Origin of the sequence: Paenibacillus chondroitinus NBRC 15376 (genome assembly GCF_004000765.1) — a bacterium.
GTDB classification, from domain to species: Bacteria; Bacillota; Bacilli; order Paenibacillales; family NBRC-103111; genus Paenibacillus_E; species Paenibacillus_E chondroitinus.
In genome coordinates, this window is the sequence record NZ_BILW01000006.1 from 173,015 (window position 1) to 230,685 (window position 57,671).

The window sequence follows — 57,671 nt, forward strand, 5'->3', positions numbered from 1 at the left end:
GGAGCGTGTGAGAGCGAAAATCTCGTGACCGTCCTCCACGAGCTTCGTGATCAGGCGGCCGCCGAGCAGACCAGTGCCTCCCGTGACGAGAATTTTCATTGTGTTCTTTCCTTTCTGTTCGGGAATTAGGATGGACCGTATGGCAACCTATGAATCTACTGTATTTTCTTATAGTGTTACACACCATCTTGATAGCAGTATGGATAAAATAGCGTACGGAAAAATAATAAATCCGGCTTGACTTGCACTCAAACCAAAATGCTTCAGTAGTAGCATTTGCGGCAACAAAAAAAGCGTGGCGAAGTTGCCTTCTTTGCATCTTTTGATTTTGGGAAGTTATTTACCTAGCTAGTTTAGCGAAGTGCTCCAGCGTGCGAACCAATTGGGCTGTGTATGACATTTCGTTATCGTACCAAGCTACCGTCTTGACCAGTTGTTGGTTTCCAACCGTTAGAACTTTTGTTTGGGTAGCATCAAAAAGGGATCCGAATGTCATACCCTTTATATCGGAAGATACGATCTCGTCTTCTGTGTATCCGTAGGTTTCTGGATCAGAGGCTTCTTTCATGGCGGCGTTAACTTCTTCGGCTGTTACCATTGTGTTCAAAACGGTAACGAGTTCAGTCACGGAACCTGTTGATACAGGTACACGTTGAGAGGCCCCATCCAGTTTGCCCTTCAGTTCTGGAAGAACCAGTCCAATGGCTTTAGCAGCACCAGTCGAATAGGGAACAATGTTCTCTGCAGCGGCCCGTGCTGCGCGGAAATCGTTTTTTGGATTTGGAGCGTCAAGGGTGCTCTGGTTGCCTGTATAGGCATGAATGGTCGTCATTAACCCGGATTGAATGCCAAACTTGTCGTGCAGAGCTTTAGCCATGGGAGCTAGACAGTTCGTTGTGCAGGAAGCGCCGGAAATAACAGTTTCCGCTCCGTCCAGAATCTCATGATTTACGTTGTATACGATTGTTTTCATGTCGCCTGTTGCCGGGGCGGAAATGACGACTTTCTTGGCGCCGCCCTTTAGATGCAGCTCCGCCTTTTCTTTGGTGGTAAAGAAACCTGTGCATTCGAGCACAATGTCTACGCCAAGCTCGCCCCAAGGGATTTCTTCAGGGTTACGGTTAGCAAGTACCTTAACTTCTTTATTGTTAACAGTGAAGGCTCCGTCATGCACTTCAATTTCACCATGAAAAGTACCTTGCGTTGTATCATATTTGAGCAGATGAGCTAACATCTTAGCGTTGGTAAGGTCGTTAATCGCCACAACCTCCACGCCTTCCACATCTTGAATTCGGCGAAAAGCGAGTCGTCCGATCCGTCCAAAACCGTTAATTCCTACTTTTACATTCATCTGCAAGTCCTCCTATAAGTTCTATTTATTTATTTCAAACAGGCGTATGTCTGCCATGAAATCAAAAAGAAATCAGTTCTTCCATGGTTTATCTTGCGTGCTCAAATTTAAGCACAGAGTGGATGACTCGACTATTTCCTTCAGAACCGGCTTGTTGTACAATTAAAGATACCGATCGGTATCTTTATTATACCAGGATTTAAGTGATTGACAAGGTTTCGGTCATAAAATTATATTAGAATAAATTTTTTTCGGAGGAGACCATGAAAAAAGGAGATCGGACACGAGAACACATCATTATGAAATCGGCTGAAATTTTTAACCAGAAAGGATTTGCCGGTACATCGCTAAACGATATTATTGCCGATACCGGAATTAAAAAGGGAGGTATTTATCGACATTTTTCCAGTAAAGACGAGATTGCGCTTGAAGCCTACAATTACGCTGCCAGTTTGGTCACCAGAAAATTTTCTGAGGCGGTTGATCAAGAGCAGTCCGCGTCAGGTCGGTTGATTGCTTTTTTTCGTGTTTATGAAGATGTTGTCAACAATCCACCATTTATTGGCGGATGTCCCATGCAAAATACGGCTGTAGAATGTGACGATACTCATACAGAGCTTCGTGATCGAGCAAGGCAAGGGCTGAATGCATACTTGGATATTATTAAAGGTATTATTCGTGATGGGATTGAAACAGGGGAGTTTAAGGAAGATCTGGATTCGAATGCGCTTGCTTCATTTGCAATCTCCTTGTTGGAGGGAGGCATTATGCTCAGCAAGTTGGACGGTGATAACAAGCATATGCAAATGAATACAGCAAGCTTCTCAATCTATTTGCAGCAATGTTGCTTAAAGATCCGTTAGCCCGATGGTAAAAGGCAAAAAATAACCCAAGAAAGGATTCGAACAAACATTACGATCCCTCGAAATTATTCGGTTTCCTCACTCAAGCTCATGAATTCGCAGGATTTCATAGTGAAGTTAGATTAGGCGAAGGAGAGAACGAGGAGCTTTCCGCTGGGGGAATTAGAAGAAGCGTGCGCAAACAAAGGTGAAGTGCCCATCACCCATAATGTTCCACATGTGCACATCTCCACTGCACCCTTCTAGATGGGCTTTTTTGAGGCTTTTGACCTCATGCGTAACCCCATCGTACTGAGGCGCTCGTTATAAGAAACGGCAGCGGGCATGTTAGCTGCCGTTTCTTAACTAACGGAAAATATGTTCATTCAGCTGTTTCATCAAGGTCTTCATTGTAAGCCAATATCCCGCGTTTAAAATAATGTAGCTTTTCGTCTGTAGTAGTTTCCATTAGATTGGTCACCAAAAGTTCAACGCTTTCCTTATAGTTTTGGCTATTGTACAGCGCCAAGGCAAGAAATACTTGAATTGCCCTGTTCTTTGGAAATTCCTTCACGCCTCTACGTAGAGTTTCCACAGCTTTTTCGTATTCTCCCAAGTAGCGATATGTACTCCCCAGCCCCATTAGGCATCTTTCTAGATCAGCAGCAGACAGGCCTAATTCAAGTGCTCGCACATAGAATGGAATAGCTTGACGTCCCATGCCAGAATTGTCATGAGCGATTCCGTTTTGGTAGTTGATCTCTGCATTATCAGGGTATTTTGACAATAGTTCTAATAATTGTGCGCGAACCTCGCTTAAGATTGCTTGATCTTGTTTGGCTCGCCCTTCTTCGCGCCGTTCAATCAATTTGCTTAAATCGTTAATTGTCATATGATCACCATCCTATGTTGGGTAGTCTATTAATTTAAGAACATCTTAACATAAGCTTGGTACGCATTGAACGAATGGTTAATACAGCCGTATGGTTATAAATTACGTTATAAAAATTCATGTTGGTAAATCGTATTACTCCTTTCCAGAACGTTCAAAGCTTAATCTTTAAATTTTAATTCCGCAACCCGACCTTTCAGCAAAAGTCATAAGCCTTATGTGCATGGCCCGTCTCCGTGAGAGCTTTGCAGGCAACTGCGGCTTGAAATAGGTAGGGTCTGCAATGGCAGGAGGCCTCTTCGACAACAGCTGGAGAAACAATAGAAGAAGGCGTAGACTTGCTGCACTTGCATAGGACAAAGAAGGCAGGACGCCCGGTGGGGTCCTGCCTTTAGCTTATCTGTTATTATAAGCCTCGGTCATTTCTTGAATAATTTTCTGAACGGTCGGATCCGCTTTCGTCTTAGTGACGAATGCATCCCAAGTTTCCAAAGATTCCTTGCCCATAATGACTTTGATTTTCATATCTTGAATTTTCTTGTTGAGATCCGGACCATTGGTCAGGTTCGTTTGTGAGATTAAGCCATTGGCGACATTTGGCTTACTGAACGCACTGCGATCATCGATAATTTTCTTGCTGCGATCATAAAACTCTTTCGGGATCCCGTTATAATAGGCGCGCTGGTATTTATCGTATTTCTGGATCATTTGCTGCAAATTATTCGTTGTGTCCGGCACATTGTCGGTTTTCGCTTGCTCCGTGGCCACCTTGAAGCCATCTTTGACGGTGTAATGTTTGTCCGGTAAGCCGTACAAAGCCAAATCGGCGACATCATCCTGGTAGGCGCGATCCATGAAGGCCAGAAGTTGCTTCATTTTCGCTTCGGGAACCGTCTTCGGAATCACATACATCCCGAAATTCCCCGGATCCTGGCCGGCGAATTTGTTGCCCTCGGGCGTTGTCAAATACGTCAGCGGATAGGAATCTGCTTTGGGATCTATTTTACGCATCGCATCGGTATATAACCACTGCGGGTTCAGCGCTGAACCAAGCGCACCGGCCTTGCCGCCCATATACTGCTCGCGAGCTTGCGAGTTTTTGATCACGGCAAAATCAGGTGTGAGCACTTTCTCATCATAAGCTTTTTTCAGCCATTCCAACGCTTTCCGTTCCGAGGGCTCTAGATAAACAGGAGTCATCTGACCGTTGACCAGCTTCCAATAGCCGTTGTTGTTGTTAAAGACGTCTTCAATCCAGGTGTATAAACCCATGCCTTCAGCGTCCACTTGACCGGTTAACCCAACGGTATCCGCTTTGCCGTTACCGTCAGGATCGTTCTCCTTGAAAGCTTTCAGCACGGTATACATCTCATCCATGTTCTCCGGCACTTTGAGGCCTAGCTTATCCAGCCAATCCTTTCGCACATGTACGCCCCAAGAGCCTTCGAGCGGTCGGGGGCGTGGAATCCCGTAGTTTTTTCCTTTAATCTTGGCGTTATCCCAAACCGTATTAGGGAGGGAGCTTAATGTTTTGTAATCTTTAATGTAGGGTGTGATATCCCAGAAGGCGCCGGAGGTGGCCATTTGGACGACTTGGGAATCGAAAATGTTCATAACCAGACTGAGGTCGGACAGATCGCCGGAGGCGAGCATGACCTTGGTTTTCTCGGAATACGTATTGACCGGCACCCAAGTTATGTTCAGAGACGTATTGGTTTTCTTTTGGATTTCCTGAAGAATCGGGTTGTTGGGATCGACAGCTTGGGCACCCTGCTGATTGGTGAACATAGAGATTTTCAATGGGCCTGAAGAAGTAGCTGCCGGCTGAGAGTTAGCCTCTTCTTGGCCTGAACTGCAGGCGGTTAGCGTAAGAATGGCTGTAGCAGTTATAAGTGTACATTTGGATAGAAGTCTGATGTTTGTTTTCATTGGAAATACCCTCCCATAGTTAGTTTACCTGATTTCTTCACGCAGCATCACCCTTTATCAACCTTTAATGGAGCCGACCATCACTCCCTTGGCAAAATGTTTTTGGAGCAGAGGGTACACGATCAGAATAGGGACGGTAGCGATCACGACCGCAGCCATTTTCAAAGTATCGGTCGGAATTGGGATCTCCCCGGACATTTGGTTTGCGATTTCCCCGGAGGATGAGGAAGAGGAATCAATTAACAGCATCTGCAAGACAATCTGTAAAGGACGAAGCTCCGGTTTCGTGATGTAGAGCACGGCCGAGAAGAATGTGTTCCAATACGCCACGGCATAAAACAATCCAAAAGCCGCAAGCGAAGGAAGCGATAGGGGAAGAATAATCCGGAACCAGACGCCGAGATCGGAGGCACCGTCGATTTTGGCCGCTTCTTCCAATTCATCGGGGATGCTGTCAAAGAAGCCCTTCATCAGGATGACATACCATCCGCTGGTGAGTACGGGAAGGATCAATGCCCAAATCGTGTTGATCATGTGTAGATCCCGGACGACCAGATAAGGCGGAATAATGCCAGGATTAAACAGGGTCGTCATTAGAATTGCAATGAGGAGAATCCGTCTGCCTTGAAGGCGCTTTCGGGAAAGCGCATAGGCGCCGGCAGAAGTTACGATCAAGCTGAGTGCTGTGCCAACAGTAGCCAGAAATAAACTGATACCCGTTGCTCTCGTGAACACATTGTTGGAGAGCAAGTAGCGGTATGAGGTCAGTGTCCATTTCTCCGGCAGCAGAATAATCGATTTCTGCAGGTATTCAATGGGCGAGGTGAACGAAACCGCAGTGACATAATAGAAGGGGAAAAGCATGATCATGGCGATGAGGATCAAGACGCTAAGAATCGTCCCCTCGAACCATTTATCGGACAAGGTGCGTTGGTTCATGGCAAGATCTCCTTTCTAGTAAATGCCGTCTTCACCAAATTTTTTGGCAAGACGGTTGGTAAGGACAACAAGGATAACGCCTACAATTGATTTGAAAAGACCGACTGCCGTGCTGTAGCTGAACTGAGCCTGCTGGATGCCGCTGCGGTACACGTACGTATCGAAAACATCGGCAACATCGGAGACCGCACCGTTCATCATGAGATAGACTTGTTCAAAGCCGACATCCATCATATGTCCGATCCGTAAGATGAGCAAAATGATGATGACGTTCCGAATGGCCGGCAGCGTGACATGCCAGATTTGGCGAAGCCGTCCAGCGCCGTCCATGCGGGCCGCTTCAAATAGCTGTGTATCAACGGAAGCGATCGCCGCGAGGAAGATGACCGTCCCCCAGCCAACCTCCTTCCAGATGGACTGCAGCGTTAGCAGCCCCCAGAACATACTCTGACTTGTGAGAAAGTCGATTTTCTCGTATCCCATCGCTGCGATCAGTTTATTGATAAAACCGCTTGAAGTGGAGAGCATGAGATACGTAATGCCGACGATGATGACCCAGGACAGAAAATGCGGCAAATAAATAATGGATTGAATGATGCGTTTGACCCAATCTTTCCGGACTTCATTCAGCATGAGCGAGAGCAGAATGGGCATGGGGAAAAAGAAAATAAGATTCAGTAAATTAATGGCAAGCGTATTGCGCAGCAGCTGAAAGAAGCTGTCGTTGCCAAAAAAACGTTCGAAATGTTCAAAGCCTACCCAGGGACTTGCCCAGAAGCCGACGTATGGCGTGTAGTTCTTAAAGGCAATTAAGATGCCCCACATCGGAACATATTTGAAAATCAAGAAAAACAACAGCATGGGGGACGCGATGAGATAGAGCATGTGATCTCGCTTTAATCCTTGCCATGTGCGGCGCCATCTGGATACCGGGGGGGCGGTGATCAGGATGTGCTCGCCGTGGGAAGCTAGTGGCACTGTTTTGGACATATAGGTCTCACCTTTCTGTGGGGTGGATGCGGTGCTTATGGGATCACTATAGGTTGAGCCTGTATTTCCGGCAATTAGAAACATATTCTCGCTGCATTTCCTCGCGTAGCACTATTATTCTGAGGAATTTCCTGCGATTAGACTTTTATTCTTCGGGTGATTTTCGACGATTCCGCCCTTTGCAGGGGGGAGGTTTTCCGATATGATGAATGTACCTTAGGATTGGAAGCGTTTCACTTATGTTCAGCAAGTGAGGAGTGAGGAGCTATGCGCAAGCCTTATTACCGCAGAAAAGAATGGATTATCGCGATGCTCAGCGCCTGCTTGCCGGCAGCGATTATCGGTATTATTCTGTATGTGCTCGGCACGCAGCAGATTGAGAAGGAAGCTCAGAAAGCGCATCAAAACCAAGTTTCCTACGCCATAGAGCGTATTAATGAGAATTTAAACCATCTGGAGCTTATCATGGCTCAATGGTCCTTCAATCTGAACTTAGGCAGTTCCTTCTCAGAATTGGACGTCTATGAAAATTTCAAGAGCACCCGATCGATCTACCAAGCATTAACCTGGATTAAATCATCGGATCCGTTAATCGGTGAAGTCACCTTATACTTGGATAAACAGCAGATGCTGATCAACGAAAATACCGGCATTCACGTTATTTCATCGACTGATGAGCTTGAAGTGTACCGTACCCTGGCTTCTTACCAACGGGACGTGTATTGGACTAATCAGTTATCCGCAAATAGCGAGATGGCGCCGTTCTCGTTAATTGTCCGGATTCCTGGCGGCCTCGTGCAGACGGAAGCTGCGCTGATTGTGGAAATTAATGCGAAGAAGCTGAATGCGCTCATTTCTGAACTGGATGCTGACGGAACGGGTGCGACCGTGTTATTGCAGCAGGATGGCGGCATTATTTCGCTAGGACAAGACAGCATCGCACGGCCGACGGATTTGGATCTAACGTTGATGCGACTGGTTGACTCGGGGGGCGGCACGGAACAGAGCTCCTCGATCCAGACGTGGAACAGCGAAGCTTATTCGGTGTCGGTCGGCCAAATGAAGCGTATCGGTCATCTCTGGACGATTGCGTCCGCAACGCCGCTCGATCAGATGACGAAGCCTGTACAGCGGCTCTCCCGCATTATCATGCTAACAGGCTGTCTAGGCATTTTCCTTGCGCTGATGCTGTCTTGGTATTCGTATCAACGGATGTACAATCCGATCAACCGCTTAATTCAGCAATTGAAGCCGGGGCGTTCCGGTGGAGGATTGGATGAATTTGATTACATCGCCGATGAATGGAAGCATCTCTCAAGGGAGAGTCAGATATTGCAAGCACGCATCGATCAGCACTTACCTTCGCTGCGTGAAAACTTCTTACTTCAGCTGATGCAGGGCAACTTGTCCTTACTGAGTGAAAGTGAATTGGCCGAAAGGGTTGAGCAGCTTGGCTGGGAGGCGGATGACCGTGTGTACGCGGTCCTGGTGCTGCAAATCCATGGGATATACCGATCGGAAGGGAAATTCTCGCCGGGGGACGAGCCTCTAGTGTCTTTCGCAGCCATGAATATTGTTCAAGAATTGATTAAGAACAAGGGGATCGATGGGGACACGGTCAATTTCCACGACCTGACTCTAGGCGTTCTTGTACGGCAGCCGGCAGATATGTCGGAAGAACATTCGCGGACCGACCTCTTCCATCTTGCGGAAGAATTGGCGCATACGCTGAACAGCCTGCTGAAGGTGGAAGTGACCGTTTCCGTCGGCGGCCGAACGGAAGAGCTGCGCAAGTTGGCTCATATGTTCGATGACACGCGAAACGCGCTGGCTTACCGCAAGCATGATGAAGCCCAGCAAATTCTGGACGCATTGGATATAATTCCTGGCGGACAAGATGCAATTGCCTATCCTTTTGAAGAGGAAGCGGCGATTCTGAAGGCTCTCCGCTCGGGCAACGAGGCGGAGCTGGTTGAACTGCTCGACCATTTCTTCCTTATGCTCAAAACGGGCTTGGATACCGAACTCGGCGTTCGGCAAGCGCTGATGCAGTTGTGCGGCAACATCCACAATACCATCATGCTATCGGGGTATAATCCGCTTCAGCTGAATGACGGCTTGGATATGTGGGAGCAGCTTACCGCGATCCGAGAGCCTGAAGCCATCGTGAGCTGGATCAAGCAATATATAGTTGCTCCGTATATCGTCCGACTTCACAGCACACAGGACATGCAGCTCAAGCGTCTGGTTGAGAATGTGCTGTCGACAATTCACACCAGCTATGCCCATGACATTTCGCTGGAGTATTGTGCGGATGTGCACGGCACCTATGCCAAGAAGCTGAGTCTGGGTTTTAAGCAGGTTACCGGTCAGACGTTTATTGATTATTTAACGCAGTACAGATTGACGAAAGCCAAACAGCTGCTCGTCGAGACCGATGAGAAAATCAATGATATTGCCATTCGTGTCGGTTACCAGCCGCCTTATTTTAACCGTCTATTTAAGAAGTATGAAGGCATGACCCCTGGTCAGTATCGAGAAAAGGCGGAAATACATGAACTATGAATTTTTGATCGGGTTTACGCCGCGGATCTTGGATGTGGTGGAACGAAATGCTGCATACTGGCGCGAATTCCGTTATGATCTGATTCGTGACCATACGAGATTACACACCTTTTCCTATGTTTTGGGAGGCGAGGGGGTGCTGGAGCTTGAAGGGGAAAAGCATACGCTTCGCGCAGGTGATCTGTTTCAGGTGCGCCCGGGCACATTTATGCGGATTACGACGACTCCTGAGCAACCGGTTTGTTTTATTTCCTTTCAATTTCATTACCGAATCACGCATTGGGAGAACGGCGAGATGCTGCAGACGGTGTGCGGTGACAGGTTGCCGGTCAGTGGGAACTACGCTCCTATCGGCCAGATGGCGATCGAAGAAGGATTTCGTAATGGACTTCAGATTTGGGAGTCCAAAGAAGACGGTTATGAATGGCGCGTGAAGCTGGAATTTCTGAACGTGATTCAAAAGGTCAATGAATTAACGAACATGGAACATGAAGAAACGCCGACCGTCATTGCCGTACAGAAGGCAACCGCTTATATAAAAAAGCATTTTCAACAACCTATTTCCAGGGAAATTGTCGCCGAACACGTATCGTTATCGCCCGGATACTTATCCATCGCATTTAAAAAGTATATTGGTCTGGGTATCGTCGCTTATATTGTGAAAATGCGCCTGGATCACGCCAAGTATTTGTTGAAAAGCAGTAAGCTGCCGATCCGGGATGTGTCCGATGCTTGCGGCTTTACGGACTCTTTTTACTTCACCCGTGTGTTCAAAAAAGAAACAGGTATGAGCCCGCGGGACTACCGGAATTCATAAAGGGATCCACATAACAAAAATCCAGTTTTTCGAAATTTTTCTTCATGTACCTTTCGTTGTCTGACCTATATAGTTGTATCTATAAGCAATGACAACCTTTTCATGAAGGAGCTGCTGAACATGAGTAAACCTAACATTATTGATGCAGATGTGCATAATGCGATTGGGAGTTCGAAGGATCTGCTTCCCTATCTCCCGAAAGTATGGCACGATTACTGGCTCTCCGCAGGTCCTGCCTACGGCGGAGGGTGGCATTCTCCCGTCGGTGTAATGCGCAAGGACGCCATTCCGCCGGGCGGCGGCATGCCGGGGAGTGATCCGCAGCATATGCTCAAGCATCATTTTGATAAATTTGGGATTGATTATGGAATATTGACGGGTTCGGGCATATTGGGCATCTCCCTTAATCCGAATCCCGATTACGGCAATGTGGTCGCAAGTGCGTACAATGATTGGCTGGTGGAAACTTGGTTAAAAGCAAGTCCGGTCTATAAAGGTTCGATCCTGATCAACCATGCAGACCCGCTAGCGGCGGCGAAGGAAATCGATCGTATGGCCAAGCACAAGGATATGATTCAGGTGATCATGTGCAGCGGTTCCCGTATGCTGTTCGGTCAGCGCTTCTATCATCCGATTTATGAAGCGGCCGAGCGCAACGGACTTCCGGTTGCTGTGCACCCGGGCACCGAGGGACGCGGCATCGCCGGAGCGCCGACGCCATCCGGCTATCCTACTTCGTATCTGGAGTGGCATAATATTCTGCCTACCAACTATATGGCGCATGTGAACAGCCTCGTATGCGAAGGGGTATTCGAAAAATTTCCGAAACTTAAATTTGTAGCCATTGAAGGAGGCATCGCTTGGCTTCCGCACCTGATGTGGCGGATGGACAAAAATTATAAAGGCTTGCGCGACCTTGTTCCATGGCTCAAACGGTTGCCTTCGGAGTACATCAAGGAACATGTCCGTCTGACGACACAACCGATTGAGGAACCTTCCAATCCGGAACACTTGAATCAAATATTTGATATGATCGGCGGCGACAATATGATTATGTTCTCTTCCGATTATCCGCATTGGGACTTCGACAATCCGAAAATGGTCCTTCAGCCGATCCGCAAGGATCTGAGAACGCGGATTCTGGTGGAAAATGCATTGGAACTTTATGGCGCGCATACCTTTCCTGCGCTGAAGCAGGAGGTCTGATCCGATGAGTAAAGTGAAAAGTAGATATGAGGCGGCAACCGTCCAGGAACTTCAGGATAAAGGGCGTAAAATCATAACGCTTAACGGCATTGAAATAGGTGTTTTTTATGTGAATGGCAGCTACTACGCTTGGCGAAATCTATGTCCGCATGCGGCCGCTCCCGTGTGCGAAGGGGTCGTGTGCGGTACGCGGCTTCCATCCCTTGTCTATGAGTATGAGTACGGAAGGGATCAGGAGATTCTCCGATGCCCATGGCACGGCTGGGAGTTCGGTTTGACGGACGGCAAGCATTTGGTTGAGAGCGGCGTAAAGCTCCGCGGCTACGAAGTGGAAGTAGCAGGTAATGACATTTATGTGTTGATGTGATGGATTACAAATCGTCCCGATCCTTGGATTAGGACGATTTTCTTCGTCCAATGGAAAAGGCTGGGAAGGGAGGACGCCTTAACATGGGAAAGATTCTGCTGGGTCATTGTGTGGAAGCAATGAACGCTGATTTGCCGGGGCATTGGATTCGAAAACGAGCGTAGAGATTTTGGATCTTCTTAAGAGGTTTAATGAGCAGGGGAGGACGATTGTGTTCATTACGCATGATCGGCAGATTGTGCAGCAGGCGAAGCGCATTTTGCATTTTCGGGATGGGAAGTTGAGCATTGCTGTAATTGCTCCGTTGTCCGAAGATCTCTTAAAGCATTCATTAATAATAATGATGCCCTTCCCAGGGTGTTGCTATCTTTATAAACCAGACCAATTGCGACAGTGGGGTCTATATCGACAAAAGGCCTAATGACTAAGGTGTTTTCTAGTTCCAAGCTTTTATACATAGGAATAATACCAATACCGAGACCAGCTTTGACCATTTGCCGAATCACAGAAAAACTTCCCACCTCCATACCAAAAAAAGGATTTTGGCCACTCTGACTTAATATCTTCTCTGATATTTCTCTATAAATACAGGTTTGCTCTTTAAGCAGAATGGTTAGTCCGGCAAGGTCGTTCACCTCGAAGCAAGTTTTTTTGGCCATTGGGTGATCAGTTCTCATCAATACCCCCAATTTTTCTTCAATGAGCGGTTCAAACTCCAACATGAGGTTTACTGATGGAGATGCGCATAGGCCGAAATCCAATTCACCGGATCGAACTCTCTCCGCGATCGATTTACTACCGCTAATTTCCATAGATAACTGCACTTGCGGACGAAGTTTACAAAAATCAGCTACGATAGTCGCTATCGTTTGGCTCGCGATAGGTTCTATAGCGGCAAAACGAATGGCTCCGCCATTTCCCGTACCGAAATCGGAAATTGTCTGTCTCATGGATCCTATTTTTTTCAGTAAACCAGATGCTTCTTGATAGAGCCATCGGCCGGCTTCAGAAGCAACCATGCGTTTGCCGTCACGAACGAATAAAGAGACCCCTAGATCAGCTTCAAGACGCTGAATCTGAAGTGTTACTGTAGAGGGTGCAAATTGGAGTTCTTCAGCAGCTTTCTGAAAGCTTCCAAGACGCAAAATCGCTTCAAATGTTGTTAATGCTCGCAGATCCATGTTCCCACATCCTTTTGTTTAATAAAAATGAATAATTTGTTCATACAATTCAATTTTACAAAACTTTAACACCGAATTACAATAGCTACAAGAACAATTTTTAGGCAGGAGGGATGCTATGGATTTAGGTTATAAATCGGCATTCAATCGAATTACCTTATGGGCATCACTATTATTTGCTGTAATCCTTGGATTTTCAAGGCTATCGTATGGATTGTTCTTACCAGGGATTCAAAGGGAAATTGGGGGAAGCTACGCTGAATTAGGCATACTGGCAACCGTCAATTTTATAGGTTACTTTCTTGGAACCCTGTATTTACCGCTAATTATTTCCCGGTTTCGGCATAAAAAGAATGCAATCAATAGAATATCATGTTTGTTACTTGGATTGGCCATGATAGGCTCAGCGTTTAGCGATCATTTCATTCAGCTTGGACTATGGCGGTTTATGATTGGTTTTTTTTCAGCATCGGCAACGGTGTTGGTCTTGTCTATTGCTACGGACGCCGTTCAACCCCCTGAGCGAGGAATGGCTTCAGGTCTAATATGGTTAGGTGGATCTGCCGGAATTCTGATTACAGGCTTATTCGCTCCATATATCATAGAGCCTGCTCATTTAGATGGTTGGCGCTATGCCTGGATGGCCATGGGAATCTTCGGGATTCTTGCTACAGTGGGCTTTGAGCTGGTAACAAGAAAACAAATTTTTGAGCGTACCCGATTCACAGAACTTGAATCGAATTCAGGGGAACAAGAACAAGTGAGTGTATACAGACTCATGTTTAGTCCTAATCATTTTTTATTCTTGCTCGGATCTTATTTCTTCTTTGGTTGGGGCTACATTATTTATTTCACATTTTTGGTTCCTTATCTCGTGAATAAAGGAATTCCATCGATCTATGCTGGACTCATTTGGTCCGGTATCGGAGCCGCAGGTTTATTCAACGGTTGGATTGGAGGAAGGGCTATTGACCGATGGCCAAGCGGGTATACGCTTGCATTGGGGTTAGCAATAGGTACAACTGGTGTATTAGCAGTAACGACAAATCGTATTCTGCTTACTTCAATAGGCGCAGTAGTTATTGGGTTGGTTTCTTTTATTACCCCGCCGTTGATGACGACCGCCCTGCTTCGTCGTTATGTACCAAGTAGCATTTATGCGGTATGCCTAAGCGTAGCCACTGCTACTTTTGCAGCAGGGCAAATTATAGGTCCCATGGTGGGAGGTTGGGTTGTCGATCAATACGGTTTGAAATTTGGCGTAACATCCAGCTCTCTATTTATGGCACTTTCCGCCTTGTTTGCTTGTTTATACGGAAGGAAGCAAGGAGTACTAGAGACACCTACATTACTTTCAAAGAGTATGGATAACTGATTCGTTTTTAAGAAGATTATTTTATAAAGGGAGAGAAAAACGATGGAGATTTTACACGATATTCCGGCAATAAGAAAATATTATAACTCAGGTAATCTTAAGCTTTCCTACCTTGATTTTGGTGGAGATAGTAATAAAGTTCTTGTTATGTTACATGGTTATATGGCGAATGCGAGAACATTTTCGGAGCTGGCTGTCAAATTTAAAAATTGGCGGGTTATAGCTGTAGATCAGCGCGGACACGGATGGAGTGAACATCCTTCTGGCATGGAATATGCAAGAAATGATTACATCAATGACCTATTAAACTTGATTCAAAATGAACTCGAGGGACAACCGGTAACCCTACTGGGACATTCTCTAGGTGGGTTGAACGCTTATCAATTCGCAGCTCGTTATCCTGAATGGGTCGAAGCCGTTATCGTTGAGGATATCGGTGTGGAAATAAACGGTGACTTCTCATTTGCCGACAAGCTTCCATATCGTTCGGCCTCTTTAAAAGAACTAAGAGATTCACTTGGGAGTGTAGGGCTGCGAGCGATTGATTATTTTTCAGAAAGCGTGTTCGAGGATGAACGGGGATGGGGGTTCCGTACAGATGTAAAGGGGCTGCAAGTTTCCGTACCCCAATCTAATGGGGTCTGGTGGGAAGATTGGTTATCTTCTAATTGCCCTATTTTGCTGATTCATGGTAAAAAAAGCTTTTTTCTTGACATCAAACAAGCAAAACAGATGGAAATTCGAAGACCTAACACTAAGCTTGTAGTTTTCGAAGAATGTGGTCATGGTGTTCACTCTGATGATTTAGAAGGTTTTTATCATGTTGTAAATGATTTTCTTACTGAAAGAAAATGAAGTTGTTAGTTGAAGTAACGGGCAGAAGAAAGAGTAATATTACGCAAGAAAATTTGTTATAACGTGTAAAACATGATGGGAGAGTGAGATCAATTAAACCAACATTAGAAAGCCTAAACCATTGGATCACTGAATTACCAGCAAAAATTTATGCAATGCAAATGGTCAAAGAAAGAAATACTTGGACACTTGTCCGACTCCGCACTCAACAATCTTCATCGATTCGTGCGTGTTCAGTATGAAGATCAAGATGCATTACCAAGCGCTCGCGCCGCCGTCTACTGCGTAGTTAACGCCTGTAATGTAAGATGCACGGTCCGAAGCAATGAAGGCCGCGAGTTCCGCGAGCTCATGTGGTTGGCCGAACCTCTTCAGAAGCGTCTTACTGGTTATGGCATCCCGAGCCGCTTGGTTGTCACCGAGGTCGCGGTCGCTGGCTGGTGTCAAAAATGGCCCTGGACTGATCGCCACCGCGACTCACCAGGTGTGGCCAAGCGTATTTTGTCACAAAAAAAGGAATGTTGAGTTCTCCGGCAATGGTCACCCGCCAATCCTCGATTGAGAAATCAGGCATACAGCCTCAGAATTGCGCCCTGGGCGTGTACTCCCTATAATAATTGCTATTTTAACCATCGAGAACTCCCTTTACCGTTTTTTTTTATTTGCTGAAGTTTTTGTTCCCATTGCCATTATTCTTAATCCAAGAACGGATTTTTCGTTGCTGCTTCGTGTTTATAACGGTGTAGATTGTTCAAAATATTTCGATTTGACACGTTTTAAACCTATGCTATTCTTAATAGAGAACCCACACATACATATCTTATATGCATGTCTCTCTCCAAGATCTTCACATCAATCTGCTTACATAATGAATATTTCCATTTGAAAAGAAAGGAAGTAATCGTTTGATGAGTGGTTTCTCGAAGTATATAGGCGGGATTTCCATTAGAAACAAAATATTCATAGCGAATTTATTAATTATTGTCGTATTTATTTCTACCCAGTCGTACTTTGCCAACACGATTTCACAGAAAGCCCTTATCGAGAAAGAGATCAATAATTCATCGCGAGAGCTTGTGCTCATCAAAAACAACCTTCAAACTTTGATAGCTACAATTGAAGATTATTCCAAAATTTTGGCCAGCGATTATCGGTTGCAGAGCGTGCTTTATAACGATTTTTTATTAAATAGTGAATTCAATGCAAGCAGGCCGGTTGAAGGATTAAATAACCTTTCAATGAAAAAGACTCTTTCAGAAACGATTAGCAATATAGTGGAGCCTAACACAAAAATTAAAGCGGTAAGCATTCTCACCTCGAATCATCACTGGGTGGACGTCGGGTTTGCCGATAACGCATATGCTTCCCGTATATTCGGTGACGATTATGGAGCGGATGATCGTTTCTACTTACCCACTTGGACAAGCTTGATCAAATTCGGATTTTTGTATGAAGGTGAGCACAACGTAATTGCGGTTTCCAAATCGGTCATTCATAAAGATACCGGTAAAATGGTTGGCAGAGTTTTTTTGTACGTGAAAGAAACGACGATTGCTTCAATTTACGAAGGGGAAAATAAGGGAGGGGAATTTTATATCGTTGATTCTGCCGGCCGAATTATTTCCTCACAGAATAAAGCCATGTTATACCGGGATTTCAAGGAAGCCGTCTCCATAACCATTCCCGAGAATGGTAAAGACACAGCCTTTACCCAAGGCAGCGGAAGCAATGAAATGTTGATATTCACCCAGCGCTTCGAACCGTTGAAATGGACAATTGTAAGCGTTATCCCTATGGATGATATTTCTTCAGATCGGAAACAAATCAATCAATTAATGATCGGAATCGGCGCAGCATGCCTGCTATTAGCATTAATTGTGTCCTTTCTATTGTCGGGATCGATTACGCGACCCATCTTCCAGCTTGCTAAGACTATGCGAGAAATCCGGACGGGGAAGATGCAAGTCAGAAGTACTTACCAATCAAAAGATGAGATCGGATATTTAAGCGAGGGCTTCAATAACTTAATGAATCGTATTGAAGCGCTTATGGCCGAAAACGTCGAGAAACAAAGGACAAAGGCCGAGATCGAATTTAAATTGCTGCAATCGCAAGTAAAGCCTCATTTTTTGTACAACACGGTTGAAACCATTATTTCGCTCATTAAGCTGGGCTTAGGGAAGCAAGCCATACAGGCAGCCCAATACATGGCGAATTTCTATAAGATTTCGTTAAGTAAAGGTAACGATATCATATCGATTGGCGAAGAGATGCGTTTAACGGAAAGTTATTTGGAAATTCAGCAGCTGCGTTATGTTGAATATATGACGTATACGATGGAAATTGACAATGAAATTCTGACGTATTCGATTCCTAAGTTGACCCTGCAGCCAATTGTGGAAAATGCCATCTATCATGGATTGAAGCTCAAAAAGGAAAAAGGAATCATACGCATTACCGGAAAGCGAAGCGGCAACAATGTGGAAATTGAAATTTACGATAACGGGGCTGGTATGCACAATAATCAAAGTAAGGCTATAATGGCGGGATCCAGTGCTCTTGATGAAGCTGGGGGATTTGGAATTAGAAGCGTATCCAATCGGATCCAAATGCTGTATGGAGAAAGATACGGACTCCAAGTTGAAAGCGAATTCGGCGTTTATACTAAAATTAAAATCGTATTGCCTCTTCGACATCATTAGCTCCTGCTCGCATCCATGAGGCTGGCATTTCTATTATCCGCAAGATAAGGATTGAATAGAATAGGGGGAAATACCATGTACAAAGTACTTATCGTCGATGATGAATATTACTTTAGGCAAGCCTTGAAGATTTCGCTGCCGTGGAGTGAGTTGGGCTTTCAAATCGCGGGGGAAGCGAAAAACGGGGCGGAAGCGCTGGAGCTAATGGCTGAGGTAGAGCCTGATGTCGTGTTGGTGGATATGAATATGCCGATAATGGATGGATTGGAGTTTATACATAAAGCCAAAGAGCGCGACCGGAAATCAAAATTTCTGGTGTTGTCAGGCCACAGCGAATTCGCGTATGCCAGACAGGCCGTGCAATTAGGCGTTATGAATTACGTGTTGAAGCCTATTAACGAAGAAGAACTCCAAAGCTCCTTACTTGATATAAAGGAATTGATACGAACCGAGCGTCTTGGCAAACTTGAGTTGGACGATTTAAGAAAGCAGGCGAGCGAAGGCTTGTCTGTCATGAAGGAGCAAGTGCTGAACGGTTGGCTGCAGGGCAACGGTATCTCTAGATCCAATTCCGAATGGGATCGGTTAAATGATTTGGGAATAAAGTTGGAAGGGTTGCATTATAGGGCAATTGTGGTCGATCTGGATTCAAGTGATGAGAGGAATCTTGAGGAGGATATGCGGATACGCAAAGCCAAAGTACAAGAAATCGCTCAAAATAATATGCAGAGCGCCTTTCAGTGTGTCGGCTGTCATGATCATGAGGCTCACCTGGTTCTGATCATAGGATCCCCTGACGGCAATTTCAATAAGCTGGAAACAATTTGCGAACGGATTCGATTGAACATAGAGAACGACTTGGGCTGTACGGTAACAATTGGTTTAGGAAATGGCTGCGAAACGCTTGAGTCGATTTCGGCATCGTACAAGGAAGCGTTGATCGCATTGAAGCAGCGGTTTGTATGGGGCGGCAACAAAGTGTTCGCACATTCCTTGATTGCGGAAACCGGGATAAAGGTCGGCTTGTTCTCGGTGGAAAAAAGAAGCGGTTTGCTAATGTCTATGCGGATCGGGAACATGCCCGAGACGGAAGAGTGGCTCTCGCGCTTTTTCCATGATTCTCGCGTACAAAAAGCTTCTATGGAAATGCTGCTCCTCGCTGGAATCGAAATCGTAGCCACATGTCTGGAATTTTTGGCCGAAGCGTCCCAAAACTCTGAAGATGTCTTCCGAAATACGACACATCCCGATTTGATACAACACGTTCAGAGGATGAAAACCTTCAACGAGTTGGAGGATTGGATCCGTGCTTTCATTCTAAAGGCCATGGATCATGTGCATAGCCGCAAAACCAATAGAGCCGTAAAAGTTATAGAGGAGGTCAAAACGTATATTTCGAGGCATTACGGCAACGAAGAACTGCGAATCGAAGATATCGCAAAGAGCGTTCATATGAATTACAATCATCTTTGCTTCGTGTTCAAAAAAGAAACGACTTGTACAATCAATGACTACCTGACTGAAATACGGATTATTAAAGCTAAAGAACTTTTTGATCAGGGAGAGAAGGTTATCCAAAACGTAGCGAATCAGGTGGGATATGCGGACGCCAACTATTTCAGCAAATGCTTCAAAAAACAGATAGGCATCACACCTAGCAAATATGTGAATCAAATCAGTTAGACTATATACTTCCATGCAGACGTTAGGGGGAAAGTGAAAACTTTACCTATAACGTCTATTTTTTACCGTTAATTTTACTACTGGTCCGAGAATAATCTCTGTACTAAAATTGGCAATATTCGTAAAATGAACTCAAGGTTGATACCGCTTTCAGGATCTGAAGTCAATCTGATATCCGCTTTCACAAATAGGGGAGGTAAACAATGAAAACGAAGTCAAAGACAGCAGCTATGTTCCTTATGGCAAGTACTCTTCTGGTTGCAACGGCTTGCAGCAGTGGGGATGAAACAAAGTCCAGCCAGCCGTCTGACAATCCATCACCCTCGGCAACAAGTAAGGAGGATAACAAGAGTACAGCGAAGACGGACAGCAAAAAAATCAAAATGAAAGTCATAACGATTACAACAGACGAAAATCGCAATAAAATTATGGAAAAATTTATTAAACCGAATATTGCTACAGCGCTTCCCAATCTTGAAGTCGAGTTTGAGCCCGGCGGCGGCGGCGAGGATATGGCAAACAAATTGAAGACGTTGAACGCATCCGGGGATATGCCGGACGTATTCTGGAATGACGCGGGCTACTTTACGCCGTTGAAGAGCACAGGCAGCATTCTGGATTTGACACCATATATTACGAAAGACGGTTTCTTGGACAAATTCGCGGTACCAGATGCATTAAAGCATGTAGATAAAGGGATTTATAGTTTATCTTCCGGAGCGGATACCTATTTCACCCCTGTCATCTTCTATCATAAAGATATGTTCGAGAAAGCCGGGGTTAAAGTGCCAACCACGTTTGATGAGTTGATTCAAATCTCGAAGACGCTCAAGAGCAAAGGCATGGTACCGGCTGTAACTCCTGGCAAGGACGGGTGGGGACCGAAGCTCTTCATGCTGCAGCAAATGATTCAAACCGGAGATCCGCAGGCGATGGCAGACCTTGTCAGCAACAAAACGGACTTCAACAATCCATCCGTCAAGGAAGGAGCGGCTCGCATCGAAAAACTGGTCAAGGAAGGCGTGTTCCCAGACGGAATAGCCAATATAGATTACGGTCCAGCGATGGAAATGTTTACATCCAAAAAGGCGGCTATGTTATGGCAGTTTACTTGGGAGTTGCCAAATCTCGCAAAAGACGAAACGGTCGATTTCTTCCCATTTCCAAGCGCCAGTGATAAGTATAACCCTACAAAGAATGTACAGTTCTGGGGTTCTCCGGTTAACGGTTATGCGGTCAACGGCAAAACCAAGAATCCGGAAGAGGCCGTCAAACTTGCCGAATTTCTAGCCATGGCGGATGCATTATACTTTGAATCTACCGGTGCTCCTATATCTTTGAAAACAGGAAACAAGGCAATGGATAGGAGCCCGCTTATGCAGAAGTTCGTTGACTGGTACAATCCGATTCCCAATAAAATCCCATCCTGGGCTCTTAATTCGCTAGATGCGAAGACGTCTGCCGAAATATCTACGCAAGGAGCGAATTTATTAACGGGCGAGTACTCAGCGGATAAATTTAATGATGCGATGAACAAGATCTGGAGCCAGAATACGTGGTTTGCCAAATAAAAAATAATTGAATAGCTAAATCCCCTTGGGATAGATCCAAGGGGGTTTAGACACAAATTAAATGGTGGAGAGAGCGATGAACAAGTACTTTAGCACCAAAGTGTCTATCTTTGTGTTTGCTTTCCCGGCATTGCTGCTGTTTACCTTATTCTGCGTATACCCTTTGCTGCCGGAGATCTGGATGAGCTTGCATAAGCATGACGGGTTTAGAAATTTGGGTTTTGTTGGTTTAAATAATTACAAAGAAGTGATATTATCCCCATCCTTTTGGACCGCTCATAAAAATACGTATCTCATTGTAGCCATTTCATTGTTACTGGGGCTCCCCCTATCCATGATGCTTTCGCTTTTTATGGATGCTCAGACACCGAAGTTTCGTCGATTCTTCAAGACGGTGGCGATGTTCCCTGCGATCTTGTCGGTCACCGTTGTTTCTCAGATTTGGTTGGCATTCTACGAACCCAATTGGGGCTTATTTAACGCGATTCTCAACTCATTAGGGTTGAGCTCTTGGACACATTCGTGGTTGACGGAAAAGAAAACGGTCATGCCCAGCATCGGTTTGACATTCCTGTGGCAATATATCGGACTGAACGCGATGCTGTTTTATACAGGAATCAAGACCATACCTAAGAGTTACTATGAGGCGGCATTGATTGATGGAGCTAATTTTTTTCAAGTTAGCTTACGAATTACGATCCCTTTGCTGCAGAATGTAATTAAATACGTGCTTATCCTGTCTACATTAGGCTCAATGGCATTTTATTCGCATGTACGAGTCATGACGGCAGGTGGCCCGGGAGATCAGTCCAGAACGGTCATCTACCAGATGTATTACACGGCATTTGATACTTCCGAATTTGGCAAAGGCACTGCGATCGCCGTCATTTTTATTCTGGAATGCCTTTTGATCTCCTTTTTCATTCAAAGGTTCGTTGCCAGAGAAAAACTGGAGTTTTAAGCTGGAGGGGAGCTTTCTGAAATTATTAAGTCGAGTGTTTTGGATAGTTGTGGGATGCACGTTTTTGTTTCCTTTGTATTGGATGGTAACAATGTCGTTGAAGTCCAAAAGCGAAGCTTACAAAAATCCTTTTGGGATACCGTCTTCCTGGGATTGGTTGAACTTTAGCGAAGCGCTGTCCAAATATCATTTTTATACGTATTTCGAGAACAGCGTAATTTATACCACAGGCACAATCGTCATTACGTTGATAACTGGCAGCATGCTTGCTTATTGTCTCAGCCGTATGCAATGGAGATTGAATTCCGCAATGTTGTTATATGTATCTATGGGTTTAATTGTCCCAATTGAAGTCGTCGTTATTCCTTTATTCCAACTGGTTAAATGGATGCATATCAAAAATAGTTATTTTGGCCTTATCTTGCCTTATTCCGGCTTCGCCATCGCATCCTGCGTATTGATGCTGTATGCCTTTCTCCGGTCTTTGCCTAATGAGCTGGAAGAAGCGGCATGTATCGATGGAGCGAATGTCTATCAAACGTATATGAAAATCATATTTCCAATCGTAATGCCAGCGCTCATGACGCAATGCGTTCTTATATTCATTCGAATCTGGAACGAATTTCCGCTTGCTTTTATTATCGCTTCCAAAGATCAATTGCGGCCGCTTACGGTGGGGTTGCTTGGATTCTTCGTCAATGTGGGAGTTGCGGATTGGGGACTCATTGGCGCGAGTATGCTGTTATCCAGCTTGCCTATGATCATCGTTTATTTAATAGGGAACGAAAAGATCGAGAATGCATTGACTGCAGGTGCAATTTTGAAGTGACGAAATTGAATGGGAAGAAGGGACGCCAGCTAAGGTGTCCCTTCTCCTTATCTGCAGGCTAACGCAACCCTCTATCTTTTCAAATTTACCCGAGAATTTTCCTTACGGTCCAATAATAGTCTCTGGGAATATTCGTACAGACTGGTATCATGAAGTTATTAATTGATAGCGCTTCCAACGTTGGGGTTAGAACAGCTTAGTCGGAATCTGCAGAGAGAAGAAGCCGGCACTAATACCGCCCAGGCGGTAATGTGTATAGCAGTTTACTTATATCCAAGGAGGTTTTATGAAAGTGAGAAAAAGATCATTCATTTGGATTCTGACTTTGGTAACGGTATTTTGCATGTTGCCATTTTCAGGGTCGGTACTCGCAGCTGACAGTGCGGCAAATGCAACTGCGGCTGGCAGTACGCCAAGTGCAACTATCTATGTTGCTACAAATGGCAATGATATCACAGGTGACGGAACGCAAGGAAAGCCGTACAAAACGGTTGCCAAGGCAAAAGAAGTCGTAAGGACTCTGCCTAAGACCGGCGGGGATATCGTCGTTCAAATTGCGGATGGATTTTATTCGCTTGATGAGACCTTGGTATTCAACAAGGATGACTCCGGAAGTGCAAGCAGCACAATTCGTTATGAAGCGGCGCCGGGTGCGAAGCCGGTAATCAGCGCGGGTGAAATGTTGGGAAAAGGCGTATGGACAGAAGCTGTTGGCCTCACCCAGACGGGCGGTTTGAAGGCGTATAAAACGACCCTGAACCGGAGCGATAAGTTGCGTGCTATTTATGTCAACGATAAGAGAGCCAACATGACGCTGAGCTCGCAAGTCGTTTCTGCCAACAGAACCGTCACCGGCACTCCCACAGCCAGCTTTACCACTGCCAATAACCCTTGGGCGTGGCAGAACGGCAGCAACATCCGGGCGGGTATCGTATTCGATGCCAGCGTGGGTCTGACAACGGCAACGAAAAATCCCCAAAACATCGAAGCCGAAAGCATGGGCGGCTCCACCGCCAGATGGGCAAGGCCTTTTGTCACCTTCGCGTCAATTGAACAGGCGCCGGCAGCCAGCAACAAGCCCGGTGGTGTCATGCTCCGGTTCCAGATGCCGTATGCGGCGATTTCACAGTCTTTAAGTAATAATACGCAATACAATCCAGGTAACAATCAAGTCATCCGCAACGCTTTCGAGTTCTTCAACAAACGCGGAGATTTCTATTTCGACCAGGCGGAAAGCACGCTTTATTACATCCCGCTTGAAGGCGAAGATATCAATACCGCCGACGTGGTCATTCCAAGGCTTGAGACGGTTCTCGACATCAGAGGAATCCCTGTAGGAGATCGGTTGAACCCTGTTGCAGGCTCGGATGATGGACGTGTCAAAAACATAACCTTTAGCGGCCTGAAGTTTGCCCATACCGACTACAAACTGACTGAACTGACGGGCACATATACACTTAGCGACGGATCCGGTCCGGTAACAACCAGTTCCCGTGGTTATGCGTCCGTTCAGGGCTCAATCGTGAACAAAGTTTACTTCCCCAGCAGCATAAACTGGCATGAGACTTTCTACAGAGGGTATGACATACCGCCGGCAGCGGTAATCATCAACGCGGCGAGGAACATCAAAGTGTTGAACGGCGAGATCGGGCTTACCGGATTTAATGGTATCCATGTAGAAAACGATGCCAAGGATATCGAAATCTCGGGCAACTATATCGTAGATACGCTCGCTTCCGGCATTGTAATCGGACATCCGCAGCATATCTATGAAAATGATGTGGCGATTACGCATGAATCCAGTGCTTCGGTCTCTGGTACGCCAATAAGGAATTGGGCTGGCGTTGATAAAGAAAAATTTACGGCGGGTACAGAAGCCGTGCCGGAGAATATTTATATAACAAATAACTTTTTGTACAGGACCTGCTACGGATTCCCGGGCGCTAACGCACTGGCTTCTTTCTACACAACGAATATGCAGGTACTGCACAATTACATTTATGACACCACTTACGGCGCCATGAGCATCGGCTGGGGTTGGGATGAGTACGATGGGTTCGGCTTTACTGCTCAAGGTACAAACAAGACCGGCGGCCCTTACCATGGCACGAATGAAACGAGCATCGCAAGGTCTCCAGCCATATCTACGACCTCCAGGAATAATAAAATAAACTATAACCGGATCGAGCAAATTTGCACGGTAGTTAACGACTCCGGAGCCATTTACTCACTGGGCCGGCAGGGCGATCCGGGTAATTTGCCGGGCGGAGGGACATGGGACACCATCAACACCGTCTACCCGTTAACAAACGACCCCGTCACGAACAAGAATAGTAACTGGAATTCTGACAACTGGACGAATTTCACGGAGATGAACTACAACTTCCTTAACCCGAATCCGACTGACAAACCCACGGACTCCAACAACTGGATGAACGGGTTCCATCCCGACGAAGGCAGCACGTTCATCAAGATGATAGGCAACGTTGTGCAGGCAAAACTCTCCTATGCCGTGGGGCAGAGCCGCCTTATTGAGTTTAACAACTGGAAGCGCAAAAGCGATATGATTATGGTCCAAGGTTACGTAGACGGGGATAACAACCAGAATGGCGCCCCAAGGACTACTTATGACAATTACAAAAGCACAAGCCGCATTTGGCCGCTTAAGGGCAACGAAATCGTTTTGAATTCAGGCCTTACCAACGAATACACGAAGATGATCCCAAGGAGCCTCATTGCCGATACCGAGTTTGAGTTGGCTTCCAACGTCATCATGGGTAAAGGTGAAAAGCTGAACCGCAGGGGTCTGCTCCAAGCTCAAGACACAGTTTGGCTCGCGCCTGCGAACACAACTGTCTTTAATGAAGGCAATACGATGACAAAAGCTGCCGGTGACGTAAAGTCAATCAACGCTCCGACTGTCGCAGGAGAATACAAATTATATATCAAATATGGAGACGGCAGAGCAACGGCCACTTCCAAGTACACGGTATACGTCGACGCGAGCGGTTCAGCAACCAATGTGGAAAATGGGAAAAACTACGAAGTTTCAGCGGTACGTCCGCTTAAACTGACTTTGAGTAATGATTACACCTTTACGCTTAACGGCAAGCCCGTGGCGAATGGGTACGAAATAAGCACCGAAGGAAGCTGGACCTTGGTAGGCAGCACCTCGACGCCTGCACTAACCCTCAATTTTACCACCACAGTATCGGTGGCGAATAGGCTTCTCCCGGCTGACGTTTCAGTAGCCCCCGGCGGGAAAGTCAGGTTAGCGTACGATTTGGACGACGCCACAAAACAGATATGGATTTCCTCATCGAGTGACGGAAATTTTATTGAAAGTGACAAAGAAACAATGGCCTCCGGCAACATGATAGAAATAACTGCGCCAAAGTTGCCCGGTCCATACATTATTTACGTACGGTCCAAAGAAGGCGATGTTCTCAGCCTGTCGCACGCTCGTGTCGTGGTGCGCGATATGACGCCTGTCGATATTCCTAGAAATGGTCTTGACTTATGGCTCAAGGCGGATGAGGGCGTGGAAAAAGATAGCAGTGGCAATGTGACTGGATGGACAAATATGGGAAGCGTCCAGGCGAAGCTTGTTCCAGCGAACGTCCCCGGCAGCGGTGGCGATAATCTTGGAACACCAACCGGCAACCCTACGCTAAAAAACGATGGATACGATTATGTGGATTTCGCAGCGATGTCAAGGCCGCTAAAAGCTGCAGGTTTTAAAAATTATAACGGCAGTACGCAGATGACGATATACGCGCTGGTTAAACCAACAACCACAGCCAACAACTCCAGTGACCAAAATGGTCTTGTTTATTTCGGAATGAACGAGGCTTACCAAACTTGGGCGGCTAACAGCGGTTGGAGCGGTATTAATTTGGGTGTAGGAACAAACAGGGTTAATATCCGCTTTGGTAACACGGATGGCAGCGTATCAGGCGGCGGACAACAAATCACAACAACGGCCACTGACGGTCTGGCCAGCGTTCGGGCGCAGCTAAACGGAACCAATAGAGCCGTTTTTGTTAATAACAATGTCATCGGAACTGGAACCAACGCTAAGGCGCTTTTAGGGAACAGCTCGGATCTGGGCGTAGGTTACACGATGGCGGCTGTGACTCCCTACCGCTTCCTGGGCGGAGTCTCGCAGATTCTCATCTACGACAGGGTGCTGACAGCTGACGAAATTACGAAAGTAGAAACATATTTTAACAATGTCAAAGCGGGCCGTGGTGGACCTGCGAACCCAATTGTCGCAACGGTCGACAAAACCCTGCTAACCGCTTTGATTGAGGCCGCCAATAAAAAGGACTCTAGCATCTATACAAACAATTCATGGAATGCTTTTGCAAGCGCATTAAATGATGCCAAAACTGCCGTCTCAAATGGTGAGATCGGGCAGGCAGTAGTAGACAATGCCTATTACGCGCTGCGTAACGCGATTAAAGAGCTTCAATTGATACCAAGCGGAGTTAGTACCGCCGTATACGGAACGCCTGTTATCGGCGGCTCCGAGCTCGACCCACTCTGGAATACGACCGCCACGCTGCCGATTCTTAAGCATCTGACAATGGCGAACGGTCCGACAGACGGCACAGGTAAAGTGTTATGGGACAATAATAACCTGTATGTACTGGTACGTGTAAAAGATCCTGTGCTGAACAGCAGCAGCAGCAACGCGTATGAGAAAGACTCTGTCGAAATCTTTGTGGATGAGACTAACAGTAAACAAACCACTTACGGCACAGGTATGGGACAATACCGTGTTAATTATCTCAATGAGAAAAGCTTTAATCCAGGCAGTATCAGTGCGGGGTTTGAGTCTTTTGCCAAAGTCGTGGATGGCGGCTATTACATTGAGACTAAAATTCCTTTTAAGGCAAGTGTTCCTGCAGCTAATCGTGCCATTGGATTTGATTTACAGATCAATGATGCGAAAGCATCAGGCGGCCGTCAGGACATTATCATGTGGAACGACGTGACCGGACAGTCCTATACCAACGGTTCACAATGGGGTGTGGTTACTCTTCTGGGCGAGCAGAAGCTGACGGTGACCGGAGCGGACGGAGCGACCTCCATCACAACCAAAGACGGCACGCTGCAAATGTTGGCGGGAGTGCCCGTCGTATGGTCGGTAACCGCAGAAGACGGTTCGGAGACGAATGCGGCGATCATCAGTGAGATGGGATTGCTGTCGGCCAAAAAGAACGGCGTTGTGAAAGTAACGGCGCAAGCGATCGGTTCCAGTCTGAAAGGCAGCGCGCTGATTTCGATCAGCGGTCAAGAAGGCGCGGTGCTGACAGGACCAACGGCCGTTGATGGCGGCAAAAACTTCGACGTTGATTTCAGCTTGGCGGGTTCTGGCAAAGATGTTATCGCGTTAGATACGACGATTAATTATGATTCCGATAAGCTGGAGTTTGTATCCATGGACTCGCTTCAGGATAATAATTTCAAACTGGTCGGCGATGTTAAATCGGATGGCAAGTTAAGAATTATTGCGGCCAATATTGGAAATACGGATATGGCGAGTGGATTGATCAGGCTTAAGTTTAAAGCTATTGCAACGGATAATTCGCAGATCGCTTCCATTCGCGTCAATCAGTTAACGGTTGCTAATGGTGCGGGCCAAGAGACAGAATGGGCTGGTGCAACTTATACAGTCCAAATTAATAAACTGGATAAATCGGGCTTATTGCGTCTGATTGCGGAAGCGCAAAGCGCGCATGATGCGGCAACGGAAGGCACATATCCTGGTCAATATCCATCAGGTTCGAAAGCAACCTTGCAGGCAGCAATTAATGCCGCTCAAGTGGTAGCGTCAACTCAAGGAGTAAGCCAGGCTGAAATTGAAGCGGCGATCCTGAACCTGAATGCGGCATTGCAAATCTTTAATGATTCAATAATTAAAGCTACCGATGGAGATTTCAATAACGATAATAAAGTAAGTATTGGTGACCTTGCAATTATTGCTTCTGCTTATGGTAAAAAGAAAGGAGATGCAGATTGGAATCAGTACAAAGCGTTGGATTTGAGTGGCGACGGCATAATTGACATCGTTGATATCTCGATTCTGGCTCGTAAAATTCTGAATTAATTACAGGTAAACAAGAAATGGTGGCCTTAGTTGAAGTTAACTTAGGGCCGCCATTTCTTTGTTATATGAAAGTTCTCAGCCTGTAGAGGGGAAAAAAATTCCAAAAACCTCTTTACAAACCGGCGGTCGGTATTGTATGATGAACACATAACAGACCGACGGTCGGTACTACGAAAAAGGAGAGAACGACGTGTCAACATCAGCAAACGTGAGTTTTCAGATTATTATGGATGCAACTGAGGAATTGATTCAAAAGAAGGGATGCAGGCAAACGACGCTGCAGGATATTATAACGCGCACCGGCTTGTCAAAAGGAGCGATCTATCACTACGTTACAGGAAAGGATGAGCTGCTCGGACTCCTGTTAAAATCCCGCGTTATGCGAATCAACGCGCGCTTCACGGAGGTTGCGAACAGTCCGCAATCTTCCGGGCTTGCTAATCCACTGCAGCTTATTGCGGAAGATATGCTCCGCTCTACGAGTCACAACGATGTGACCAATCAAATCTTCATTTATCTCCTTAGTCAGATGGATAACGCGAAGGTTGCCAAGATCGTACAGGAAGTGTTCGCCTTTACGCTGCAAACTAGTATGAGTTGGATTGAAGTGGGGCAGGCTCACGGCTTTATTCCGCAACAAGTGGATGGAGCGAAAGTTGCTGAACGATTAGTTACTTTTTTATATGGAATGAGGGTTCAAAATACGATCAATCAAGAACAGAGCCGCATGACGGTGGAAGAGCTGGTCGGCTTCATGACGCGCTCATTGAGCTAATTGGAAAGGGTGAGTGTAGGATGTCGAAACGGAATTACGTTATTTTCACATTGCTTGTTAACGGTATTTTGCCATGGATTTTGTATGTCTGGTTATCTGAGCATATGAACAGCCTTGCTGCTTTAACTATAGCAACGCTTGTACCGTTGCTTGACAATCTGGTTCACCTGATGAAGCACCGCAAGTTGGATGCATTCGGCGCATTGATGCTCTTTACGTTTCTATTGACGATTGTGCTTGTTCTACTGGGAGGCAGTGAAAAAATACTGCTCGTCCGCGAATCTCTAATTACGGCTTCTGTCGGTTTAATATTTCTGGGATCGTTGTTTTTCCGGCGTCCTATCATGTATTATTTGGCTCTGCGATTTATCTCGACTCCTCATTTTGCGGAGAATTGGAACTATGCGTATTTCCGATTTGTGATGAAACTGATGACCTTCGTATGGGGCGTTATGCTGACGATGGAAGCTGCGGTACGCGTGGTTATGGTTTATCGGCTTCCGACTGCGAGCTACTTGGCGATTTCGAACCTCGTGCTTTACGGTTTCATCGGGGCGGCTGTGCTGTGGACGGTCATCTACCGTCGTCATTCGGCGGCAAAACTACATCAGCTTAAGCAGAGCTGAGTTTGGAGGATGTAGAATGGAAATCGTTCAATTGACCGGGAAAGACGGCAATAACCTGTTAGCACTGTACAGAGCGGTAGCTGCCGATTTGAAGAGGCAGAATATTCGCCAGTGGGATTGGCTGTATCCAAACGGATTCGTCATACGTGGTGATTTGAGAAGGGGGACAGCTTTCGGCGTTCGCATAGGCTCTCGAATCATTGGAGCCATTGTAGTGGACGACCGCCAGAGCAAACGGTATGAGGGCTTGCCTTGGGTGGATCACGCGGTTGATCGCGTCCGCTGTATTCATCGCTTGGCGGTAGACCCTACCTGCCAAGGACAGGGAATAGGCGGCAAGCTGTTACGCTTTGCCGAGGAGCAGGCGCTTTTATCGGGCGGCACAAGTATAAGGCTTGACGTGTATTCCGGAAACTCGGGTGCCGCAAAGCTGTATGCTCGAGGGGGCTACCGGCAGGTTGGCCAAATCCGTTTTCCGTTGCGGAAAGAGGAGTACATTTGTTATGAGAAGCTGCTCGGATAAATTTATAAAGGTGAGAATTATATGGCAAAAGGTTCGTTGATGGTTGGTTGGGGAGAAATTATCCCAGGGCGTGAAAGTGCAGTTGGTACATCGAAATGTAAGAGTGGTTGGTGCCTATACAGGTGCTGAGTTACCATTGTTGTTCGCGATGTGGGATAAACAGGAAGATAAAATGCTCATTGAACAAAATGCTATCTAGGAATTTAGTACTTTTAGATCCCCGTCAATCGGGGATTTTTTTTATTTGCGACGGGCAGCCGAACTCCCTTTTTAGCGATATGAGAATAGATCAATAATCGATGAGGATAGGTCATTGTTTTGAAAAAATTGATATTTTATAATTGCTTTAACGAAATGAAATGAAAACGCTATCAACAGAAGGCGCATCCTTAAATCTATTAATTGACCTGTTGCGCTACGACCTGTTGCACGGCAGTAGAGGAAATTGCCATTTCGGCATTCCATATATATTTATAGATATCGTAATGTGTCAATAATTACGTTGATTATACCATTGAAAAGGGAGTGTTACATGGTGCAAATACAGAAAAACAGCCTGAAAAGCAGCTCAATAAGTAAATTTCTTTTTATACTCCCTTTTATGATTTTGCTTGGTATTTTTGCCTATTACCCGTTATATGGTTGGGTTTATGCATTTTTTGACTACACGCCGCCGATTCCGCTATCGCAATCGCCTTTTGTGGGTTTGAAGTGGTTTCATACCTTGATCGAAAACCAAGTAAAGATCGATCAAACCCTTCAAATCCTCAAAAACACATTTGGGATGAGTGGCTTGAATCTGCTATTCTCCTGGCTTCCAATGATTTTTGCCATATTTCTGACTGAGATTAAGGCCGTACGGTTCCGGAGGTTCATACAGACGGTAACAACCTTGCCGAACTTTATCAGCTGGGTATTGGTTTATTCACTGGCATTTTCAATGTTTTCCAGTGATGGTATCGTCAATGGCCTTTTGAAACAACTTGGATTGATCGATTCCCCGATTTTACTTCTTCAAAATTCCGACCATGTTTGGATGATGATGTGGATATGGACAACTTGGAAAACGTTGGGTTGGTCAGCCATATTGTATATAGCAGCGATTATGGGGATAGATGATTCGCTGTATGAAGCGGCCTATGTAGACGGTGCGACAAGAATGAGGGTGATCTGGCATGTCGTTTTGCCAAGCATGGTGCCAACCTATTTCGTCTTGTTGATGCTGCAAATTGCGAGTTTTCTGAATAATGGATTGGAGCAATATTTTGTATTTCAAAATGCATTTAACAAGGATTCCATACAGGTTCTAGACTTATATGTATACAACCTTGCAATGGGAGGCGGCAGCTATTCGGTGTCCGTTGCGATCAGTGTACTTAAGAGCTTGATCAGTGTTGTGCTTCTCTTTTCTGTGAACGGACTATCAAAAAGACTAAGGGGAGAGAGTATTGTATGAGTCATACAGCAGCAGGGCTAGCGCCAAATGATAAAGTGCCCGGCAGTCATCTCGCCAGAAAGATGAAAGTCCAAACCAGCGCAACAGACAAGATGATGACTGTTTTAATATATGGGTTGTTTTCTCTGTATGCGCTTATATGTGTATATCCCTTTTACTCCATCATTATTAATACCATAAGCGCTAACGATATCAGTGCCAAAGGTGATGTTATCTTTTACCCGATAAATATCCAATTCCATAACTACGTGGATGCGTTTAAAATACCGGGATTGTGGGATGCAGCCATTGTATCTGTAGCAAGAACCGTGATTGGAACCGCTTTAACGGTAGGGGCTTCGGCCTTTCTGGGATTCATGTTTACCCAGGAGGATATGTGGAGGCGGAAATTTTGGTATCGCTATACAGTTTTAACCATGTTTTTTAATGCCGGCGTTATTCCTTGGTATTTGACAATGAGGTCTTTGCATCTGACAAACAATTTTTTGGCGTACATTCTGCCGACGATTGTAGCTCCTTTTTTTATCATTCTTGTAAAAACTTTCGTAGAATCAACGCCGAAAGAATTGCAGCAGGCGGCAAGTATCGATGGCGCCGGGACCATGACTCTTTTTTTCAAAATCATGTTGCCTATTTGTAAACCCATCTTAGCTACAGTTGCGATATTCGCAGCAGTGGATCAGTGGAATTCCTTCCAGGACACGTTGTTGTTAGTCACGGAGAGCAAACTTTATAGCTTACAATTTATTCTATATAACTATATGAATCAGGCAAGCTCCTTATCCAGCATGGTAAACCTGCAGAATGCCGGCTCCACAGCGATGTCAAGTCTGGCAACGAAGCAAACGACGACTTCCATTCGAATGACGGTGACTGTTATTGTTGTAGCGCCTATTTTGTTGGTTTATCCGATTTTCCAAAGGTTTTTTGTCAAGGGGATTATGATCGGTGCAGTGAAAGGATAATTTGCGCCGGATTAATAAATTGAAAAATTATGGAGGTTGAGTATGCGTAAACGTGATAAAGCAATAAAAAAATCGGCGTTGTTATTGTTTGCTAGCCTCTTCATGGTATCGGTCGCGTTAACCGGCTGTGGAGATGAATCTAGCAATAAGACTGCATCAACGGAACCAAGTAAGTCACCGAACTCCGGTACTCAAGCTGCATCCAAGGCACTAGATCACAGTAAACCGCTGACCATCACTGTTTTTGACAATGCAGCCAATTATCAAGGAGAGCAGAAAGGGTGGTACGGAAAGCTTATTAAGGATAAGTTTAATATCACTCTAAACATTCTTGCTCCGCAGATTGCCGGCGACCAGCTATACAAGACAAGATCGGCAGCAGGTAATTTAGGCGACCTCCTGATCGTCAACAACAATCAACTGGAAGAATTAATTCCAGCCGGTCTGATTATGGACCTTACAGATAAGATCAAGAGTACGCCGAATCTGTCCAAATATGTGGACAATCATTTCAAACCTTTCAATGCAGCATTCGAAAAAGTAAATCCTAGTGGCAAGATTTATGCATTGCCGACCTTTGAGGCGGATACTTCGCCAACGACATACTCGGAACAAATCCCTTACTCAAGCCCAATTATGCCTTGGGATTATTATAAGGGCGTCGGGGCTCCCAAGCTGAACAATCTGGATGACCTCTTGAATGTACTGAAACAAATGCATGAGAAATATCCGAAGACTCCGGACGGTAAGCCGATCGCTCCAATCACGTTGTGGAAGGATTGGGACAGCAGAGGCACGATGGAAAATGCACGCTGGTTGAGCAATTGGTACGGTTACGAGCAGCCAGAAGGAACCACGACTATGCAGTTGAATGCAAAAGGCGACGTTGTTCCCCTTATCGATGACAACAGTATGTACAAGAAAATTCTGCAATTTTATTTTAAAGCAAATCAGATGGGGTTGGTTGACCCTGATTCGCCGACCCAGGATTGGAACAAAGTATCGGAAAAGCTGACCAACAAGCAGGTATTTCTCTTATGGTACTCATGGGAAACAGGGTTCTACAACACGATTGAAAGAGGTAAAAATGGTGACGGGAATGTGGCTATTCCGATCGCTGACACGCACATCATTCAGTCAAGTGATGCCTATTACGGCAATGGAAGAGCGTTTGCTATCGGTTCCAAAGCCAATGATCCCGATCGGATCATGGAATTCATGGATTGGCTGGCCTCTCCTGAAGGCTTGCGCTACTATGTGAATGGATTTGAAGGCTTCAACTACGAAAAGACGGCAGACGGCAAATTTAAACTGACCGAAGTAGGTCAAACCGCATTCCAGAAAAATACACCTGTTCCGGATCAGTACGGAGGCGGCGGATATCAGGACGGACAAAGCAAGCTCAATACAATGATCATCAGCGATTTTGCCAAAGATCCGATGACAGGGGAGTTTTATAACAGCAATTACTGGGCTGCAACAATTGAAGCGAATAAGACAGCGCTAACGACAGATTGGCAAAACACCTATAAAGCAGAAAACGCAACAGACTACTACCTGAAAAATAAGATGATCGATATTGTCCCCAATATCAATACAAGTCTGGGCAGCGATTCATCAGAGATTAAAAACAAACGCAGCCAGATTTCTGACTATGTAAAGAATACATCTTGGAAAATGGTATTTGCGAAGAATCAAGCAGAGTTCGACAAACTTTGGGAAACGATGAAGAAAGATGTCATAGGCCTCGGTTGGAATGATGTCTTTGCCTCGGATACGGAAAAAGCGCAAAAGATTATTAAAATGCGGGCAGATGCACTAGCTAAAAAGTAAAAAAATCTAATTTTAATGAGTGAGGGATATGTGTGTTTATATATATCCCTTATTCATTTTCTAATTCTAAGGAGGAAACTTCATGAAGCTGGAATTCGGCAACTATATCCTGATCTCCAAAGAGGGTGGCATAGAGGTTCAGAAAAATGGCAAGACGCTCTATTTCAACAAGCGGCCGATGTTCGTGACGATAAAGACTGCCTTTGCCGTCAATGAGTTTTATGAGCAAGCATACGCCGAAATCACGGCTTACGGTGATAAAATCGTGGCTGAAGGTACGTTAATTGTACCGACAGGCTCAGAATTCTTCTTCTCTGACGTATATGAAGTGGTCAAGACAGGGTTCAAGGTAAGCAGGAACGTCAAGGTGTTGAAAGCGGGGGACGACCTTGGCTTTTCTACCAAGATCTCTTTGACGATTGCGGAATCGGATGACGTTCATGACTATCACTGCTTCGCACCCGGTGTCTGGTATAAGCAGAACGAATTCGCGCCTGATTACGCAATGGGCAAAGACCTGAACAACGAATATTTCTGGCGGATGGAAACCAATTACGCCTTGCCGTTGTTCGCGATGCAGCACATCGCTTCAGGAGAAGCTGCGGCACTCTCTCGCTGGGCTGCGGATGTAACCATGCAGTCTACGGACATTGTTAGGTCCGAGAATAACACGGACCCGAAATGTACCATCGGAGCCATCGGAATGAGCAAGCCGGAGAGCAAGACGCTGAACTATTTGTATTACGGCTTTGGTGTACGCAAGGCATTAGAGATAGAGATCGACGGCCTGTCGATCGATTATGTGTATCCGGGCTGCGATGGCGAGATGCCTAGAAGAAATCAATATGAGGGTCTGGACTACAGTCAGAAAACGAAAAGGTTTCAACGCGTTAACCATCCCGTAGAGGTTGGATTTGAGCAAAATTACGCCGTCGGCATTCAATTCGGCCATTATGGCAGCTTCCAGTCGATGATGAGAGAAATTTGGCGGGACACCTATTCCCGGCTGCGCGACAAGTTATTCGAAGTAGATAATGAACTTTATTTTCATAATTGCATGAATATTCTGACTAAATTTACACGTCAATACGGGGATTCGTATGGATTGCCTTTTTCTTGCCAATTGCCCAACATGGATATCTCTAGCGTTTCTTTCCAGTTCGGCTTCGTTGGGCAGCAGCCCGGGATCGGATATCAGCTGCTTCGTTATGGCGATAAAGAAGGCGTGCCTGAGGCGTTTGAGAAAGGCGTGAATGTCATCGACTTCTGGGTGCGAACGGCTATGACGGATTCGGGCTTGCCGCAAATGTGCTATAACCCGAACATCAGGGGATTCGAGCCGTATCCGCACTATATCCGGATGCTGGCCGACGGGATCGAACCGATCCTGGACGCCTTTCTCTACCTGCGCGAAAAAGGGGACCTGCGACCGTCTTGGCTGGAATTTTGCAGAAAAACGGCCGATTGGCTCGTGGATATTCAGAATGAAGATGGCAGCTATTACCGGGCTTATCATACCGACAGCTCCATCCGCATGGACTCGAAGGCCAACACGCCTAGTGTGATTCGTTTCCTGGTCCAATTCTATCTTGTGTCCGGAGACGAGAGAGTTAAGGCTGCAGCGATCCGTGCCGGAAATTGGTCCTTTGATTGTAATTACCGCAATATGGAGTATCGGGGTGGTACATGCGACAACTCCGACATTCAGGATAAAGAGGCTGGCATTTATGCTTTATTCGGTTTCCTTGCCCTATATGATCTGACCGGCGAGGAGAAGTGGCTGGAAGGAGCAATTGGCGCTGCTGATTATACCGAGACGTGGACCTACGCCTGGTCATTCCCGGTACGCACGCTCTGGCCGAAACATCCGTTCAACCACTATTCGATCAGCGGCCAGAGCATCATCACGATCGGAGGGGGGGCCGACGTGTATATGGCCGCCTGCTCATACACCTATTACAGGTTGTATGTCATTACAGGAGATGAACATTATCTAGACTTCGCCGAGTTCATCCACAAGAACACCAGGCAGTCGAGCGACGTGGATGGCAGCGTCGGATACGCCATGCCCGGCTTGGGTCATGAAAGCGGCAACTTTACGACGCAAACCCTGCAAAGCCACTACCACTGGCTGCCATGGTGTACCTATGTGGAAGTCGATCCCTCATCGAGGTTGTATGACACCTTCGGAGGTTACGAAATTGCAGATGCGCAAAAGCTCAGCACAGAGGAGCGGGCGAAGAAAAACCGCATCTATGACACCTATACAAGGGGAGTTCTTTCTTGACATATTGACCAGAACAGCGCCGATAGGCGTCGTTCCTTTGCTTCGTTGACTGTTTTCAATCAGTAATATATGCTAATAAATAATTGATGCAATGTTATTTTTTGGATACTGGAGGATCATGATGACCAACATTTTTTATGTTGAGTATGATGCCGCTCACGCAAGCAATTTTGTGTTCGATATCCCAGAGGGCCATCATTGTTGGCTGCTCGTCGTGACCCATACACCTGCCCTGTTTTGGGTTAATGGAGAATTGAAGGAGTACCCAGCGCATAGTGGGGTGCTATACCATCCTCACCAAAAAATTTATTACCGGGCATGTGAGGAACAATATAAGAACGACTGGATTCGTTTTGAATCCAAAGAATCATACGTAATGGAAACTTCGCTTCCATTCGGAGTGCCCTTTTCGTTAAATGACCCTGAATATATCCATAAAATTTTCCAACTCCTCGTCAGCGAACACTCTTTTCAAAAAAATTATAAAGAATCATCCATTGACTGTTTACTGAGAACCCTGTTTAACAAGTTGCTGGAATCTTATTTTCAAGAAGTCATCACGCCTCAATACTACAATTTGTTGACGCTTCGGACCGCCATTTACAGTAATCCTAGCCAGGATTGGGCGGTTCCGAGAATGGCTGACTCGATCCGAATCAGTCCTGGGTATTTGCAGACCATTTATAAAAAGACATTCGGAATTTCTTGTATGGATGACGTGATTACAAGCCGCATCCGCCAAGCCAAGGAATATTTATTGCACGGTTCACTGTCCATTGCGGAGGTCTCCTTACGCTGTGGGTACAACAATGTGGAGCACTTTTGCCGACAATTTAAGCAGATTACGGGCTCTACACCAAGAAAGTTTCACAAGCAGCTGAAAGCCGCTTCTTCTGAGAGGGCCGCTAGAACATAGTTTATACAACTAAACAGAAGTGGACGCAATGGCTAACTACTAGCCAATAAAGATCTACTTGTAAAGGGAAACTGTAACCGGTAGGGCAACTATGCCTCTACCGGATTTTGGTTACTTATGATAGATTCAGAGATACGAGGGTTGAGTCTGAGAAGGAGGGGAAGCAGTTGACAGATCTTAAGCTGTTATTTAGGAGTCCAGCAACGAAATGGAATGAGGCACTGCCAATCGGTAACGGCAGGCTGGGAGCGATGGTGTATGGACAGACGCAACAGGAAAGATTGCAATTAAACGAGGATTCCGTCTGGTACGGGGGATCACGTGACCGTAATAATCCGGATGCCATGGCAAATCTTCCGGAAATTCGCCGTTTAATATTTGAAGGCAAGTTGAAGGAAGCCGAGAAGCTCGCAGTCTTGGCGTTATCCGGGTTACCGGAATCGCAGAGGCATTATATGCCTCTAGGACATCTTTTACTTGACTTCACTCTGCCAGAAGGTGAACCGGACCATTACGAGCGTACGCTAGATTTGGAAAGCGGCACTGTTACCGTCACCTTCAGTCAGGGCGGCGTTTCATTTACGCGCGAGATTTTTGCTAGTTACGTAGATCAGGCTATCATCCTGAAGCTTACAGCAAACCGATCTGGTGAAATCGGTTTCACTTCGCGTATGGAGCGCGGCCGCTGGCGCTACGCCGACCATGCCGGAAGAGAGGGAAACAACACGATCTGGATGAGCGGTAATTGTGGCGGTGAGGGAGGCAGCCGATACGGTGCAGTACTAAGAGCAACAGCTGAAGGCGGCACAGTGAAAGCGATTGGCGAACACCTGGTCGTGGAGAATGCAGATAGCGTGACACTTGTTCTCTCGGCTGCAACGACATTCCGGTTCCTTGATCCTTTGGCGGAAGCGAGGGAAAAAGCGGAGAGTGCCGCCAATCTGGGTTATCAAGCGCTCTATCGGAGACACCTAGACGACTATACCGCATTATTCGGACGAGTGTCATTGTCATTGTCGGAAGACTTGGAAATCGGACGCATGAGTCTAACAGATCGCATGGACAGGCTTAGCGGTGGAGAATCTGACCCGGCCCTTTTTGCGCTTTATTTTCAGTTCGGCCGTTACCTGCTCATCTCCTCCAGCCGACCTGGATCGCTGCCCGCCAATTTGCAGGGCATCTGGAACGAGCACTTTCTTCCGCCTTGGGATAGCAAATATACGATCAATATCAATGCGCAGATGAATTATTGGCCGGCGGAATCGTGTGCGCTTTCTGAATGCCACGAACCTCTCTTTGAGCTGCTGGAACGGATGCGCGAGCCTGGCCGCCATACGGCGTCCGTCATGTACGGCTGCAGGGGATTTACTGCTCACCATAATACCGACATCTGGGCGGATACTGCTCCGCAGGATACATGGCTGCCCTCATCTTACTGGCCGATGGGCGCCGCATGGCTCTCGCTGCATCTGTGGGAGCATTATCAATTTACAATGGATGTGGAATTTCTCGGTAGGGCATACCACACCATGCGGGAAGCTGCGTTATTTTTAATTGATTATGTCGTGGAAACGCCAGGCGGGGAGCTGGTTACGTGTCCATCTGTGTCACCAGAGAATACATATATCCTTTCAAATGGAGAATCCGGCGTACTATGTGCAGGTCCATCGATGGACACACAGATCATTCGTGAGCTTTTCACAGCAGTGCTAGAGACAGAGCTGATACTCGGCACTGAGAAAAGTGAGACACTAGGACCTGAGCTACAACGAGTACTGATGAAGCTTCCTCAGCCGAAAATTGGACGGTACGGCCAGCTTCAGGAATGGTATGAAGATTACGAAGAGGCGGAGCCCGGTCATCGTCACATCTCCCATTTATTTGCCTTGCATCCTGGGAGCCAGATCACGCCCGACGGCACGCCCGAACTAGCGGCAGCTGCACTGTGCACGCTGGAGCGGCGTTTGGCGAATGGCGGAGGCCATACCGGGTGGAGTCGAGCGTGGATCATTAATTTCTGGGCTAGGCTTAGGAAAGGCGAAGAAGCGATGAACAATCTGAATGCGCTTCTCACCCACTCGACGCTGCCAAACTTTTTTGACAATCATCCCCCATTCCAGATCGATGGCAATTTTGGCGGCGCGGCTGCGATTGCTGAAATGCTGCTTCAGAGCCATGCAGGGCAGATCCATCTTTTACCTGCTTTACCTGAAGCATGGCGTTCAGGGAAAGTGACAGGTCTTCGCGCCAGAGGCGGCTTTACTGTCGACATGGAGTGGGCGGAAGGAGTTCTGAAAGCTGCTCGGGTAGTTTCTGATAGAGGCACTGCGCTATGCAAAGTGCGTAGCAGCATTCCAGTAACGGTGACGGCAAATGGAGCACCAGTTGATATTTTGCAGAAGGATGGGGTCGTTGTCTTCGAGACTGTCATTGGAGGCGTATATAACCTTGAGACCGCGATGACTTAAATGTCTTGTGGAGCAGCAGCAACCAAACTAACATTGTGGGAAGTAGTCCGGCATGAAGCCGGATTGCCCAATAATTTGTAAGCGTTTACAAAAATGGTAGGCGATGATAGTGCTGCGCAACGATTTCGAAGTTGCCCGCCTTCGCGCTCCGCGGTATCTACCTATTCGTCTACATAAGGAGGGAGAATATGGGGATTGGCTTGAACCGTTTTATTCGTAAAATGAATATTCAGAACAGACTGGTGATCTCTTTCGCGATACTATCCTTGATACCGCTATTAGTTACAGGTTATTTTGCTTACTACACTTCAAGCGAGGCAATAAAAACGAAAATTAGTACCTCTTCCATCCAGTTAATGAATCAGGTCAGTGAAAATATCCAAAATGAACTCATGAAGCTTGAAAATGACAGTGTGGATATCGCATTCTCCGATATTATCCAAAATACGTTGATTGATTTCCATACGATGAGTGAGTGGAAGAGGAATGACGCGGAGCTAAAAATGCAAAGTATGTTAGCAAAAAGGTTTTCATTCAATCATAGCGTTTCGGATGTTCTTGTATATACCATGCTGCAAGAAAAAATTATCGCTTATGGCGACGTTAGCTTCAAATTTAATCTTACCTCGGATTTTTTGAATGGTATTTTTGTCCAAACGGCAACGAATAACGGTGTTCCCCTATGGACGATCGAAAGCAGTGAAGACGAAGTAAGAGAGTCGAGCTATCGGAATACCAATTACGGCCGTGTAGGCATATTGTTAACTCGAAGCTTTAAATCTTTTGATGGGATTCCAATTGGATACATGATTATGAGGATTGACGAAAAGCATATCTTAAAGAAATTTAAAGATATAAATCTTGGTCAAGGGTCAGATATATTCATCGTAAATGGTAAGGGAACCGTTATTTCGGGCCAAAACCCGGAAATGGAAGCAGCCAAGCCTTATCTCGATCAATCGTTGATTGAGGAGCTTAAAAAGAACAAAGAAGATGATTCATATTCCTTCACCGGCACCATTTCAGGAAAACGAAATCTGATCGCTTATAACTATATACCTAGTGCCGACTGGTACGTGATCAGTATTATTCCGTTTACGTATTTAAATGATGAATCCATAAAGACAAGTATCTATATTATATTTTTGGGGATTTTTTGTTTTTTACTTGCGTTGATTCTGTCCTACTACGTTTCCAAAAGTATTTCGAAGCCTTTAAAGCATCTATTAAATTCAATGAATAACGTAAAAATCGGTAATTTAGTAACTCGTATCGAAGACAACAGCAGCGATGAGCTAGGGAAGGTTGCGACAAATTTTAATCATATGGTGGCTGAAATTAAATATCTGATCGACGAGGTGACCAAAAAAGAAAAATTGAAAAGGGTTGCAGAGCTGAAAACACTGCAAGCCCAGATTAATCCGCATTTTCTCTCCAATTCACTGAACACGGTCAGGTGGATGGCCAATATTCAGAAGGCAGAGAGCATTTCGAGCATCATCACTTCCTTGATCCAGCTGCTTCATGGATGTATGGGAAAAGGAAGTGTACTGATCAGCCTGCAGGAAGAAATCGAATACGTAAAAGACTATCTAAATATAATGGCCTTCCGGGATTATGATAAGTTTAGGGTACATTACGAAATGGAAGAAAGCATTATGGACTTTCATGTCCCCAAATTTATTCTCCAACCGATCGTGGAAAATTGTTTGCTTCACGGGCTTGAGCCGATGGAAGGCCAAGGCCTGATTAACATTAAAGGCTACAGAATCGGAGAGGATTTGAAAATTATCATCACCGATACGGGCATCGGTATAAATAACAAAACGTTAAATGATCTCATGGGGGAACCATCATCCAACAAAAAAAATGGACTGAGTGGGATTGGCATCCGAAATGTGGATGAAAGAATCAAGCTGTACTTTGGAGAAAAATATGGAATTGCCATTCAAAGCATTCCGAATCTGTACACAACCGTAGAAATTACTTTGCCAGCTGTGGGAGAGGAGAATCTAGGGAAATATGCTGAAGGTACTTATAGTCGATGATCATGCAGTTTCACGAACGGATTTGAAAACGATGCTCGATTGGGAGAATTACGGGTTTTATATTTCAGGTGAAGCTTATAACGGCATTCATGCCATGCAGCTTATGGAAGAGGATGTTCCGGATATCGTTATTACCGATATTAGCATGCCTGGCATGAATGGGCTCGGTTTGATCCAGCAGCTAGAAAGTGAGTATCCACAGGTTAGAATTGTTGTGCTAAGCGCTTATGACGATTTTGATTATGTCCGTCAGAGCATGAAGCGGGGAGCAATGGATTACGTGCTGAAGCATAGGCTGAATGCCTCCGTATTGCTCGATATTTTAAAAACGGCAGAAGGCTCGATTCTTGCCTATCGAAATGAACGTGACAAGCAAAATGAGATAAATCAAGAACTTATGATCGGCAAAGATCGTTCACGCCATGAATTTATTAGAAAGCTCCTTGAGGGCAGTTTTTCGGGACGGGAGGAAATCGTAAGCGAAATCAACCTGTTGGACATAACAATGGACACGGAAAACTTGATCGTGACAGCAGTGGAGATCGACGATTTTCGGTTTATTGAAGAGAGATTTACCATAAAAGAAGTCGATGTGTTCATACAAACGTTTCTCGATATATCCAAAGAAATTCTTCATGATTGGGATAAATCGGTTATTGTCCATACAAGCAGAGGAAAGTTTGCGATGATTTTTTCACTGGGACATAACCATAGCTGGATGTATATCCACAATCAGGTGTATACCTTTCTCAACCGAATCAGATCGGAGATCAAAAAGTATTTGAATATCACGGCCAGCTTTGGTGTAAGCAAGGTATGTCATGATATAAAGCAGCTCTACCACGCATACTCCGAAGCCGCATTAATCCTGGAGGACAAGTTTCACAAGGGGAAAAACGGCATTTTTATCGAAAGCACAACCAACAAGCAGGAACAAGGTTTTTTTTGCCTGGATATTAAGGATGAGAAAGCCATTTACGCAGCCCTGAAAAATCAGGATTTCGAAACGGTGAAAAGCTTAATTGATGCCGTTTTCAACAAAATTTCAAGCTTGCGTCTTAGCAGTAAATCAACCCAGATTATTTGCGCGGAATTGATTAATATTGTGAATAAAACGTCTAAAGACGCCGGTATTGAGATGTCGAAGTTGTATACGGCAGGGGACATTCCTTACAATTTATTGCAGAAATATGAGGTTCTACAGGATATTAAATCCTGGATTATGGATCTGTACCTTAGGCTTATTGAAATCATGAAACGGATGAAATACCGAGATTCACTTAGCGGCATTACCCATAAGGCGATGGAATACATCCAGAATAATTACAAAAACGATGTTTCGCTCCAGGATGTGGCCGAATTCGCCGGTGTTAGCAGCTCCTATATTAGCAGGGTTTTTAAGGAAGAGTGTCAGATGGGAATAACCGAATATTTAAATCATGTGCGCATTGAATATGCTAAGCAATATATGGAGTACGGTGAATTAAAGCTGAAAGATATTGTGAATGATGTAGGATTTAACAATTATAACTACTTTTTTAAGGTGTTTAAAGAAATGACGGGCATGACGCCTCTGGAATATGAGCAGACGTGCAGGAAATAAACGAGCGAATGTTTTTTTATAGATAACAAAATGTTGTAGTGGAGTGCAAAATATTGGAGTTCGGCCAATAAACGCAATTTGTATAATAAGAAATAGGTGAGTGGCGCTTCCAAGTTAGTAGCTGTCACCAAGAAATAATTATGAAGGGGGCAAGAGTATATGAGAAAAGCACTATTTACAGCGGTTGCTTCAGTGTTCCTGTTGACTTCCATTTTGTCGGGCTGCAGCAGCGATGAAACGGGGCCGTCAAAAGGAGACACTGCAAATGCCAAAAACGCGGTCAAGTTATCGCTGTGGACATTCCAGGACCTGCATAAGAAATATTACGAGAAAACCGCCGAGCTCTGGAATAAAAACAACCCGGACCAGCCCATTGAATTGTCTATTGACACGTATCCCAACGCAGAAATGCACAACAAACTATTAATCGCGTTGCAATCCGGCGTGGGCGCGCCTGATATTGCCGACATTAACATCAACTTCTTTCAGAACTTCCTTAAAGGCGATATACAGCTTGTGGAACTAAACAAAGTGATCGAGCCCGAGAAGGACAAATTCATCCAGTCCAGATTCGATATTTATAGCAAAGGTGGAAAATATTACGGCATTGATTTCCATGTAGGCGCAACGGTGGTTTACTACAATAAGGAGCTTATGGATAAAGCCGGCGTGAACGTGGATAACATTAAAACTTGGGATGATTATACCGAGGCCGGGAAAAAAGTAGTGGCTGCGACTGGCAAGGTGATGACCGCTTTTGAAGTTACCGGACAAAGGCCTTTCTGGCCAATGATCGTGCAAAGAGGCTCCGATTATTTAGATAAAGACGGCAAAGTTACACTCGATAACGATATCAATATTAAGACCCTTCAGGCGATGAAGGATATGATTTACAAGGATAAAATTGCGGTTCCTATGCCTGGCGGCAATACCGGGGCTGAAGAATTTTTCACTTACATGAACAAGGGAGAAGCAGCTTCACTTATCATGCCAATGTGGTACATGAGCAGATTCCTGGAGTATATGCCTGATTTAAAAGGAAAAATATTGGTGCGGCCAATGCCGGTATGGGAAAAGGGTGACGTAAGATCCGCAGGTATGGGTGGAACAGGTACAGCCGTTACCAAGCAAAGTAAGAACCAAGATATCGCTATGAAGTTCCTCGCATATGCGAAGTTAAGCAAAGAGTCGAATATAAGAATTTGGCAGGAACTGAAATTCGACCCGATCAGATGGGATGTTTGGAGTGACCCGGAGCTGCAGAAGCCTGATCCTTATTTCAACAATGAGAAAATATTTAATGTGCTTCTAGACATGAAAGAGGAGATCAAATCTCCGAATATGAGTGAGCTAAGCTCGGCTTCCCAAGATTTGGTCAATTCCAATGTGATGTTCAAGTCGTTAAAGGATCAGTCGCAGACGCCAGAACAGGCATTAAAGGCTGCAGCTGACGAGCTTCGTAAGCAGAAGAAATAGCAAATGGGCAGAATGTAGGAATGACGGCTGCAGAAACGAAGGAATGAAAACGGTTTCGGCAGCCGTCAAGCAGGGAGGTATACGATTTGAATCATCGGTTATTTTATTCAGAAAAGTGGGCTCCTTACTTTTTTGTATCTCCATTTGTGTTAGCATTTCTCATCTTTTTCCTCTACCCTACGGCATCCACAATCAACATGAGCTTTCACGAGGTACTTGGGCTTAACAGCAGTAAATTTATAGGTTTTGACAACTACAGGAGAATGTTTGATGAGCATTTTTTCAATGCGCTGCAAACCAATACGATCTACACCGTTTTGTCGCTGTTATTGTTAATACCGATTCCGATCCTATTCGCCGTTTTTCTGAACACCAAATTGGCTAAGGGAAAATCATTTTTTAAGTCAGTTATTTTCATTCCAGCCTTAACGTCTGTTATCGTAGCCGGTGTTTCCTTCAGGCTTATGTTCGGAGAAGCGGATACGGCTTTGATTAATTCCTTTATCTCTAAACTCGGTATTTCTCCGCAGAATTGGATTCTGAATTATAGTACAGGTATGATGCTGATGGTCATTCTCAATACGTGGAGAGTTGCAGGGATTAATATGATTTATTACCTTGCCGGTCTACAAAGCATCCCCGAAGAATTATATGAATCTGCTGAAATGGACGGGGCCAATGTCTTTCGCAAATTTTATTGGATTACGCTGCCGCTCTTAAAGCCGATTATTATCTACACGTTAACGATAGGCATTTTTGAAGGATACAGAATGTTTGGAGAAAGCTATGTATTCTGGAATGAAGGAATGCCGGGGGATATCGGGCTTACCATCGTGCGGTTAATTTACCAGCAGGCATTTCAGCGAAATGATATGGGTATGGGATCGGCCATTGGCATTACCCTCCTCGTGATCGTACTCACCGTTAATCTGGTGCAACTGAAATTGTTCGGGCTCTTCAATAAGGAGTGAACGGATCAATGAATACTAAGCTAAGAAGAAAGCTGTTGACGGCGCTCATCATCATTTTCTTTCTCATCGTCTGCTTTATTGTCCTGTTTCCCCTGTACTACATGTTTATGGCTTCTTTTAAGAGCTCCAAAGAGTTATTCCGAAATGGCATGGATTTCAGGATCATCCCAAGCCTTATGAGTCTTGACAACTACAAGCTATTGTTTTCAGGTAAAGGCAGTATTTACTTGTACTGGTATAGAAACAGCCTTAGTATCACAGCCCTTCATACCGTAGTTTCATTGTTTCTATCCTCGTTAGTTGGCTATGGTCTAGGGGCATATAACTTTAGAGGGAAAAATATTGTTTTTATGCTGGTACTGTTTGTCATGATGGTGCCCCTTGAAATACTCATGCTTCCTCTCTATAAGCTTATTGTGAAAATGGGCATCATTAACACGTATTACGGAGTTATTTTACCCTTTGTCGTATCACCTATGGCGATTTTCTTCTTTCGGCAGTACATAACGGGCGTTTCCAAAGATTATATGGACGCGGGAAGAATCGACGGATGCTCGGAGTTTGGGATTTTTATCCGAATTATGGCGCCCTTGATGAAGCCGGCTTTCGGTGCAATGGGGATCCTACTGGCGATGCAGAACTGGAACAGTTTTATATGGCCGTTGATTGTGCTGCGTACGAATAAGATGTTCACGATTCCTATAGGTCTTGCTTCGCTGATGTCGCCTTATGGCAACAATTACGATATGCTGATCGCCGGTGCCGTGCTTGCTATTATTCCGGTTATTCTTTTGTTCCTGGTCAATCAAAGGGCGTTTATTTCAGGCTTGTCCAGTGGCGGTGTTAAAGGCTAGAACCAAATAAATCAATCTACTCAGGAGGCAGATAAGTATGAAAAGCAGTATTAAGATTAATCCAGAAGCAGCGGTTCACAAAATTGACAGAAACATTTACGGACATTTCGCCGAGCATCTAGGCCGTTGTATATACGAAGGGATTTGGGTCGGCGAGGACTCCGACATCCCCAACACACGAGGTATCCGCAATGATGTCGTTCAGGCGTTAAAAGATATGAAAATCCCTATCCTGCGTTGGCCAGGCGGGTGCTTTGCGGATGAATATCACTGGAAGGACGGCATCGGTTCTAAGGAATCCAGAGCGCGAATGATTAACACGCATTGGGGCGGCGTGGTTGAGAATAACCATTTCGGAACCCATGAATTTTTCGACTTGTGCGAAATGCTGGAGACTGAGCCTTACATATGCGGGAACGTTGGCAGCGGGACGGTCTATGAGATGCAACAGTGGGTCGAATATATGACCTTCGACGGCGAATCGCCGATGGCCGATCTGCGGAAAGCGAACGGCAGGGAATTGCCATGGAACTTGACTTATTTCGGCATCGGCAATGAAAATTGGGGCTGCGGCGGCCGGATGAGAGCGGAGTTTTATGCAGACCTTTACAGACAATACAGCACATATGTTAGAGATTATGGAGAGAATGCGATTTATAAAATTGCTGCCGGCCCCAGAGGGGACAATTACCACTGGACGGAAGTGATGATGCGGGAAGCTGGCCATTTCATGGACGGACTGGCGCTTCATTACTACACGAGGCTAAGAGATCACAACTTCGTAATAGAAAATCCTGATGGTAACAGAATTTATATAAAAGATCCGAATGCGGTAAGAGGCCAGGCCGTCGACTTCGAGGAAAGTGAATGGTTTGGCATCATGAAGGCGGCGTATTTCACAGAAGAGCTTGTGGCGAAGCACTCGGCAATTATGGATAAATACGATCCCGAGAAGAAGGTTGCGCTTATTATTGACGAGTGGGGCACATGGTTTGATGTTGAGCCGGGCACCAATCCGGGTTTCCTCTTTCAGCAAAATACAATGAGAGATGCGGTTTCTGCTGCGATTAGCTTGAATATCTTCAATAATCACGCTGACCGTGTGAGAATGGCGAATATTGCTCAGACAATTAATGTACTCCAGGCCGTGATTCTAACAGAAGGGGAAAAAATGATCCTGACCCCTACCTATCATGTCTTCGAAATGTTTAAGGTACATCAGGATGCCACCCTGCAGCCGCTTGAGATTCAGTCCGGCATTTACAAGTTCAATGGGGAAGAGGTACCGCAGCTTAGCGCATCCGCTTCCGTGGATGCTGAGGGTAAGCTGAATATTACGATTTGTAATACGGATCCGCACAATGCGGCTCCCGTTGATTGCAATATTGGAGGATTGAGCGGTAAACAAGTAACGGGAAGAGTTTTGGTTGCGTCTACGATGAGCAGCCATAATTCTTTTGAAAATCCTACTCAAGTTAAGCCCGAGCCATTTACTAGTGTAGAGCTGAATCAAGAAGGATTCCATACGGATATCCCACCGATGTCTGTTGTAGTGCTCACGATCCATTAAATCGGAGGGAGCTATCCGATGGCTAACAAACAGGGACCCTGCAAGGATTGCTCGGAGACAATCGATGTCGCACCGGAAAAGATAGAGGCGATGCTGCAATTGCTGATTCAATCAAGGCACATTGAGCTTGTAGATGAGGAAACATGGCATAGTCGGCTAGCTGCGTGTAAGGGCTGCACGGGTTATATACACGGAGGAACGTGTAAATATTGCGGTTGTCTTGTACAAATACGGACTAAAATAAAGGATAGGGCATGCCCCTATCCTTTATTTCCCAAATGGTAAGAGCGGGAGAAAAACGATGACTACAATTGACATTTGGCTGAATGAAGAGATAGGGCAAATTAATCCCAATATTTATGGACACTTTATTGAGCACTTGGGCGGAGTTGTATACGACGGGATCTGGGTAGGTGAAGACTCCGATATTCCTAATATAATGGGATTCAGACAGGAGCTTATTGAGAAATTAAAAGCAATTAGCCCATCTGTTATCCGCTGGCCGGGCGGCTGCTTTGCGGAGACGTACAACTGGAGAGACGGCATCGGTCCAAGAGAGAAGCGACCTACAACCGTTAATTGGTGGTATATGAACGACGGGAAGCTCGAATCTAACGAGGTGGGTACCCATGAGTTTATCGCGTTTTGCAAGTTAGTAAATGCCGAGCCGTATTTTGCAGTAAATGCTACGACAACAACCGTTTTAGAAGCTAGAAATTGGATTGAATATTGTAATATGATGCAAGGTACGACTACACTGGCGCAGGAGCGGGAGGAGAACGGAAGCCCAGAGCCTTTTAACGTTAAATATTGGGGGCTTGGCAACGAAAATTGGGGCGGGGGCGGCTGCATGACACCCGAGGATTACTGCCATATTTACAGAAAGTACGGCATCATCAGCAAAAGTGTAGGGCAGGATCTTCAGTTCATCGCATGCGGACCCTATGAAGATATTCCCGAATGGACGGCTAGATTTTTTGACAAGTATAAACAGATGTACACGGTGGGGCGAGTTGCTCCCATGTTCGGATACTCACTTCACTACTATGTGACGAACACGGGAAAAATGGGTACGGAGCTGACGTATAGTGATGCGCAGTGGTATGAAATGATGCGGGTCGGACTGGACATGGAACCGTTCATCCAATCCCAGTTTGAGATGATTCGCGCTGCGATGCCCGAAACCCCGATTGGACTTGTCGTCGATGAGTGGGGGGTGTGGCATCAGCAGAATGGCAGGCATCCATTGCCGGGCAAATACTTATTTGAGCAGATGAGCACAATGAGAGAGGCGGTCCTGGCTGCGCTATCGTTAAATATTTTCAACAATCATTGCGATAAAGTTGTTATGGCTAATGTGGCTCAGCTTGTCAACTGTATCCATTCCCTGTTTCTTGCCAAAGGTAACGCCTGTGTGGCAACTACAAGCTACTACGTATTCGATATGTTTAAAATTCACCAGCATGCAATAGGCCTTAAAACGGATGTCAATTGTAAAAGCATAACCTATACTCTAGAAGGAAGCTCGTATGAGATCCCAAGCATCTCCTGCTCGGCATCGGTCAAGGACGGTATACTAGCCGTTACACTTGCGAACTTATCCGTGGATGAAGATCAAGCGATCATGTTGCATCCGATCGGTGGCCAATATACTGGCAATGGGAGAATGGTCGTATTATCTTCTAATCATCATCAGGATGGCAATTCTTTGGAGGAACCCTATAAAGTTACACCGATGGAACAGGCCATTTCAACTGAAGGATTCGAACTTACGGTTACAATTCCTAAAGCTTCTGTAGTATTATTAACGTTGGATGTTTCTAGCTTTACCTGAAATAAATATTGATACTGAAGCAGCCGACCATCATCGGTTGCTTTTTCTCATTAAAAGGGCAACAAACGCAACAAACGCGACCACAGATTAAAAAGTACCTTTAATTTATAGGGGGAAGACCTTTATTTTATGAATTGTAAGCGCATTCCAAGTCGATATAATTAGATATATCAATATGTAAGCGTTTAAAGGGAGATATGAAAGGGAGGAATTAAGAAAATGGCATTACTAATGAAGCGTACTACACTTCGGTTGATCGTTCCTGTTTTGACTTTCGGTGTCATCTTATCAGGATGCAATGACGCAGGCAACGGTTCAACTGTTTCTAGCACTTCTCCAACTACCACAGGAAGCGCGGTAGCTACGCAGGGTACGGAAGCTATTAAACCGATGACGATTTCTATGTTCATTGCCAACTCCTATCAGCAGCCTACGGCAGACAATCGCATTTATAAAATGATTAAGGATAAAACAGGTGTCAGTTTAAAAATGGAATTTCTGGTCGGTGACCTCACGCAGAAACTAGGTGTTATGATTGCCGGCGGCGATTATCCGGATGTGATTACGGGCGATGACAAGCTGATTGCTGCAGGCGCATTCGTACCACTGGAAGATTTGATCGAGAAGTACGCACCGAACCTGAAGAAGCATTACGCGGATGTTTGGAACCAAATTAAGGATCCGGCAAGCGGACATATTTACGCACTTCCGGGTTACAATGCATTCACTGGAACATTTACCGAAACGACTTACGAGGGTCCTGGCTTCTGGTTACAAAAAGATATTCTAAAGGAGCAGGGATGGCCGACTCCGAAGACGCTGGAGGATTACTTCGCTATTATTGAAAAGGCCAAGCAGCAGCACCCGGACAGGATCGGTTTCGAGACGCTGAACTTTGACTGGAGGACCTTCCCTTTGCAGAATCCGCCAGAGCACTTGGCAGGCCATCCGAACGATGGCGGGGTAATTGTAGATAACGGCAAGGCATCCATTTTTGCTGATAAGGATATAGCAAAAAACTATTACAAGAAGCTGAACGAGATAAACAATAAAGGATTGTTGGACAAGGAAGCACTTGTGCAGAACTATGATCAATATTTGGCGAAAATCGCCAGCGGTCGTGTTATCGGTATGTTTGACCAGCATTGGAATTTTAGTGACGGCGAAAAGTCGTTGATTTCTCAGGGTAACTTTGGCAGCACCTACGTAGGTTTCCCATTGCTCTATCCGGGTGCGACGGAATACTACCGGGATCGTCCCGCTTTAACCATCAATCGCGGTTATGGTATTTCAGTTAAGGCCAAAGATCCTGTCGCAATCATAAAATTCCTTGATAGTTTAATGACGGAAGATTGGCAGAAAACGCTGCAATGGGGTGTTCAAGGTCAGGACTATCAAGTGAAGGATGGCAAATATTATCGTACTCCTGAACAGCGTGACCAGCAAAATGATAATACCTGGAAGTTAGCCAATAAAGCAGAAGCGTTCTTCTTTAATTTGCCCAAAATGCAGGGTACTTACATCGATGGGAACGCGACGGACCCGAACACGCAGCCGCAGGAGTTCTATGACAGCTTGAAGCCAGTGGATCAGGAAGTGTTGAAGGCTTACAATCATAAGACTTGGGCCGAGTTCTTCAAAACACCTGTTGATAACCCGGTTTATTATCCGGCGTGGTCCATCGACTTGATCGACGGTTCCCCGGCGAAAGTAGCCCAAACCAAGATGAACGATCTGGCCGTAAAGTATTTGCCGAAAGCCGTCCTGGCGAGCGAAGCGGATTTCGAAAAAGTCTGGAAAGAATATACCGACCAGCTTTCCAAAGCGAACGTCAAAGCTTACGAAGATCGTATCAACGATCAGATTCAATGGAGGATCAAGAACTGGAGCAGTAAATAATTCATAATCACTTACCGAGGAGCGGAGAAGACGAGCAGGTCTTCTCCGTTTATAGACGACCAGTTTCGGTTTGGGAGGGATCATAATGGAAGAAGCTATACTGAAGAAACAAGATGCGAAAGCAGCGGTCAGGAAAAAGAAATGGATCGATCCGGAAATTGGCGTAGAATTCAGCTGGAAAACGATGAAAAGCCAAAAGCAGTTAATTTTGATGTCGGTACCGATTCTAATCTATTTGGTTATTTTCAATTATGTCCCGATTTGGGGCTGGGTAATGGCCTTTCAAAATTATCGCCCGGCCTTGCCGTTTCTCAAGCAGAAATGGGTTGGCTTAGATCAATTTAAATTTCTGATGGGTGATGATGTCTTCCTTCAGGTGCTTCGTAATACACTAGGCATGAGCTTGATCAATTTGGTACTGGGATTTGTAACAGCGATCGTACTGGCGCTTCTTCTTAATGAAATCAAAACAAAAATATTTAAAAGCACGGTACAGACGATTTCGTACTTACCTCACTTCCTGTCATGGGTTATTGCGGCTGGTATTGTAGCTTCCACGCTGTCTGTAGAGGATGGGATCGTCAATGTCGTATTAATGAAGCTTCATTTCATCAAAGAGCCGATTATGTGGCTAAGCATCGGACATTATTTCTGGGGCATTGTTGGTGCCGCAAATGTGTGGAAGGAAGTAGGCTGGAATACGATCATTTACTTGGCTGCGATTACTTCCATAGATCCTTCGCTTTATGAAGCCGCCTCCATGGATGGAGCCAACCGTTACCAGAAAATGCGCTATGTGACCCTGCCGGGCATTAAAGCGACGTTCATTATCCTTTTAATTATGAATGTTGGCCATATCCTGGATGCGGGCTTTGAAGTGCAGTACTTGTTGGGGAATGGTCTGGTTGTGGACTGGTCGCAAACGATTGATATTTTCGTGTTGAAATATGGAATCGCACTTGGCAACTACTCCCTGGCGACAGCGGCGGGCATATTTAAGACAATCGTCAGCATTGTATTGGTTTTGAGCGCGAATTATATGGCGAAACGCCTCGGCGAAGAGCGGTTGTTATAAGGGGGTTGGATATGAAAACGGCTACGTTCCAGAATAATCGCTTGGAAGCGATCCTATTCAACACACTAAATGGATTTTTTATGCTTTTCCTGGTCATCGTTACCCTGTATCCTTTTCTTCATACGTTGACGGTATCTTTTAACGAAGGCAACGATACGCTGCGGGGCGGGCTTTACTTATGGCCGAGGATTTGGAGCTTGCAAAACTATCGAGCCATCTTCATCTCGGGAACGATCTATCATGCTGCCTGGATCTCGGTTGCTCGAACCGTAACGCTTACTGTGTTAGGTGTTTTTCTGACTTCGATGCTAGCTTATACGTTGGCTCAGCCTCACTATTTGTTTCGTAAAATTATTGGCGTGTTATTCGTGCTGACCATGTATTTCAATGCTGGCTTAATCCCGAATTATTTCCTGATCAAGCAACTGGGATTACTGAACAGCTTCTGGGTGTATATTCTTCCTGGGCTGGTCAGTGCGTTTAACCTGATCGTCATCCGAACCTATATCAAGTCTCTCCCAGGCAGTTTAGTTGAATCGGCGAAGATAGACGGTGCTGGAGATTTTACCATTTTTCTGCGGATTATCTTTCCTCTCTGTACGCCAGTCTTGGCAACTATTGCGTTATTCATCGCGGTTGGCTCCTGGAACTCTTGGTTCGACACGTTCTTGTACGCTTCTTCCGATATTAAATTAAGTACGCTGCAGTACGAGATGATGAAGCTCCTGGGCTCTACGATGAGCAGCAACAGTGATCCCGCGCTTTTAAATGGCGTCAACACGGGTCAATCCAAAGGGATGGTTACACCTGCTTCTGTGCGGGCTGCCATTACAATTGTAACGGCTGTGCCGATTTTGTTAGTTTACCCTTTCCTGCAGCGCTTTTTTGTAGTAGGTTTAAATCTGGGAAGTGTTAAAGAATAAGAGTTCGGGCATTGGAAAAGCCGTTTTAGTCCGAGGACTAGAATGGCTTTTTCGTTGCTGAATCTATCGGTGGGACCGTATAATAATCTCATATCAAGAGGGAAATCAGGTGAAACGCGAATGTTGAAGGTTCTGATTGCCGATGATGAGCCGATCATGCTGGAAGGGGTACGTTTCCTCGTTGATTGGCACAAGCTTGGCTTTGACATATATGCTGAGGCGCTAGACGGAGAGGATGCCCTACAGCTAGTAGAGGAAAACTGCCCTCATCTGATCATAACGGATATTCGGATGCCCGTCATTGATGGCTTGGCATTAATTGAAAAGGTTTATATGCGCTTTCCTGATACGAAGTTTATCGTGTTAAGCGGTTACGCTGACTTTCAATATGCGCAGCAGGCTATGAAATTCGGAGTTTCCAATTACTTGACGAAACCGTTGGACGAGACGGAATTAGAGAGCGCCGTTCTTGCGGTTGCGGAGGACATTCGTGCGGAGGAAGAGCGGCGTGCTCTGCAGCGCTCGATCCTTGATCGCAGCCGTGCTGAAACGGTTTCACGGCTTTTGATGGGAGACGTCAGAAAGGAATGGGTGGACAAGGCACGAAGCTTGTTGAAACTTCACGAGCAATCGAGAATTCGCTGTATCCACCTTGTTTGTAGCAATTCGGAATATAGCGAACAAGAGCGAGTCAGCCTGTTCCAACGTCTTAGGGAAGCAGTGGATTTGAATGGCTTGACCGATGTGAGCGTGCATCCGTTTGAACTAGGCATTAACAGGAGTGGTTTTATTCTTGCTGTGGACTCAAAAGAATCTGTACTAACTATCCCGCTTATAGATCAATTCGTATCGCATATGCGAAAAGAATGCGGAGAGACCTTAACTTTTGCAATCAGTAGTGAGGTTAGAGGGGTTATTTCATTAAGTAGAGCCTATCAGGAGGCGCTTACAGCTGAGGTGTGCAAATTTCCTTCTAATCATCCCAAGGTCTACTATTATCAAAACAAAATAGTAGAGGAATCTCCATCGATCCCTGAGGTAACCAAGATATCGCTGATCCAAGCCATCAACTATGGCAATGTAGATGCCGTTCGCACTCTTACACTTGATTTATTTATGACTTTATCTTCTTCGGAGGCATGGGCGGCGGCAAACTTGTCTACGCTGAAGCTGGAAATTCTTCAAGAACTGGCCCAACAAGGAGCAGATATGGAAAATTGGAGCCGAAGATGGTTTGCATCGCCTCTTCCCAAGAATGTGGGAGAACTGAAAAACAGCTTGTTGAAAGAATTTTTGGAAGCGGCAGAGTGGATCGCAAGGGAGAAAGGTGCTCGTATCGACGACATTGTTTCTGCCGCTGAAGCCTACGTTAAACAGCATTACCAAGGAAAGCTGCAGCTTCAACATGTGGCTGAACATCTTCATGTGAATGCGGCTCACTTGGGGCAACGCTTTAAAAAGCAGCGTGGGCTCGCATTCAATGAGTACGTGCATACCGTTCGCATTACGGAAGCCAAGAAGCTCTTGCTCCGTACCGAGATGAAAATAACCGAAATCGCCCATATGGTGGGGTATTCAGATCCTGAACAGTTTGGTGCGAAGTTCAAAGCTTTGACCGGTGTCATTCCTTCGTCGTACAAAAAAGGCTGAGAACTAACCGATAGGAGATCGACAATGAACCGAAAATGGAAGCTTTTCAGCCATATCGTCAATGACATACCGCTAAAATATAAGTTTCTATTTATCTATCTTTTGTGCGTCTTACTCCCAATTATGAGCATCAATATCCTATTCTACATGCAAAATAGCCGGGATACGCAAAGTCGGGAGAGGGAGAATCTACAGATTTCTTTGGATCGGGCAGCCTATGAGCTCACCCAGATCGTGAACGAAAGCGTAGCCATTGGTAACACAGTAGCGGCAGATCGAACATTTAACGGGAAGTTGGAAGCGTCCTATTCCGACTTGTCCACCTACTACGAGACTTATGACAGTTATTTGCGTGACAAGCTGCGTCCATATACGGATCAGTATCCGTACATTTCCTGGCTAGGCGTATTTACCACGAACCCGACAATTGGAAGCGGAGGAAGCTATTTTGTACTGAAGGACAGCGATAAGCAGAGCGAATGGTATCGGAAACTGACGGATACGAAAGAGAAGGTGGTCGTCGCCTCCTACTTGGATATGAACCCGATGAATCCTCAGCAACAGAGGGTGTATGTGAGCATTATTCGCAAATTGGAGAATTTTCCGGATTTGATGACTTACACCAAGTACTTACGAGTGGATTTGCAGTTGGATAAGCTGCAGGAGCTTTTTAACAAGGAGCAGAACTATCTGCAATTCAAACTTGTAGATGCTAACAATCGGGTTGTTCTGGATTCAAACCTCTCTTA

At 45.5% G+C, this 57,671-nt stretch carries 43 protein-coding genes (2 of these 43 running past the window's edge); 35 read left to right on the forward strand and 8 right to left on the reverse strand.

Annotated features, from left to right (window positions below; translation table 11 throughout):
* Together PCH02S_RS10385 and gap are read right to left on the reverse strand one after the other, a co-directional pair.
* On the reverse strand, positions 1 to 99 hold the 5' end (the start) of the coding sequence (locus PCH02S_RS10385) for an NAD-dependent epimerase/dehydratase family protein (protein ID WP_127452639.1). Its footprint begins 882 nt before the window's first position; only the first 99 of its 981 coding nucleotides appear in the window; its start codon is at positions 97 to 99; the stop codon falls past the left edge of the window.
* Positions 100 to 340: 241 nt separating this feature from the next.
* Positions 341 to 1,351 (reverse strand): type I glyceraldehyde-3-phosphate dehydrogenase, encoded by a 1,011-nt coding sequence (gap, locus tag PCH02S_RS10390; RefSeq protein WP_127452641.1) that lies wholly within the window; start codon positions 1,349 to 1,351, stop codon positions 341 to 343.
* A 263-nt stretch (positions 1,352 to 1,614) separates the two neighbouring features.
* On the opposite strand from gap, the gene PCH02S_RS10395 reads away from it, so the two are divergent.
* A complete protein-coding gene (locus PCH02S_RS10395; RefSeq protein WP_127452643.1) occupies positions 1,615 to 2,214 on the forward strand; it encodes a TetR/AcrR family transcriptional regulator in 600 nt (199 codons plus the stop codon).
* A 361-nt stretch (positions 2,215 to 2,575) separates the two neighbouring features.
* On the opposite strand, the gene PCH02S_RS10400 is transcribed toward PCH02S_RS10395, so the two are convergent.
* The 4 genes from PCH02S_RS10400 to PCH02S_RS10415 all read right to left on the reverse strand — a co-directional run bounded on the left by PCH02S_RS10400 (position 2,576) and on the right by PCH02S_RS10415 (position 6,943).
* A complete protein-coding gene (locus PCH02S_RS10400) occupies positions 2,576 to 3,085 on the reverse strand; it encodes a tetratricopeptide repeat protein (RefSeq protein ID WP_127452645.1) in 510 nt (169 codons plus the stop codon).
* Between the two features lie 396 nt (positions 3,086 to 3,481).
* Complete coding sequence (locus PCH02S_RS10405) at positions 3,482 to 5,014, reverse strand: type 2 periplasmic-binding domain-containing protein (RefSeq protein ID WP_127452647.1); 1,533 nt, start codon at positions 5,012 to 5,014, stop codon at positions 3,482 to 3,484.
* A 57-nt stretch (positions 5,015 to 5,071) separates the two neighbouring features.
* Positions 5,072 to 5,953 (reverse strand): carbohydrate ABC transporter permease, encoded by an 882-nt coding sequence (locus tag PCH02S_RS10410; RefSeq protein WP_127452649.1) that lies wholly within the window; start codon positions 5,951 to 5,953, stop codon positions 5,072 to 5,074.
* A 15-nt stretch (positions 5,954 to 5,968) separates the two neighbouring features.
* The gene (locus tag PCH02S_RS10415) at positions 5,969 to 6,943 is read right to left on the reverse strand and encodes an ABC transporter permease (protein ID WP_127452651.1); all 975 of its coding nucleotides are present in this window, start codon (positions 6,941 to 6,943) and stop codon (positions 5,969 to 5,971) included.
* 267 nt (positions 6,944 to 7,210) lie between these two features.
* On the opposite strand from PCH02S_RS10415, the gene PCH02S_RS10420 reads away from it, so the two are divergent.
* From PCH02S_RS10420 to PCH02S_RS10435, 4 genes are all read left to right on the forward strand, one after another.
* Positions 7,211 to 9,508 carry an AraC family transcriptional regulator gene (locus PCH02S_RS10420; protein ID WP_127452653.1) on the forward strand — a complete coding sequence of 766 codons (2,298 nt, stop codon included), beginning with the start codon at positions 7,211 to 7,213 and terminating at the stop codon, positions 9,506 to 9,508.
* Positions 9,498 to 10,325: an AraC family transcriptional regulator gene (locus PCH02S_RS10425; protein WP_127452655.1), complete on the forward strand. Its 828-nt coding sequence runs from the start codon at positions 9,498 to 9,500 to the stop codon at positions 10,323 to 10,325. The genes PCH02S_RS10420 and PCH02S_RS10425 overlap by 11 nt, the downstream gene beginning before the upstream one ends.
* A gap of 120 nt (positions 10,326 to 10,445) precedes the next feature.
* Positions 10,446 to 11,531: an amidohydrolase family protein gene (locus PCH02S_RS10430; protein ID WP_174806763.1), complete on the forward strand. Its 1,086-nt coding sequence runs from the start codon at positions 10,446 to 10,448 to the stop codon at positions 11,529 to 11,531.
* Positions 11,532 to 11,535: 4 nt separating this feature from the next.
* Positions 11,536 to 11,898: a Rieske (2Fe-2S) protein gene (locus tag PCH02S_RS10435; RefSeq protein ID WP_127452659.1), complete on the forward strand. Its 363-nt coding sequence runs from the start codon at positions 11,536 to 11,538 to the stop codon at positions 11,896 to 11,898.
* Between the two features lie 218 nt (positions 11,899 to 12,116).
* On the opposite strand, the gene PCH02S_RS10440 is transcribed toward PCH02S_RS10435, so the two are convergent.
* Positions 12,117 to 13,079, reverse strand: coding sequence for a LysR family transcriptional regulator (locus tag PCH02S_RS10440; RefSeq protein WP_127452661.1), 963 nt, complete (start codon positions 13,077 to 13,079; stop codon positions 12,117 to 12,119).
* Between the two features lie 118 nt (positions 13,080 to 13,197).
* Between PCH02S_RS10440 and PCH02S_RS10445 the strand changes: the two genes are divergently transcribed.
* Complete coding sequence (locus tag PCH02S_RS10445) at positions 13,198 to 14,454, forward strand: YbfB/YjiJ family MFS transporter (RefSeq protein WP_127452663.1); 1,257 nt, start codon at positions 13,198 to 13,200, stop codon at positions 14,452 to 14,454.
* A 42-nt stretch (positions 14,455 to 14,496) separates the two neighbouring features.
* Positions 14,497 to 15,309, forward strand: a complete 813-nt coding sequence (locus PCH02S_RS10450; RefSeq protein WP_127452665.1) for an alpha/beta fold hydrolase — start codon at positions 14,497 to 14,499, stop codon at positions 15,307 to 15,309.
* A 255-nt stretch (positions 15,310 to 15,564) separates the two neighbouring features.
* Here PCH02S_RS10450 and PCH02S_RS10460 read toward each other — a convergent pair whose 3' ends face one another.
* Entirely contained in the window at positions 15,565 to 15,780 is a 216-nt protein-coding gene (locus PCH02S_RS10460; protein ID WP_127452667.1) for an SDR family oxidoreductase, read from the reverse strand.
* Between the two features lie 437 nt (positions 15,781 to 16,217).
* Here PCH02S_RS10460 and PCH02S_RS10465 point away from each other — a divergent pair, with 437 nt between their 5' ends.
* From PCH02S_RS10465 to PCH02S_RS10595, 28 genes are all read left to right on the forward strand, one after another.
* Positions 16,218 to 18,011, forward strand: coding sequence for a cache domain-containing sensor histidine kinase (locus PCH02S_RS10465; protein ID WP_127452669.1), 1,794 nt, complete (start codon positions 16,218 to 16,220; stop codon positions 18,009 to 18,011).
* Between the two features lie 75 nt (positions 18,012 to 18,086).
* Positions 18,087 to 19,694 (forward strand): response regulator, encoded by a 1,608-nt coding sequence (locus tag PCH02S_RS10470; RefSeq protein ID WP_127452671.1) that lies wholly within the window; start codon positions 18,087 to 18,089, stop codon positions 19,692 to 19,694.
* 203 nt (positions 19,695 to 19,897) lie between these two features.
* Positions 19,898 to 21,265 carry an ABC transporter substrate-binding protein gene (locus tag PCH02S_RS10475; RefSeq protein WP_127452673.1) on the forward strand — a complete coding sequence of 456 codons (1,368 nt, stop codon included), beginning with the start codon at positions 19,898 to 19,900 and terminating at the stop codon, positions 21,263 to 21,265.
* Positions 21,266 to 21,341: 76 nt separating this feature from the next.
* Positions 21,342 to 22,226 carry a carbohydrate ABC transporter permease gene (locus tag PCH02S_RS10480; protein WP_127452675.1) on the forward strand — a complete coding sequence of 295 codons (885 nt, stop codon included), beginning with the start codon at positions 21,342 to 21,344 and terminating at the stop codon, positions 22,224 to 22,226.
* Positions 22,227 to 22,317: 91 nt separating this feature from the next.
* Entirely contained in the window at positions 22,318 to 23,055 is a 738-nt protein-coding gene (locus tag PCH02S_RS10485) for a carbohydrate ABC transporter permease (protein ID WP_246069019.1), read from the forward strand.
* Between the two features lie 286 nt (positions 23,056 to 23,341).
* A complete protein-coding gene (locus PCH02S_RS10490; protein WP_164819511.1) occupies positions 23,342 to 29,170 on the forward strand; it encodes a sugar-binding protein in 5,829 nt (1,942 codons plus the stop codon).
* 190 nt (positions 29,171 to 29,360) lie between these two features.
* Entirely contained in the window at positions 29,361 to 29,945 is a 585-nt protein-coding gene (locus PCH02S_RS10495) for a TetR/AcrR family transcriptional regulator (RefSeq protein ID WP_127452679.1), read from the forward strand.
* 20 nt (positions 29,946 to 29,965) lie between these two features.
* A complete protein-coding gene (locus PCH02S_RS10500; protein ID WP_127452680.1) occupies positions 29,966 to 30,571 on the forward strand; it encodes a VC0807 family protein in 606 nt (201 codons plus the stop codon).
* A gap of 16 nt (positions 30,572 to 30,587) precedes the next feature.
* On the forward strand, positions 30,588 to 31,094 hold the full coding sequence (locus PCH02S_RS10505) for a GNAT family N-acetyltransferase (protein ID WP_127452682.1): 507 nt from the start codon (positions 30,588 to 30,590) through the stop codon (positions 31,092 to 31,094).
* 532 nt (positions 31,095 to 31,626) lie between these two features.
* The gene (locus PCH02S_RS10510; protein WP_127452684.1) at positions 31,627 to 32,550 is read left to right on the forward strand and encodes an ABC transporter permease subunit; all 924 of its coding nucleotides are present in this window, start codon (positions 31,627 to 31,629) and stop codon (positions 32,548 to 32,550) included.
* On the forward strand, positions 32,547 to 33,515 hold the full coding sequence (locus PCH02S_RS10515) for a carbohydrate ABC transporter permease (RefSeq protein WP_218033149.1): 969 nt from the start codon (positions 32,547 to 32,549) through the stop codon (positions 33,513 to 33,515). The genes PCH02S_RS10510 and PCH02S_RS10515 overlap by 4 nt, the downstream gene beginning before the upstream one ends.
* A 42-nt stretch (positions 33,516 to 33,557) precedes the next feature.
* Complete coding sequence (locus tag PCH02S_RS10520) at positions 33,558 to 35,348, forward strand: type 2 periplasmic-binding domain-containing protein (RefSeq protein WP_127452686.1); 1,791 nt, start codon at positions 33,558 to 33,560, stop codon at positions 35,346 to 35,348.
* A gap of 82 nt (positions 35,349 to 35,430) precedes the next feature.
* A complete protein-coding gene (locus PCH02S_RS10525) occupies positions 35,431 to 37,635 on the forward strand; it encodes a glycoside hydrolase family protein (RefSeq protein ID WP_127452688.1) in 2,205 nt (734 codons plus the stop codon).
* 121 nt (positions 37,636 to 37,756) lie between these two features.
* The gene (locus PCH02S_RS10530) at positions 37,757 to 38,551 is read left to right on the forward strand and encodes a helix-turn-helix transcriptional regulator (protein ID WP_127452690.1); all 795 of its coding nucleotides are present in this window, start codon (positions 37,757 to 37,759) and stop codon (positions 38,549 to 38,551) included.
* A 167-nt stretch (positions 38,552 to 38,718) separates the two neighbouring features.
* Entirely contained in the window at positions 38,719 to 41,019 is a 2,301-nt protein-coding gene (locus PCH02S_RS10535; RefSeq protein ID WP_174806764.1) for a glycoside hydrolase family 95 protein, read from the forward strand.
* Between the two features lie 188 nt (positions 41,020 to 41,207).
* Complete coding sequence (locus tag PCH02S_RS10540) at positions 41,208 to 43,067, forward strand: cache domain-containing sensor histidine kinase (protein WP_127452694.1); 1,860 nt, start codon at positions 41,208 to 41,210, stop codon at positions 43,065 to 43,067.
* On the forward strand, positions 43,042 to 44,670 hold the full coding sequence (locus tag PCH02S_RS10545; protein WP_127452696.1) for a response regulator: 1,629 nt from the start codon (positions 43,042 to 43,044) through the stop codon (positions 44,668 to 44,670). Before PCH02S_RS10540 ends, PCH02S_RS10545 begins: the two co-directional genes overlap by 26 nt.
* 159 nt (positions 44,671 to 44,829) lie before the next feature.
* Positions 44,830 to 46,146 carry an ABC transporter substrate-binding protein gene (locus tag PCH02S_RS10550; RefSeq protein ID WP_127452698.1) on the forward strand — a complete coding sequence of 439 codons (1,317 nt, stop codon included), beginning with the start codon at positions 44,830 to 44,832 and terminating at the stop codon, positions 46,144 to 46,146.
* A gap of 86 nt (positions 46,147 to 46,232) precedes the next feature.
* Positions 46,233 to 47,117, forward strand: coding sequence for a carbohydrate ABC transporter permease (locus PCH02S_RS10555; RefSeq protein ID WP_127452700.1), 885 nt, complete (start codon positions 46,233 to 46,235; stop codon positions 47,115 to 47,117).
* Positions 47,118 to 47,125: 8 nt separating this feature from the next.
* A complete protein-coding gene (locus tag PCH02S_RS10560; RefSeq protein ID WP_127452702.1) occupies positions 47,126 to 47,971 on the forward strand; it encodes a carbohydrate ABC transporter permease in 846 nt (281 codons plus the stop codon).
* Between the two features lie 37 nt (positions 47,972 to 48,008).
* Positions 48,009 to 49,541, forward strand: a complete 1,533-nt coding sequence (locus PCH02S_RS10565; RefSeq protein ID WP_127452703.1) for an alpha-N-arabinofuranosidase — start codon at positions 48,009 to 48,011, stop codon at positions 49,539 to 49,541.
* Positions 49,542 to 49,631: 90 nt separating this feature from the next.
* Positions 49,632 to 49,826: a DUF6171 family protein gene (locus PCH02S_RS36930; protein WP_407670055.1), complete on the forward strand. Its 195-nt coding sequence runs from the start codon at positions 49,632 to 49,634 to the stop codon at positions 49,824 to 49,826.
* Between the two features lie 16 nt (positions 49,827 to 49,842).
* Positions 49,843 to 51,375 (forward strand): alpha-N-arabinofuranosidase, encoded by a 1,533-nt coding sequence (locus tag PCH02S_RS10570; protein ID WP_127452705.1) that lies wholly within the window; start codon positions 49,843 to 49,845, stop codon positions 51,373 to 51,375.
* Between the two features lie 219 nt (positions 51,376 to 51,594).
* Positions 51,595 to 53,274: a type 2 periplasmic-binding domain-containing protein gene (locus tag PCH02S_RS10575; RefSeq protein ID WP_127452706.1), complete on the forward strand. Its 1,680-nt coding sequence runs from the start codon at positions 51,595 to 51,597 to the stop codon at positions 53,272 to 53,274.
* A gap of 85 nt (positions 53,275 to 53,359) precedes the next feature.
* A complete protein-coding gene (locus PCH02S_RS10580; RefSeq protein WP_127452708.1) occupies positions 53,360 to 54,349 on the forward strand; it encodes an ABC transporter permease in 990 nt (329 codons plus the stop codon).
* 11 nt (positions 54,350 to 54,360) lie between these two features.
* Positions 54,361 to 55,272 carry a carbohydrate ABC transporter permease gene (locus PCH02S_RS10585; RefSeq protein WP_127452710.1) on the forward strand — a complete coding sequence of 304 codons (912 nt, stop codon included), beginning with the start codon at positions 54,361 to 54,363 and terminating at the stop codon, positions 55,270 to 55,272.
* 120 nt (positions 55,273 to 55,392) lie between these two features.
* Positions 55,393 to 56,922 carry a response regulator gene (locus tag PCH02S_RS10590; protein ID WP_164819512.1) on the forward strand — a complete coding sequence of 510 codons (1,530 nt, stop codon included), beginning with the start codon at positions 55,393 to 55,395 and terminating at the stop codon, positions 56,920 to 56,922.
* Positions 56,923 to 56,946: 24 nt separating this feature from the next.
* A protein-coding gene (locus PCH02S_RS10595) for a sensor histidine kinase (RefSeq protein ID WP_127452714.1) crosses the window boundary here: on the forward strand, positions 56,947 to 57,671 show its 5' end (the start). The gene runs 1,099 nt beyond the window's last position; 725 of the gene's 1,824 nt are visible here — the first part of the coding sequence; it begins with the start codon at positions 56,947 to 56,949; the stop codon falls past the right edge of the window.

What these genes read in the sequence shown, in the direction of transcription:
- PCH02S_RS10395 (WP_127452643.1), top strand. Translation starts at nt 1,615, where the DNA reads ATGAAAAAAGGAGATCGGACACGAGAACACATCATTATGAAATCGGCT.
- PCH02S_RS10500 (WP_127452680.1), top strand. Translation starts at nt 29,966, where the DNA reads ATGTCGAAACGGAATTACGTTATTTTCACATTGCTTGTTAACGGTATT.
- PCH02S_RS10575 (WP_127452706.1), top strand. Translation starts at nt 51,595, where the DNA reads ATGGCATTACTAATGAAGCGTACTACACTTCGGTTGATCGTTCCTGTT.
- PCH02S_RS10440 (WP_127452661.1), bottom strand. Translation starts at nt 13,079, where the DNA reads ATGGATCTGCGAGCATTAACAACATTTGAAGCGATTTTGCGTCTTGGA.
- PCH02S_RS10525 (WP_127452688.1), top strand. Translation starts at nt 35,431, where the DNA reads ATGAAGCTGGAATTCGGCAACTATATCCTGATCTCCAAAGAGGGTGGC.
- PCH02S_RS10425 (WP_127452655.1), top strand. Translation starts at nt 9,498, where the DNA reads ATGAACTATGAATTTTTGATCGGGTTTACGCCGCGGATCTTGGATGTG.
- PCH02S_RS36930 (WP_407670055.1), top strand. Translation starts at nt 49,632, where the DNA reads ATGCTGCAATTGCTGATTCAATCAAGGCACATTGAGCTTGTAGATGAG.
- gap (WP_127452641.1), bottom strand. Translation starts at nt 1,351, where the DNA reads ATGAATGTAAAAGTAGGAATTAACGGTTTTGGACGGATCGGACGACTC.
- PCH02S_RS10420 (WP_127452653.1), top strand. Translation starts at nt 7,211, where the DNA reads ATGCGCAAGCCTTATTACCGCAGAAAAGAATGGATTATCGCGATGCTC.
- PCH02S_RS10450 (WP_127452665.1), top strand. Translation starts at nt 14,497, where the DNA reads ATGGAGATTTTACACGATATTCCGGCAATAAGAAAATATTATAACTCA.
- PCH02S_RS10485 (WP_246069019.1), top strand. Translation starts at nt 22,318, where the DNA reads ATGTCGTTGAAGTCCAAAAGCGAAGCTTACAAAAATCCTTTTGGGATA.
- PCH02S_RS10510 (WP_127452684.1), top strand. Translation starts at nt 31,627, where the DNA reads ATGGTGCAAATACAGAAAAACAGCCTGAAAAGCAGCTCAATAAGTAAA.
- PCH02S_RS10480 (WP_127452675.1), top strand. Translation starts at nt 21,342, where the DNA reads ATGAACAAGTACTTTAGCACCAAAGTGTCTATCTTTGTGTTTGCTTTC.
- PCH02S_RS10550 (WP_127452698.1), top strand. Translation starts at nt 44,830, where the DNA reads ATGAGAAAAGCACTATTTACAGCGGTTGCTTCAGTGTTCCTGTTGACT.
- PCH02S_RS10400 (WP_127452645.1), bottom strand. Translation starts at nt 3,085, where the DNA reads ATGACAATTAACGATTTAAGCAAATTGATTGAACGGCGCGAAGAAGGG.
- PCH02S_RS10590 (WP_164819512.1), top strand. Translation starts at nt 55,393, where the DNA reads ATGTTGAAGGTTCTGATTGCCGATGATGAGCCGATCATGCTGGAAGGG.
- PCH02S_RS10570 (WP_127452705.1), top strand. Translation starts at nt 49,843, where the DNA reads ATGACTACAATTGACATTTGGCTGAATGAAGAGATAGGGCAAATTAAT.
- PCH02S_RS10580 (WP_127452708.1), top strand. Translation starts at nt 53,360, where the DNA reads ATGGAAGAAGCTATACTGAAGAAACAAGATGCGAAAGCAGCGGTCAGG.
- PCH02S_RS10565 (WP_127452703.1), top strand. Translation starts at nt 48,009, where the DNA reads ATGAAAAGCAGTATTAAGATTAATCCAGAAGCAGCGGTTCACAAAATT.
- PCH02S_RS10530 (WP_127452690.1), top strand. Translation starts at nt 37,757, where the DNA reads ATGACCAACATTTTTTATGTTGAGTATGATGCCGCTCACGCAAGCAAT.
- PCH02S_RS10545 (WP_127452696.1), top strand. Translation starts at nt 43,042, where the DNA reads ATGCTGAAGGTACTTATAGTCGATGATCATGCAGTTTCACGAACGGAT.
- PCH02S_RS10470 (WP_127452671.1), top strand. Translation starts at nt 18,087, where the DNA reads ATGTACAAAGTACTTATCGTCGATGATGAATATTACTTTAGGCAAGCC.
- PCH02S_RS10585 (WP_127452710.1), top strand. Translation starts at nt 54,361, where the DNA reads ATGAAAACGGCTACGTTCCAGAATAATCGCTTGGAAGCGATCCTATTC.
- PCH02S_RS10415 (WP_127452651.1), bottom strand. Translation starts at nt 6,943, where the DNA reads ATGTCCAAAACAGTGCCACTAGCTTCCCACGGCGAGCACATCCTGATC.
- PCH02S_RS10435 (WP_127452659.1), top strand. Translation starts at nt 11,536, where the DNA reads ATGAGTAAAGTGAAAAGTAGATATGAGGCGGCAACCGTCCAGGAACTT.
- PCH02S_RS10430 (WP_174806763.1), top strand. Translation starts at nt 10,446, where the DNA reads ATGAGTAAACCTAACATTATTGATGCAGATGTGCATAATGCGATTGGG.
- PCH02S_RS10405 (WP_127452647.1), bottom strand. Translation starts at nt 5,014, where the DNA reads ATGAAAACAAACATCAGACTTCTATCCAAATGTACACTTATAACTGCT.
- PCH02S_RS10560 (WP_127452702.1), top strand. Translation starts at nt 47,126, where the DNA reads ATGAATACTAAGCTAAGAAGAAAGCTGTTGACGGCGCTCATCATCATT.
- PCH02S_RS10505 (WP_127452682.1), top strand. Translation starts at nt 30,588, where the DNA reads ATGGAAATCGTTCAATTGACCGGGAAAGACGGCAATAACCTGTTAGCA.
- PCH02S_RS10445 (WP_127452663.1), top strand. Translation starts at nt 13,198, where the DNA reads ATGGATTTAGGTTATAAATCGGCATTCAATCGAATTACCTTATGGGCA.
- PCH02S_RS10540 (WP_127452694.1), top strand. Translation starts at nt 41,208, where the DNA reads ATGGGGATTGGCTTGAACCGTTTTATTCGTAAAATGAATATTCAGAAC.
- PCH02S_RS10465 (WP_127452669.1), top strand. Translation starts at nt 16,218, where the DNA reads ATGAGTGGTTTCTCGAAGTATATAGGCGGGATTTCCATTAGAAACAAA.
- PCH02S_RS10410 (WP_127452649.1), bottom strand. Translation starts at nt 5,953, where the DNA reads ATGAACCAACGCACCTTGTCCGATAAATGGTTCGAGGGGACGATTCTT.
- PCH02S_RS10520 (WP_127452686.1), top strand. Translation starts at nt 33,558, where the DNA reads ATGCGTAAACGTGATAAAGCAATAAAAAAATCGGCGTTGTTATTGTTT.
- PCH02S_RS10475 (WP_127452673.1), top strand. Translation starts at nt 19,898, where the DNA reads ATGAAAACGAAGTCAAAGACAGCAGCTATGTTCCTTATGGCAAGTACT.
- PCH02S_RS10490 (WP_164819511.1), top strand. Translation starts at nt 23,342, where the DNA reads ATGAAAGTGAGAAAAAGATCATTCATTTGGATTCTGACTTTGGTAACG.
- PCH02S_RS10515 (WP_218033149.1), top strand. Translation starts at nt 32,547, where the DNA reads ATGAGTCATACAGCAGCAGGGCTAGCGCCAAATGATAAAGTGCCCGGC.